Origin of the sequence: Streptacidiphilus cavernicola (assembly GCF_042510955.1) — a bacterium.
Classification (GTDB): Bacteria; Actinomycetota; Actinomycetes; order Streptomycetales; family Streptomycetaceae; genus Streptacidiphilus; species Streptacidiphilus cavernicola.
This window is the reverse complement of the sequence record NZ_JBHFAB010000016.1, coordinates 113478-170511: the sequence shown is the minus strand read 5'-3', so window position 1 is coordinate 170511 and position 57034 is coordinate 113478. Positions and strand designations below refer to the sequence as shown.

Annotated in this window: 47 protein-coding genes and 1 tRNA gene (2 of these 48 only partly in view); 24 read left to right on the top strand and 24 right to left on the bottom strand. The window is 72.8% G+C overall.

All coding sequences use genetic code 11. The features are described 5' to 3' along the window. The 4 genes from ACEZDE_RS21770 to ACEZDE_RS21755 form a co-directional block, all read right to left on the bottom strand. Nucleotides 1–718, bottom strand: partial view of an AAA family ATPase gene (locus ACEZDE_RS21770; RefSeq protein ID WP_380538344.1) — the 5' portion only. 647 nt of this gene lie to the left of the window's left edge; only the first 718 of its 1365 coding nucleotides appear in the window; its start codon is at nt 716–718; the stop codon falls past the left edge of the window. Nucleotides 719–723: 5 nt separating this feature from the next. Then, nucleotides 724–2334, bottom strand: a complete 1611-nt coding sequence (locus ACEZDE_RS21765) for a hypothetical protein (protein WP_380538342.1) — start codon at nt 2332–2334, stop codon at nt 724–726. Further along, nucleotides 2331–3566, bottom strand: coding sequence for a hypothetical protein (locus tag ACEZDE_RS21760; RefSeq protein ID WP_380538340.1), 1236 nt, complete (start codon nt 3564–3566; stop codon nt 2331–2333). The genes ACEZDE_RS21765 and ACEZDE_RS21760 overlap by 4 nt, the downstream gene beginning before the upstream one ends. 110 nt (nt 3567–3676) lie before the next feature. Then, complete coding sequence (locus ACEZDE_RS21755) at nt 3677–4591, bottom strand: phosphatase PAP2 family protein (RefSeq protein ID WP_380538338.1); 915 nt, start codon at nt 4589–4591, stop codon at nt 3677–3679. A 181-nt stretch (nt 4592–4772) separates the two neighbouring features. On the opposite strand from ACEZDE_RS21755, the gene ACEZDE_RS21750 reads away from it, so the two are divergent. The 8 genes from ACEZDE_RS21750 to ACEZDE_RS21715 all read left to right on the top strand — a co-directional run bounded on the left by ACEZDE_RS21750 (nt 4773) and on the right by ACEZDE_RS21715 (nt 13153). Next, on the top strand, nt 4773–5465 hold the full coding sequence (locus ACEZDE_RS21750; RefSeq protein ID WP_380538336.1) for a TetR/AcrR family transcriptional regulator: 693 nt from the start codon (nt 4773–4775) through the stop codon (nt 5463–5465). Between the two features lie 113 nt (nt 5466–5578). Further along, a complete protein-coding gene (locus tag ACEZDE_RS21745) occupies nt 5579–6217 on the top strand; it encodes a histidine phosphatase family protein (protein WP_380538334.1) in 639 nt (212 codons plus the stop codon). A gap of 66 nt (nt 6218–6283) precedes the next feature. Then, a complete protein-coding gene (locus tag ACEZDE_RS21740; protein WP_380538332.1) occupies nt 6284–7486 on the top strand; it encodes an ROK family transcriptional regulator in 1203 nt (400 codons plus the stop codon). Between the two features lie 135 nt (nt 7487–7621). Beyond that, nucleotides 7622–9055, top strand: coding sequence for an aldehyde dehydrogenase family protein (locus ACEZDE_RS21735; protein ID WP_380538330.1), 1434 nt, complete (start codon nt 7622–7624; stop codon nt 9053–9055). Nucleotides 9056–9171: 116 nt separating this feature from the next. Then, nucleotides 9172–9855: a ThuA domain-containing protein gene (locus ACEZDE_RS21730; protein ID WP_380538360.1), complete on the top strand. Its 684-nt coding sequence runs from the start codon at nt 9172–9174 to the stop codon at nt 9853–9855. A 122-nt stretch (nt 9856–9977) separates the two neighbouring features. Further along, complete coding sequence (locus ACEZDE_RS21725; RefSeq protein ID WP_380538328.1) at nt 9978–11321, top strand: ABC transporter substrate-binding protein; 1344 nt, start codon at nt 9978–9980, stop codon at nt 11319–11321. A 27-nt stretch (nt 11322–11348) separates the two neighbouring features. Next, nucleotides 11349–12293, top strand: coding sequence for a carbohydrate ABC transporter permease (locus ACEZDE_RS21720; protein ID WP_380538326.1), 945 nt, complete (start codon nt 11349–11351; stop codon nt 12291–12293). Next, nucleotides 12290–13153 carry a carbohydrate ABC transporter permease gene (locus tag ACEZDE_RS21715; RefSeq protein WP_380538324.1) on the top strand — a complete coding sequence of 288 codons (864 nt, stop codon included), beginning with the start codon at nt 12290–12292 and terminating at the stop codon, nt 13151–13153. The genes ACEZDE_RS21720 and ACEZDE_RS21715 overlap by 4 nt, the downstream gene beginning before the upstream one ends. A 30-nt stretch (nt 13154–13183) precedes the next feature. Here ACEZDE_RS21715 and ACEZDE_RS21710 read toward each other — a convergent pair whose 3' ends face one another. Continuing rightward, nucleotides 13184–14542 carry a tetratricopeptide repeat protein gene (locus ACEZDE_RS21710; protein WP_380538322.1) on the bottom strand — a complete coding sequence of 453 codons (1359 nt, stop codon included), beginning with the start codon at nt 14540–14542 and terminating at the stop codon, nt 13184–13186. Between the two features lie 269 nt (nt 14543–14811). Between ACEZDE_RS21710 and ACEZDE_RS21705 the strand changes: the two genes are divergently transcribed. Both ACEZDE_RS21705 and ACEZDE_RS21700 read left to right on the top strand, forming a co-directional pair. After that, nucleotides 14812–15174, top strand: a complete 363-nt coding sequence (locus ACEZDE_RS21705; protein WP_380538320.1) for a hypothetical protein — start codon at nt 14812–14814, stop codon at nt 15172–15174. Nucleotides 15175–15211: 37 nt separating this feature from the next. Further along, nucleotides 15212–16105: a spermidine synthase gene (locus ACEZDE_RS21700; protein ID WP_380538318.1), complete on the top strand. Its 894-nt coding sequence runs from the start codon at nt 15212–15214 to the stop codon at nt 16103–16105. Between the two features lie 3 nt (nt 16106–16108). Here the strand turns inward: ACEZDE_RS21700 and ACEZDE_RS21695 are convergent, their stop codons facing one another. The 8 genes from ACEZDE_RS21695 to ACEZDE_RS21660 all read right to left on the bottom strand — a co-directional run bounded on the left by ACEZDE_RS21695 (nt 16109) and on the right by ACEZDE_RS21660 (nt 25944). Then, on the bottom strand, nt 16109–17827 hold the full coding sequence (locus ACEZDE_RS21695) for an ABC transporter substrate-binding protein (protein ID WP_380538316.1): 1719 nt from the start codon (nt 17825–17827) through the stop codon (nt 16109–16111). Nucleotides 17828–18134: 307 nt separating this feature from the next. Next, on the bottom strand, nt 18135–19223 hold the full coding sequence (locus ACEZDE_RS21690) for an ABC transporter ATP-binding protein (protein ID WP_380538314.1): 1089 nt from the start codon (nt 19221–19223) through the stop codon (nt 18135–18137). Next, entirely contained in the window at nt 19220–20386 is a 1167-nt protein-coding gene (locus ACEZDE_RS21685; protein WP_380538312.1) for an ABC transporter ATP-binding protein, read from the bottom strand. Before ACEZDE_RS21685 ends, ACEZDE_RS21690 begins: the two co-directional genes overlap by 4 nt. Then, a complete protein-coding gene (locus tag ACEZDE_RS21680; RefSeq protein ID WP_380538310.1) occupies nt 20383–21471 on the bottom strand; it encodes an ABC transporter permease in 1089 nt (362 codons plus the stop codon). The genes ACEZDE_RS21685 and ACEZDE_RS21680 overlap by 4 nt, the downstream gene beginning before the upstream one ends. A gap of 3 nt (nt 21472–21474) precedes the next feature. Continuing rightward, nucleotides 21475–22464 (bottom strand): ABC transporter permease, encoded by a 990-nt coding sequence (locus ACEZDE_RS21675; RefSeq protein WP_380538308.1) that lies wholly within the window; start codon nt 22462–22464, stop codon nt 21475–21477. A gap of 12 nt (nt 22465–22476) precedes the next feature. Further along, on the bottom strand, nt 22477–23604 hold the full coding sequence (locus tag ACEZDE_RS21670) for a LacI family DNA-binding transcriptional regulator (RefSeq protein ID WP_380538306.1): 1128 nt from the start codon (nt 23602–23604) through the stop codon (nt 22477–22479). A 398-nt stretch (nt 23605–24002) separates the two neighbouring features. Beyond that, nucleotides 24003–24263 carry a hypothetical protein gene (locus ACEZDE_RS21665; protein ID WP_380538304.1) on the bottom strand — a complete coding sequence of 87 codons (261 nt, stop codon included), beginning with the start codon at nt 24261–24263 and terminating at the stop codon, nt 24003–24005. Between the two features lie 166 nt (nt 24264–24429). Then, entirely contained in the window at nt 24430–25944 is a 1515-nt protein-coding gene (locus ACEZDE_RS21660; protein WP_380538302.1) for a glycoside hydrolase family 1 protein, read from the bottom strand. A gap of 378 nt (nt 25945–26322) precedes the next feature. On the opposite strand from ACEZDE_RS21660, the gene ACEZDE_RS21655 reads away from it, so the two are divergent. After that, on the top strand, nt 26323–27366 hold the full coding sequence (locus tag ACEZDE_RS21655) for a LacI family DNA-binding transcriptional regulator (RefSeq protein ID WP_380538300.1): 1044 nt from the start codon (nt 26323–26325) through the stop codon (nt 27364–27366). Nucleotides 27367–27546: 180 nt separating this feature from the next. Next, the gene (locus ACEZDE_RS21650) at nt 27547–28533 is read left to right on the top strand and encodes a slipin family protein (RefSeq protein ID WP_380538298.1); all 987 of its coding nucleotides are present in this window, start codon (nt 27547–27549) and stop codon (nt 28531–28533) included. A gap of 48 nt (nt 28534–28581) precedes the next feature. Here ACEZDE_RS21650 and ACEZDE_RS21645 read toward each other — a convergent pair whose 3' ends face one another. Continuing rightward, complete coding sequence (locus ACEZDE_RS21645) at nt 28582–28782, bottom strand: hypothetical protein (protein ID WP_380538297.1); 201 nt, start codon at nt 28780–28782, stop codon at nt 28582–28584. Nucleotides 28783–29101: 319 nt separating this feature from the next. Then, entirely contained in the window at nt 29102–29362 is a 261-nt protein-coding gene (locus ACEZDE_RS21640; protein WP_380538295.1) for a hypothetical protein, read from the bottom strand. Nucleotides 29363–29527: 165 nt separating this feature from the next. On the opposite strand from ACEZDE_RS21640, the gene ACEZDE_RS21635 reads away from it, so the two are divergent. Then, entirely contained in the window at nt 29528–30286 is a 759-nt protein-coding gene (locus ACEZDE_RS21635; protein ID WP_380538293.1) for a GntR family transcriptional regulator, read from the top strand. 59 nt (nt 30287–30345) lie between these two features. On the opposite strand, the gene ACEZDE_RS21630 is transcribed toward ACEZDE_RS21635, so the two are convergent. The 3 genes from ACEZDE_RS21630 to ACEZDE_RS21620 all read right to left on the bottom strand — a co-directional run bounded on the left by ACEZDE_RS21630 (nt 30346) and on the right by ACEZDE_RS21620 (nt 32707). Next, nucleotides 30346–30421, bottom strand: a tRNA-His gene (locus tag ACEZDE_RS21630). 143 nt (nt 30422–30564) lie between these two features. Continuing rightward, entirely contained in the window at nt 30565–31167 is a 603-nt protein-coding gene (orn, locus tag ACEZDE_RS21625) for an oligoribonuclease (RefSeq protein WP_380538291.1), read from the bottom strand. Between the two features lie 172 nt (nt 31168–31339). Continuing rightward, complete coding sequence (locus ACEZDE_RS21620; RefSeq protein WP_380538358.1) at nt 31340–32707, bottom strand: helix-turn-helix domain-containing protein; 1368 nt, start codon at nt 32705–32707, stop codon at nt 31340–31342. 717 nt (nt 32708–33424) lie between these two features. Between ACEZDE_RS21620 and ACEZDE_RS21615 the strand changes: the two genes are divergently transcribed. After that, a complete protein-coding gene (locus ACEZDE_RS21615) occupies nt 33425–34366 on the top strand; it encodes a GNAT family N-acetyltransferase (RefSeq protein ID WP_380538289.1) in 942 nt (313 codons plus the stop codon). On the opposite strand, the gene ACEZDE_RS21610 is transcribed toward ACEZDE_RS21615, so the two are convergent. Then, the gene (locus ACEZDE_RS21610) at nt 34342–35241 is read right to left on the bottom strand and encodes an HAD family hydrolase (protein WP_380538287.1); all 900 of its coding nucleotides are present in this window, start codon (nt 35239–35241) and stop codon (nt 34342–34344) included. The two genes, ACEZDE_RS21615 and ACEZDE_RS21610, sit on opposite strands and share 25 nt — an antisense overlap. A gap of 556 nt (nt 35242–35797) precedes the next feature. Here ACEZDE_RS21610 and ACEZDE_RS21605 point away from each other — a divergent pair. Beyond that, nucleotides 35798–36265 carry a universal stress protein gene (locus tag ACEZDE_RS21605; protein WP_380538285.1) on the top strand — a complete coding sequence of 156 codons (468 nt, stop codon included), beginning with the start codon at nt 35798–35800 and terminating at the stop codon, nt 36263–36265. Between the two features lie 39 nt (nt 36266–36304). Here ACEZDE_RS21605 and ACEZDE_RS21600 read toward each other — a convergent pair whose 3' ends face one another. From ACEZDE_RS21600 to ACEZDE_RS21585, 4 genes are read right to left on the bottom strand one after another with little or no spacing between them, the layout of a single operon-like run. Continuing rightward, nucleotides 36305–37492: an acyl-CoA dehydrogenase family protein gene (locus ACEZDE_RS21600; protein ID WP_380538283.1), complete on the bottom strand. Its 1188-nt coding sequence runs from the start codon at nt 37490–37492 to the stop codon at nt 36305–36307. Between the two features lie 14 nt (nt 37493–37506). Beyond that, the gene (locus ACEZDE_RS21595; RefSeq protein WP_380538281.1) at nt 37507–38475 is read right to left on the bottom strand and encodes a hydroxymethylglutaryl-CoA lyase; all 969 of its coding nucleotides are present in this window, start codon (nt 38473–38475) and stop codon (nt 37507–37509) included. Then, on the bottom strand, nt 38475–40643 hold the full coding sequence (locus ACEZDE_RS21590; protein WP_380538279.1) for an acetyl/propionyl/methylcrotonyl-CoA carboxylase subunit alpha: 2169 nt from the start codon (nt 40641–40643) through the stop codon (nt 38475–38477). The genes ACEZDE_RS21595 and ACEZDE_RS21590 overlap by 1 nt, the downstream gene beginning before the upstream one ends. 15 nt (nt 40644–40658) lie before the next feature. Continuing rightward, on the bottom strand, nt 40659–42290 hold the full coding sequence (locus tag ACEZDE_RS21585) for a carboxyl transferase domain-containing protein (protein WP_380538278.1): 1632 nt from the start codon (nt 42288–42290) through the stop codon (nt 40659–40661). 86 nt (nt 42291–42376) lie between these two features. Here ACEZDE_RS21585 and ACEZDE_RS21580 point away from each other — a divergent pair, with 86 nt between their 5' ends. The 9 genes from ACEZDE_RS21580 to ACEZDE_RS21540 all read left to right on the top strand — a co-directional run bounded on the left by ACEZDE_RS21580 (nt 42377) and on the right by ACEZDE_RS21540 (nt 56065). Next, complete coding sequence (locus ACEZDE_RS21580) at nt 42377–42985, top strand: SACE_7040 family transcriptional regulator (RefSeq protein ID WP_380538277.1); 609 nt, start codon at nt 42377–42379, stop codon at nt 42983–42985. Between the two features lie 116 nt (nt 42986–43101). After that, nucleotides 43102–43611 carry a PPOX class F420-dependent oxidoreductase gene (locus tag ACEZDE_RS21575; RefSeq protein ID WP_380538275.1) on the top strand — a complete coding sequence of 170 codons (510 nt, stop codon included), beginning with the start codon at nt 43102–43104 and terminating at the stop codon, nt 43609–43611. An 88-nt stretch (nt 43612–43699) separates the two neighbouring features. Then, nucleotides 43700–47794, top strand: coding sequence for an ABC transporter ATP-binding protein (locus tag ACEZDE_RS21570; RefSeq protein WP_380538272.1), 4095 nt, complete (start codon nt 43700–43702; stop codon nt 47792–47794). 107 nt (nt 47795–47901) lie between these two features. Then, a complete protein-coding gene (locus tag ACEZDE_RS21565; RefSeq protein ID WP_380538270.1) occupies nt 47902–48447 on the top strand; it encodes a hypothetical protein in 546 nt (181 codons plus the stop codon). A gap of 38 nt (nt 48448–48485) precedes the next feature. Beyond that, nucleotides 48486–49640, top strand: a complete 1155-nt coding sequence (locus ACEZDE_RS21560) for a sensor histidine kinase (protein WP_380538268.1) — start codon at nt 48486–48488, stop codon at nt 49638–49640. A gap of 54 nt (nt 49641–49694) precedes the next feature. Further along, a complete protein-coding gene (locus ACEZDE_RS21555; RefSeq protein ID WP_380538266.1) occupies nt 49695–50396 on the top strand; it encodes a response regulator in 702 nt (233 codons plus the stop codon). A gap of 91 nt (nt 50397–50487) precedes the next feature. Beyond that, complete coding sequence (locus ACEZDE_RS21550; RefSeq protein WP_380538264.1) at nt 50488–52416, top strand: ABC transporter transmembrane domain-containing protein; 1929 nt, start codon at nt 50488–50490, stop codon at nt 52414–52416. Continuing rightward, nucleotides 52413–54284, top strand: a complete 1872-nt coding sequence (locus tag ACEZDE_RS21545; protein ID WP_380538262.1) for an ABC transporter ATP-binding protein — start codon at nt 52413–52415, stop codon at nt 54282–54284. Before ACEZDE_RS21550 ends, ACEZDE_RS21545 begins: the two co-directional genes overlap by 4 nt. A gap of 239 nt (nt 54285–54523) precedes the next feature. Beyond that, a complete protein-coding gene (locus tag ACEZDE_RS21540) occupies nt 54524–56065 on the top strand; it encodes an MFS transporter (protein WP_380538260.1) in 1542 nt (513 codons plus the stop codon). 4 nt (nt 56066–56069) lie between these two features. On the opposite strand, the gene ACEZDE_RS21535 is transcribed toward ACEZDE_RS21540, so the two are convergent. Next, nucleotides 56070–57034: the 3' portion of an MFS transporter gene (locus ACEZDE_RS21535; RefSeq protein ID WP_380538257.1), read on the bottom strand. The gene runs 376 nt beyond the window's last position; 965 of the gene's 1341 nt are visible here — the last part of the coding sequence; its start codon lies off the right edge, out of view; it ends in the stop codon at nt 56070–56072.

Below are 57034 nucleotides of genomic sequence, written 5' to 3'. Positions count from 1 at the left end.
CGTAGGGGTAGAAGGCGGCCGAGACCAGCGGCGCGGCCGAGGCCGGGAGCCGCCAGGAGACCGGCAGCCGGTGCGGGACGATCCTCGGATTGTGCGCGAGCAGGGTCACCACGGCGCTGCTGGACGGGTCGTAGCTGAGCCCGGCCCACTGGTCGGTGCCGACGATGGAGAACGGGTCGAGCTGGCCCGGGTCGCCGACGAACAGCGCCCGTTCGAACAGCCGGGCGACGGCGAGCAGCGCGTCGGAGCGCATCTGGTAGGCCTCGTCGACGATGGCGTGCCGCCAGGGCTCGACGTCCTTGACCCACTGCCACTTGGCGGCGGTGGACACCACCACCGAGCAGTCCAGCAGGTCCGCGGGCTTGGTGGAGGCGCTCACCGCCGGGTGCCGCAGCACAGCGGGGTCGGGCCCGGCGTCGCTGCCGTGCAGGCGGCCGACGGTCAGCGCGGGGTCGGCTGTGGCCAGCCGGTCGACCAGGTCGTCCACCTGGCTGTTGGTCTGTGCGACGACCATCAGCCGCTCGCCGGAGCCGACCAGCTCCCGGGCCGCCCTGACCACCAGGGTGGACTTGCCCGCGCCGGGCGGGGAGTCCACCACGGTGCCGCGTTCGGCGCCGTGCAGCGTCGCCTCCAGGATCGCGGCGACGGCGCGGTCCGCCTCGGCGCCGGGGTCGTAGCCCCCGGGGTCGTGGACGGCGGCGGGGGACAGGGGGGTCATCGGTGTCAGGCCCCTTCGGCGGAGACGGCTGCGGCAGTGTCCGCGGCTGCGGTGTCAGCGGTGGTGTCCGTGGCGGCGAAGAGGGCGGCCTGGCGTTCCGGGCCGCGCGGCGGGCCGCCGTGGGTCCACGGGGTGTCCTCCGGCTCCGGCAGCGGAGCCGATTGGCGGGCCGTCAACTCGAACAGGGTGAAGCACACCCGGTCGCCGGGTTCGGGCACGGTCCCCGGTTCGGGCTCCCGCTTCCGGCCCATGCCACTGAGCAGACGGACCGTCACCGTCCCTGCCACCGTGTCCTGCTCGACCAGCTCAGCCTTCTGCGCGGTCGGCCCGCCGGCCCGGAACAGCTCCCGCCCCGGGTCGCCGTGCGGGCGGTCGGCGGTGCGGACGGTGACCAGTGGACGGGGCTTGGCGCTGCGCCCGCTGGTGTCGTACACCGGCTCGACGGCGACCACCTCGCCCGCCATCGCCTCACCGGCCAGCCGGTGTTCGGCCATGGCCAGCGGATCGTCCAGCGCCTCCTGGATGTCCAACCGGGTCTGCTCGCGCTCGCGTTGGGCCAGCTTGCGGGCGGCGGTCACCGCGTCGTCGCTGACCGGCTGCGGCGGCTCGCCCGCCGCGACCCGGTCGCGGTGGGAGGTGTAGGACCAGCGGTCGCCCTCCCAGCGCTCGGCCAGGTGGTCGGCCGGAGGCAGCGCGCGGAGCAGGTCCAGCCCCTGCCACATCCGTTCCCAGGTGGGGCGGAGCACTGCCTCCAGCAGTGCGGCGATGTCCCGCTCCCTGGCCTGCTCGGCCCGGCTGTCGCCGAGTTTGCGGGCGGCGTCGTAGCGGGTTATGGCGGGGGCGAGCAGCCCGCTGTCGAAGCGCGGGTCGGTGGCCGGGCCCGCGGGCGGGCAGCGCAGTTGGCCCTGCGCGTCGCGTTCGGTCTCGGCCCGCAGCGCCGCCTCCGCGCCCGAGGCGCCGGGCGGGGGCGCGATCCAGGCCAGCAGCGCGCCCAGGTGCTGGTCCTCAAGCCGGCTCTGGCCGGTGGCCCAGTGCCGGCCGAGCAGGTCGGTCATCGCCAGCAGCATCGAGGAGCCGGGCACCTGCGCCCGGTCCCGGACATGGGTGAGCCACCGGCCCAGCAGCGGCACCCGCGCCGGAGCCGGGTACGGGCCCGGGTCGGGGTCCTCGGCGGTGCGCCGGAACCGGGTGGAGCGGCCGAGCAGGCCCAGGAACTCGATGCTGCCGGAACCGGGCACCAGCAGCTGCGGCGCGTCCGCGCACAGCTCCCTGACCACCTCGGTCCGCTCGCCCGTGGCCGGGTCCTTGACCTCCTTGGACAGCAGTTCGACCTGCTCGCCGAAGCCCTCCAGGTAGGGGAGCAGCTCGGTGGCGAGGTCGGCCAGGAAGGCGAACCTGCGGTCCCGGTCCAGCGGCTGAGGGACGGTCAGCAGCACCGGCCGCTCCCGGTCCGTGCCCAGCATCACCGCCAGCGGCGCACCCGCCTCGCCCGCGGCGGCCAGCGGCAGCACCACCATCGGCCGCTCGGCGAGGTGCCGGTGCCGCACCGTCGCCAGTGGCTCGGCCCGCCCGCTGCGCACCGCCTGCATCCGGGCCAGCGTGGTCAGCATGCTCATCCGGCACCACGCGGACCCGGGACGGCGGCCAGCGCCTCCGCCCGCAGCGCGGCGGCATGCGCCAGCCGCGCGGCGGACTCGGTGTCGCCGTCGTCGGCCGGGCCGCCGTCGGCCGTCCTGCTGCCTTCGGTGGTCCCACCGCCCGCCGCGGCCAGGGCTTCGTCCACCGTGCGGAAGCTGCCCAGCTCGCCGCGCACGCCACGCCCCAGCGTCTCCACGGAGCCCTCGCAGCGGGCCTCCTCGCGGCAGTGGAAGCTCAACTCGCAGGAGGCCAGGCAGTCCGGCGAGTAGACCGCGCCCAACGCGCCGACGGTCGCGACCAGTTCCTCCCCGGTGCGGGCCGGGTCGAAGTCCGCGCCCGGCGGCAGCGCGCCGAGCAGCTGCTCGATCCGGGTGAGCCGGTCCAGCTGCCGCCGGGTCACCGCCATCGGCTTGCGGACGTCGACCGGCGCGGCGGTCGGCCGGTTGCTGAAGTCCTTGGGGCAGACCAGGAGGGCGGTGCTGTCGGGCGCCCCGGCCAACCCGGTCGGCTCCCGGTACGGGTCGCGCTCGGCCGGGACCCCGGCCAGCTCGGCCGCGGTCTCCCGCAGCGCCAGCACGTACACGGCGGCCTGCCGCGCCGCCGCGCCCACCTTGGCGGGCTCGGCGCCGCCGTCCAGGATCGGGAACGACTTGATCTCCACCACGGTCCAGCGGCCGTCCGGACGGACCACGACCAGGTCGGGCTCCAGGTGCGCGGTCGATCCGGCGACCTCCAGCCGCAGCAGCGGGTGGTCGAGCACGGTCCAGACGCCGGGCCGGGCCGCGGCCTTCAGCAGCGCCGCACGGGTGCTCTCCACCCGGCTCGCCGGGAGCCGGTGGTCGGCGACCAGCTCGGCGAACTCCACCGGGGAGCCGTCGTCGGGCAGCCCGAACGGGGCCGGCAGCGGCAGCTTCTCCCGGAGCAGCTCCAGCAGTTCGGCGCAGCCGTCGGCCTTGACCCGCCGTTCGAAGCCGATGCCGCGGCTGATCGCGAACGGCGACTGGCCGAACGGCGCGGGCCGCCCGAGCCGCCCCGCCAGCGCGGCCTTGTCCACCCCGGCGGCGTCCAGCACCGCCCGGCGGCTGCACCCGGGATTGGCGGCGAGGGCGGCCAGCGCACGTGCGTCCAGGCTGCGCTGCGGCGCGTCCCCGCGCAGCCCGGCCAACCTGCGTTCGAGCCGGGTACGGGGCCCCGACGTGATGTCGTTCATAGTGCGGCTCAGTCTTGCACCCGGCACCGACATTCGTTGCCCCGACCGGGCCTTGCCCGTGGGCCCGCCGCAGGTCGGGTCTCCTGAGGGAGCGTCAGTCGTCGCCCGAATCAGGGCGAATCGGGTCCGCCGATGTGAGCCGGGACGCGCTGGACGGTCGGGGCGACGGGGGCGCTCGCGGCGGAGGGGGCGTTCGGAACGGTGCGGCGGTAGTCCGGCACCGGGTGCCGCGGCAGCCGTCGGGGTGAGTAGCGCAGGAACAGCAGCCGGGCCCTGGTCCGGTCGGTGAGCCGGAGCAGCGGGCCGGTCAGCAGTGCGCCCAGGCCCAGCAGCAGCGCGCCGGCCAGGCAGTCGAACAGGTAGTGGTTGCCGGTGCCCAGCACCACCAGGGTGATCATCACCGGGTAGGCCAGGCCGAGGGTGCGGACGGTGCGGTCCTTGGCGTGGCGGAACACCATCAGCCCGCACCACAGCGCCCAGCCGACGTGCAGGCTGGGCATCGCCGCGAACTCGTTGGTCATCGAGCCGAGCCCCTTGGGCGCGCTGGCCGCGCCGCCCCACCAGCCGATCCCGGCGTGCAGCGCCATGGTGTCGGTGAAGCCGTATCCGGCCGGCATCAGCCGGGGCGGGGCCGCGGGGAAGAGGACGAAGCCGACCAGCGCCATCACCGTGGTCGCGCCGAGCCAGGTCCTGGCCCGGCGGTAGTGCTCGCGGTGCCGCCGCCAGAGCCAGACCAGCACCGCCGGGGTGACCAGGTAGTGCAGCGTGGCGTAGGAGAAGTCGGCCGGTATCCCGAGCCATCCGTGGCTGCTGAAGAGGGCGTTCAGCCAGCGCTCGGGGTCCAGGTGCAGCCACTGCTCGGCGTCGAACAGGCTGCGTGCGTCCTGGACCGCGTCGCCGGTCCCGCCGCCGACCAGCAGCCTGCTGCTGTCGTAGGCGAGGTAGAGGAATCCGAGCAGCAGCAGCTCCAGCTGCCACCGGCCGGTCCTGCGGCTGGGGTGCGGCGGCGTGGTCGGCACGGTCATGGCGGACTCCGGACGGTCGAGCGAAAGCGTACACACTACCGTACGCTGTACGTTAGTGGTCGGCAGAACCACCCCCCGTCCCGACCGCGTCCTCCGTTGAGTCCTCCGTTCAACCGGGCCTTGTAAGCTCCCGAACGAAGCCGCCGCCCCGCCCCCCGCCCCCTCCACGAGCCAGGAAGCCATGTCCCCGCCGGAGTCCCGCCGCCGCGCCCCGCGCAACTCGCTCAGCGCGGACCTCATCGTCGACCGCGCCCTCGGCCTGCTGGACGCCAAGGGCCTGGCGGCCTTCTCGATGCGGGCCCTGGCCGAGGAGATGGGCGTCGGCACCATGGCGCTCTACACGTACTTCCGCGGCAAGGAGGAGCTGTTCCGCGCCGCCCGCGAGCAGGTGCTCGCCGCCTACCGGCCGCCCAGCACCAGCGGCGCCTGGGACGAGCAGTTGCGCGCGGTCTGCGTCGCCATGTACGAGCTGCTCACCGGCCGTCCCGCGGTGCTCTACCTGCTCGCCGAGGGGCGGGCCGAGGGCGACTTCGCCGACGCCGCCAGCGTCACCATGGACCGGATCCTGGCCCTGCTGCGCGGGTCAGGACTGGGCCGGGCCGAGACCGCCCGAGCCGCCGGCACGCTGCTGCGCTACACCATCGGCTCGGCGCTGCGCGAGGTGCGGGAGTGCGGGGAGTCGGAGCGGGCCGAGATGATGCGCCGCAAACTGGCCGCGCTGTCGCCCGAGGTCTACCCGACGCTGTGCGACCTGGCCCCGGAGCTGGGCGCCGTCCGGGCGGACGGCGCGGGGCAGTACACCTTCGGGTTGGACCTGGTCCTGACCGGCCTGCGCGCGCTGGTCGCGGAATCTGCCGTACCGCCGGAGCGCTGAGGCGGGGCGGAGCGCTGAGGCGGGCGGAGCACCGGGGCAGGGGCGGCGGACGGCGGCGGTGATTCGATCAGGGATCATGGGGGCAGTACCGAACCGCCCCGAAGGAGACATCCGTGCCCTCGCGCATCCTGCTGGTCCGACACGGCGAGACCGAGTGGTCCGCGTCCGGGCGGCACACCGGCCGGACCGACATCCCGCTCACCGACGAGGGCCGGGAGATGGCGCGGCTGCTCGGCGACCGGCTGAAGCGCGCCCCCTGGGGCGGCCTCCCGGCGGCGGCGGTCCGCACCAGCCCGCTGCTCCGGGCTCGCGAGACCTGTGAGTTGGCCGGTTTCGGCGACCGGGCGGTGGACACCCCCGAGCTGCTGGAGTGGGACTACGGGCAGTACGAGGGGCTGACCGGTCCCGCCGTCCGGGCCGAGCACCGTCCGGGCTGGCTGATCTGGCGCGACGGCGTCCCCGGCGGCGAGACCCTGGAGCAGGTCTCGGCCCGCGCCGACGCCTTCATCGCCTGGACCGCGGAGCGGGGCGGCGTCCCCGACCCGGACACCACCACCATGAACCCCGCCGACAACGACGTGCTGGTCTTCGCGCACGGCCACTTCCTGCGGATCCTCACCGCCCGCTGGCTCGGCCTGCCCGCCACCCACGGCCAGCGGCTGAAGCTCGGACCGGCCACCCTTTCGATCCTCAACTGGGAGTACGGGGCCCGCGCGGTGGAGCTCTGGAACGACGGTTCGCACCTGCACTGATGGTGCGCGGGGGTGAACTGGCAGACTGGCCGGGTGACTCCAGTGGCTAAGCGCACGACACGCGATTTGCGGTGGCACAACAGGTCCGCGCTGCTCTCCCGGCTCTACCTGCAGGGGTCCGGCAACCGCAATGAGCTGACCCGGCTGTCCGGGCTCAGCTCGGCGACGGTCAGCAACGTGGTCTCCGACCTGATCGCCGACGGCCTGGTGACCGAGGCCGGTTCGGAGAGCTCCGACGGCGGCAGGCCGCGCACGGTGCTGCGGGTGCGGCCCGAGTACGGGCAGGTCATCGGGGTGGACATCGGCGAGACCCACATCAGGATCGGCCTGTTCGACTGGTCGTTGACCATGCTCGCCACCGCCGTCTACCCGATCGCGGAGACCTCGCTCGACCCGGAGCTGGTGTCCCGGCTGGTGATCCAGGGCGTCGCCCGGGTCACCGCGGAGGCGGGGGTCGACCCGCGCGAGCTGATCGGGGTGGGCGTCGGAGTCCCCGGCGCGGTGCAGCCGGACGCGCGGGTCCCCGGCCGGACGCTGGTGCACGCGCCGACGCTGGGCTGGTCCGGGGTGCCGCTCGGGGACATGCTGCGGCTGGGCATCGCGGCCCCGCTGACGATCGACAACTGCGCCAGGACGCTCGGCCAGGCCGAGATGTGGCGCGGCGTCGGCCGCGGCGCGGATCGCGCGGTGATCGCGCTGATCGGCGTCGGCGTCGGGGCGGCGCTCGCGCCGGGGGCCGAGGCGGGGTTCGAGGCGTCCGATCCGGCCACGATCGAGTGGGGCCACACGGTGATCCACGCCGGCGGCCTGCCCTGCCGCTGCGGCTCCAACGGCTGCCTGGAGGCGTATGTCGGGGCCGAGGCCGCGCTCTACCGCTACCAGTCGACGGTCGGCTGCGAGCCGTTCCGGAGCACCGGGACGGAGCCCCGGCTCGCCGAGCTGGCGGCGCGGGCGGACAGCGACCCGGCGGCGAAGGAGACCCTGGTCAGGGTTGGCGAGTACGTGGGCATCGGGATCGCCAACCTGGTCAACCTGCTGAATCCGGACCTGGTGGTGCTGTCCGGCTGGGCCGGCCTGGTGATAGGTCCGGTGATCCTGCCGACGGTGCGGGAGGCGGCCGAGCGGCATACCCTCCCGTACCTGTTCGGACGGGCCCGGATCGAGGTGGGCCGGTTGGGGCAGGAGGCGGTGGCGATGGGCGCGGCGACGCTCCCGGTGTCGCGACTGCTGGCCGCGGGCGGGGCGTCGGTCACCGCGATCGCGGGCTGAGTCGCGGGGGCGGTCGCGCCGCAGTGGACGGTCGGGCGGTGACGCGTTGAGTCGTGGGAGCGTTGACTTTTGCTTTCTCGCTACTTAGCTTAAGTCGTAGCCAAAGCGCCTCCCCACGCCTCTATGGAGCCCTTCATGACGTCTTCGTCCGCGGCAGGCCGGCTCTACATCGACGGTGGGTTCTGCCCACCGGCGTCCGGCCGTACCGCGACCGTCACCGACAAGGCCAGCGGGGAGGTCATCGGCAGCTACGGCCTCGGCGCCGCGGCGGACGTGGACCGCGCGGTCGCCGCCGCCCGCGCCGCGCAGCCCGCCTGGGCCGCGCTCGGCGCCCCGGAGCGGGCGGCCGGGCTGCGCCGGTTCGCCGAGTACCTGCAGGAGCACTACGAGGAGCTGGTCCGGCAGAGCATGCGGGAGACCGGCGGGGTCCGGGCCAAGGCCGACGACGAGGTCTCCACCGGGATCAGGCAGCTGCAGATATCGATGGTCCAGGCCACCGAGAACGCCGGCGACCTGCTGCCCCCCTACAAGGCGGGCAAGCTGTCGATGTCCCGCGCGGTGCCGCTGGGGGTGATCGGGGTGATCACCCCCTGGAACTACCCGGTCAACCTGGCCCTGCGGGCGGTCGCCCCGGCCCTCGCCTTCGGCAACACCGTCGTTCTGAAACCGGCCGAGCTGACCCCGGTCATCGGCGGCCAACTGCTGGCCCTGGCCGCCGACCGGGCCGGACTCCCGCCGGGGGTGTTCAACGTGGTCACCGGCGACGGGCCGGAGGCCGGGCACGCCCTGGCCGAGCACCCGGGCCTGGACCTGATGGACTTCACCGGATCGCGCGAGGTCGGCCTGGCCATCGCCGCCTCGGCCGCGGCCACCCTGCGGCCGATCCGGCTCGAACTCGGCGGCAGCAACGCCTTCCTGGTGCTGGACGACGCCGACGTGGACCTGGCCGCCTCCTGCGCCATGATCGCATCGCTGGAGTTCCAGGGGCAGACCTGCATCAGCGCCAGCCGACACATCGTCATGCGCCCGGTCGCCGAACGCTACCTGGACGCGCTCACCCGCCGCGCCGCCGCGCTGCGGGTCGGCGACCCGCTGGGCGGCGAGGTCGAGCAGGGGCCGCTGATCAGCGAGAAGCAGCGGGACCGGGTGCACCAGGAGATCGTGCTGGCCTCGGTCGCGATGGGCGCGGAGGTGCGCACCGGCGGCAGCTACGACGGGCTGTTCTACCGCCCGACCGTGCTGGCGAACGTCACCGCGACGATGCCCGCGTTCACCGAGGAGATCTTCGGGCCGGTGCTGCCGGTGACCGTGGTGGACACCGAGGAGGAGGCGATCGCCCTGGCCAACGGCCTGCCGATGCTGATGGACTCGGTGTTCACGGCTGATCTGGCGCGCGGTCTCGGAGCCGCCGAACGGCTGGCGGCGGGCGAGGTGCACATCAACGACGCCCATGCCCGGCACGGCGCCGACGACCAGATGGCCGGCTTCACCCGGCGGCAGTGGATCGGCGTCCAGCGGACCCCGCTGGCGCTGCCCGCGTGGACGGCCGACCCGGCGGGCCGCGGGTGAGCGGGCCGGAGGTGGGCGGGCCGGAGGCAAGTGGGCCGGAGGTGGGCGGGTCGCGGGTGAGTGGGCGACAGGAGGACGGGCCGGAGGTGCACGGGTCAGGGGTGCACGGGCCGGAGGTGCGCGGGGACGGGCGGGGCGCGGGCGGGCGGCGGCGGGCTCTGGTGGTGCGCGGGGGGTGGGAGGGGCACTCCCCGGTGCGCTGCACCGAGATCTTCCTGCCGGTGCTGGCCGACGCCGGGTTCTCGGTGACCGTCTCCGACGACCTGGACGTCTACCGGGACCAGGAACTGCTGGCCGGCACCGACCTGGTGGTGCAGTGCTGGTCGATCGGGACGCTGACGCCGGATCAGGCCGCGGGCCTGGTCGCGGCGGTCCGCGCGGGCACCGGCTTCGCCGGCTGGCACGGGGGCCTGGTCGGCACCTTCGGCGACAGCGCCGAGTACCTGCGGATGGTCGGCGGCCTGTTCCTGCACCATCCGGAGGAGCACGTCAGCTACCGGGTGCGGATCGAGCCGGAGCAGGCGGACCACCCGGTGCTGGCCGGGCTGTCCGACTTCACCGTGCACACCGAGCAGTACTGGATGCTGACGGACGCTCACAACACCACGCTGGCCAGCACCGTGATCGATCCCGGGCGGGCAGGCCAGGGCGACGCGGCGGTGCGGATGCCGGTGGTGTGGACCCGGCAGTGGGGCCGGGGCCGGGTCTTCTTCTCGGCGATCGGGCACAGCCCGTCCGACCTGCTGGAACCGCCGGTGCGGGCGCTCACCGCCCGTGGCCTGCTCTGGGCCGCGCGCTGACGGTTGTGAAACTGGCCTGTCCGGTCTGTTGACCGCCCATCTGTAGCGACTTAACTTAAGTCTCAGTCAAAGTGCCTCCCCTCCCCACCCACCTCCATGCTGAGGAAAGCGAGAACTGGCCGATGAACAGCAGACACCTGGCCGTCACCGGAGCCGCCCTGGCCGGAGCCCTGCTCCTGGCCGGCTGCGGCAGCAGCGGTTCGACCGGTACCGGCGGAAAGCCCGCCGGGGCCTCGGGTTCCGCCGGGTCTCCCGGAGCCGCCGCCGCGGGCAAGGTCGACCTGACCTTCTGGGCCTGGGACCCGGGCATGGACAAGGTCGTCGCCCTCTGGAACGCCGCCCACCCGGACATCCACGTCACCCTCAGCAACCCGGCCGGCGGCGACCAGTTGGTCAGCAAGATGATCACCGCCCACCAGGCGAAGCACGGCCCCGACATCGCCAAGGTCGAGTACCAGTCGCTGCCCGGCCTGGTCGCCAACGGCGTGGTGCGGGACATCACCGCCGACACCGCCAAGGCCGTCGCCGACTTCGACGACACCACGCTCGAAGCCGTCCGGTTCCAGGGCAAGGTCTACGGCATCCCGCAGGACTTCGCCCCGCTGATGCTGTTCTACCGCGCGGACCTGTTCAAGAAGTACGGCCTCGCCGTGCCGACCACCTGGGACCAGTACGCGCAGGAGGCGACGACCCTGCACCAGAAGGACCCCAGCGCCTATATGACCAACTTCGACGCCGCCGACCCGGGTTGGTTCACCGGCCTGGCGCAGCAGGCCGGCGCCGACTGGTGGACCACCAAGGGCGACTCCTGGCACGTCGACATCAACGGCGCGCCGACCAAGAAGGTCGCCGACTACTGGCAGGGCCTGGTGGACAAAGGGGTGGTGCAGAAGAACCCCTCGTTCTCCCCCCAGTGGAACAAGGAGATGAACTCCGGCACCCTCGCCACCTGGATCTCCGGCGCCTGGGCCCCGGCCCAGATCGGCGGGATCGCCCCGTCCACCAGTGGCAAGTGGGCCGTCGCCCCGCTCCCGGCCTGGACCGCGGGCAGCAACACCACCGGCATCTGGGGCGGTTCGGCCGTCACCGTGACCACGGACTCGGCGCACCCGGTCCAGGCGGCGGAGTTCGTCTCCTGGTTGAACACCGACTCCACCGCGCTGACCGCGCAGGTCAAGGACATCAACATCTACCCGGCCGCGACCTCGGGACGGTCGCTGCCGGTCCTCAGTACGCCGCCCGCGTTCTTCCCCAACCAGCCCGACTACTACACCCAGGTCAAGAACGCGGCCCCGGGCGCGCGCAGCTTCTCGATGTGGGGACCGGACGTCACGGTCACCTTCGCCGCCTACAGCGACAGGTTCGGCGCGGCGCTGCAGCACGGGACCTCCTTCGACGCGGCGTTGGACGCCATCCAGAACAGCACCACCACGGACATGAAGAAGCTCGGCTTCGGCCTCTACTAGACCCCTACGAGACAGGCCCCGGTTCTGATGGCGATCCCCCTTCCCCGAAGAAGCCCCCGCGGCGCGTACCACGCGGGCCGCAGCCGACTGCCCTATCTGCTGGTCACACCCGCGATCCTGCTGTTCCTGCTGTTCGTCGCCGCCCCCGGGGTCTATGCGCTGATCCTCAGCCTCCAGGCGCGCAAGGTCAGCGGCGGCCTGCTGGCGGCCGGGAGCAGGACCGTCTTCGCCGGGTTCGACAACTACTCCACCGCCTTCCATGACACCGAGTTGTGGGGCAGCGTGCTGCGGATGGTCGGGGTGGGCGCGATCACCGTGCCGGGAACCGTGCTGCTGGCGCTGGTCTTCGCCCTGCTGCTGGACGCGCCGAGGGTCCGGCTGGCCCGGTTCAGCCGACTGACGATCTTCCTCCCCTACGCGGTGCCGGGGGTGATCGCCACCTTGCTCTGGGGTTTCCTCTACCTTCCGGCGACCAGCCCGATCGGCGGCCGGGCAGTCGACTACTTCGGCTCGACCACGGTGTTCTTCTCGGTCGCCAACATCGCGGTGTGGGGCGCGGTCGGCTTCAACATGGTGGTGCTGTACACCTCGCTGCGCGCGCTGCCGCCGGAGATCTACGAGGCGGCCAGGATCGACGGAGCGTCAGAACTCCAGATCGCGCTGCGGGTGAAGCTCCCGCTGATCCGACCGGCCATCGCCATGTGCTCGCTGTTCACCGTGTTGGCGGCGCTGCAGCTGTTCAACGAGCCCAACACCCTGCAGCCGCTGTCCAATGCCATCTCCTCGACCTGGGTGCCGCTGATGAAGATCTACACCGAGGCGTTCGTCGACTCGGACATCCACCAGGCCGCCGCCACGTCGATCATCTTCGCCGTCGGCATCCTGGCCGTCTCCTTCGCCATGAGCCGGGCCGCGCGCTCCCGCTTCGGCGCGGCTGCTCCGTCGGGCCGGGGCGATCGGGGCGACCGATGACCGCGCTGTCCCGGCCGGCCCGTCCGGCCCGGCGGATCGCCGTCGTTCCCACCGTGCTGCTGCTGCTCGGTGCGGTGTACTGCCTGGTGCCGACGCTGTGGATCCTGATCGGCTCCACCAAGTCGCGCAGCCAGCTGTTCTCCACGGCCACCTATCTGCCCTCCTTCGGCTCGGGGCTGGTCGACAACATCAAGGGGCTCTCCGGCTACGACGGCGGAGTGTTCTGGCACTGGATGTTCAACAGCTTCCTCTACGCGGCCGTCGGCGGGGTGCTGGCCACCTCGGTCTCGGCGGCCACCGGCTACGCCCTGGCCAAGTACCGCTTCCGCGGTCGTACGGTGCTGTTCCACTCCATCGTGGCCGGGGTGCTGCTGCCCCAGGTCGTGCTTGCCATCCCGCAGTACCTGCTGCTCGCCCGGGTGGGGCTGACCGACAGTTACCTCGCGGTGATCCTGCCCCAGTTGTTCAATCCCTACGGGATCTACCTGTCCCGGATCTACGCCGCGGCGGCCGTCCCCGACTCGCTGCTGGACGCCGGACGGATCGACGGCGCGAGCGAGGCCAGGCTGTTCCGCTCGATCGGCCTGCGGCTGATGGCACCGGGGCTGATCACGGTGTTCCTGCTGCAGTTCATCGCGATCTGGAACAACTTCCTGCTGCCGTTCGTGATGGTGACCAGCGACAGCAGGTTCCCGTTGACGGTCGGCCTCTACAGCCTGCTCCGGCACGGCTCGGACCAGGCCTCGCTGTACTCGCTGGTGATCACCGGCACGCTGCTGTCGGTGATCCCGGTGATCGCCCTGTTCCTCTGCCTGCAGCGCTACTGGAGGATCGACCTGGTCACCGGCGGCCTCAAGTAGCCCGCAAAACCAGTGCCACTCCGCGCTGCCTCAGCCCGCCAGCGCCGCGTCGTGGCGCCTGACGAAGTCCGCCACCTCGGGCACGGCCCGGTACGGGCGGAGCCGGGTCGCGGTGTCCGCGACCATGTCCCTGATCCGGGTCGAGCGGACCCGGTCCAGCAGCGCCACCACCTGGCAGCCGCTGTCCGCCGCCGCGGCCAGCTCTCCCCGCCCGAGCTGGTCGTGCGCCAACTCGGCGGTGTAGAGCGCCCGGTTGCGCACGAAGTGCGGCTGCTGAAGCTCTATCGCGGTACGGGCGAACGTCGCGGCCCGGTCCCACTCGCCGAGCGCCGACCAGCACTGCGCCTCAAGGCCGGCCAACTCGGCATCGCCGTAGAAGGACATCCACTCCGGGTCGGCGTCCGCGGGACCGGTCTCGTACAGCCGCCGGGCCAGGGTCAGCGAGCGCTCGCAGGAGGCCCGGTCCCGGAGTTGGGACCAGCCGCCGGCCTCGCGCATCGCCAGCAGCGAGCGCAGCCGGTTGGAGCCAAGGCCGAGCGCGACCTGCTGGGCGGCCTGGGCCGCGCGCACCGCCTCGCGGGGCCGGCCGGCGTCGCGGGCCAGGAAGGCGCTGTTGCAGAAGGCATGCGCCTCAAGGCCGGGGTCGTCGGCCATCCGCGCGGTGGCCAGGGCCTCGGCGTAGAAGGAGCGGGCGTCGGCCAGCCGTCCGGAGTCGTGGGCCAGCCAGCCGACCGAGATGGCCAGCTCCCCGGCGCCGGACTGGAGCCGCTGCTCGACCCCGCGGGCGTAGGAGCCGCAGTTGAGCAACTGGTAGGCGGTGCGCAGGACATTGCCCGCGCGTTCGTAGAGGGTGTCGCCGCCGTGGACGTCGTCGAGCAGCCGGATCTCACGGACCGCCTCCTCGACCTTGCGGGCGTCGGCGGCGCCGACCCTGGTGCCGAGCGCGACCGGGTCGGGCAGCACCGCGCCGGCCGCCGTGCCCTGGTCGAGACCGAGCACGGTGGCGACGGCGGCACTGCCGCCGGACAGGAACGTGCGTCGATGCACGTCGTCGTTCTCCTCGTGGTTCCGGGCCGGGGCCTCCGGCATGCCGGCTCCGCGTCTGACCGCGCTGCGTCTGACCGTGCTGCGCGGGGCGAAGCCCAGGTCCTCCAGCGAGGCGCCGGGGAACATGTGGCGGAAGACCCGTTCGTAGGCGTAGTTGGGGCATCGGATCTCGCCGGCCTCGATCCGCCCGACATAGCGGGCGTCGCAGGAGACATGCTCCCCGATCTCGCGCGCGGACCGGCGCACGGCGGCGGCGAACTCGCCGGCCGAACGGTCTCCGCGCAGCTCGCGCATGGTGTCGTTGGGGTGGAGCCGGACGGTCGGGTCGAGGGTGTTGGTCATGACGAGCCCCCCAAGTGATGCGGGTGGTGCGGGTGGTGCGCCCCAGCGGCCCCGGAGGGCTTCGGACGGCACGACAGTACCCCCCGTAGCAATTCGAACACGCTGGGTTTCTGTGCAAATCGGACATGCAGCGGCAGATCTGCTACAAAATGCCATGACCTGCCAGCTGCCGTACCCGTGGCCCGAGGGTGTGATTCGGCGTTGAACCGGCAACAGACCGCCACTCCGCCCGATGGCGAGCGGCCGACGCGGTCAACCGAGGAGGCGTCATGTTCAACGGGGGCACCCGGCAGACGGGCACCGACCAGCGCAGCGTCGTCCCGTCCTGCGACCTGGTGAAGGTGCCGGAGCGGCAGGGCCTGGAGACCGTCGACATCCTGCGGCTCCGCGGCGGCTGCGGTCCGGTGCTGCGCGAGGACGCCGACTCGACGCTCTCGTTCGTGGTGCCGATCGGCGCCCTGGACGCCTGGCACCTGCCCGGCGTCTCCCGCACCCAGGCCCCGCCGGAGGACGACCGCAACTGGCTGCTCCCGCCCTCGCCGGAGCGGGCCCTGACCGATCCGGCCCAGCTGCGGGCCGCGCTCGGCGAAGCAGCCAGGACCCTGGCCGCCAGCGGCTCCGACGGGGCCTGACCAGCGCACCCGCCCCGGCCGCCCGCATACTGATCAGGTGGCCCGCAAGCAGCAGAACCCCAGCAGGGAACCGGTCAGGACGAAGGCGTCGGGGCCGTCGGGGACGGCGGCGGCCGAGCAGGTCGGCTCGGGACGCGCCGAGATCGTCCCCGACCGGGACCGCGGCAACGCCTGGACCCTGCTGCTCGACGGAACTCCGCAGTCCCACGTCGACCTGGACGACCCGACCCGGCTGTCCTTCGAGTACCAGCGCCGCTTCGGCCACCTGGTCGACCTCGCCGCGGAGCCGCGCCGTCCGGTCAGCGTGCTGCACCTGGGCGGCGGGGCGCTCACGCTGGCCCGTTACGTGGCGGCGACCCGGCCCCGCTCCCGGCAGCAGGTCGCCGAGATCGACACCGCGCTCACCGAGCTGGTGCGCCGGACCCTGCCACTGGACCGCAGCTGGCAGCTCCGGGTCCGCGGCGGGGACGCCCGCGAGATCCTGGCCCGCAGTCCGGAGGGCCAGGCCGACCTGGTGGTCGCCGACGTCTACAGCGGGGCACGGATCCCGGCCCACTGCGCCACGGTGGAGTTCGCCGAGCTGGCCGCGCGGGCGCTGGCGCCGGACGGCCGGTACGCCGTGAACATCACCGACGGCGGGCGGCTGGACTTCGCCCGCGGGCAGGTGGCGACCCTGCGCGCGGTCTTCCCCGAGGTCGCCCTGATCGCCGACCCGGTGCTGCTGCGCGGGCGCCGCTTCGGCAACCTGGTCCTGGTCGCCGCCCGGCAGCCGCTCCCGGTGGACGAACTGACCCGCCGGATCGCCACCGACCCGTACCCGGGCCGGATCGAGCACGGCCCCCGCCTGGTGGACTTCCAGGCAGGGGCCGCACCGGTGCCGGACAGCGGCGCGGGCCCCTCGCCCGCGCCGCCGCCGGACGCTTTCGGTTGATCCTCAGGAGACCGGGGTCAGGTGCAGGATCAGGTACTCGTAGGCCTGGCTGTTGGGGGACGGGTTGATGTAGGGGTTCGCCGAGGTGGGCCAGCCGGTGAAGTTCGCCGAGCTGTACTCGTACCAGGAGGCCCCGTAGAGCACCGGGATCGCCGGGACGTCGTCGGACATGATCTGCTGCAGTGTGTTCAGCGCGGTCTTCTCGGCGTCCGGGGTGGTCGCGTTCTGGAACGCGGCGATCGCGGTCCTGGCCTTGGGGCTGTCGTAGCGGTCGAAGTCACCGGCCGCGGTCTGGCCGATGGCCGCCGTGGTGTTGGGGTCCAGGATGAACTGCAGCCGCTGGAAGGCGGTCACGCCCTGGCCCCAGTGCAGGGCCGCGTCGAACTTGCCGCTGGTGATCGCGGCGTTCCAGCTGTTGAAGTCGAAGGCCCCGTTGGCGGAGGCGTCGAAGCCCTGCGCGTTCAGGCCCTTGACCATGGCCTGGGCGTCGCACCAGTAGTCGCTGAACGAGTTGGGGTCGATGATGGTGAACTTGACGGTCTTGCCGCCCTTGGTCCACTTGCCGCCGGTCTTGGTGTAGCCGGCGCCGGTCATCAGCGAGTCGACCGTGGCGCTGTCGGCCGCGGGCTTGAGGTCGTTGGTCTGCGCCGAGGACAGCGAGCCCTGGTCGATCGGCAGGGTCAGCCCGCCGGAGGACGAGGCGGGCAGCTCGTAGTTGGTCTCGCACTGGGTCGCCATCGACTGCCGGTCGAGGGCGGCGCTGATCGCCTTGCGCACGGCGACGTCACCGAGCGCGGGGGCGTTCTTGCTCTTGTTGTTGAGCATCAGCGACACCGTGTTCCCGGCCGGGAAGTACGGCGCGTCCGACTGGAACAGGTGGTTGTGCGCCGGGTCCTTGGCGACGAAGGCGCTCTGCACGTTGTTGATGTCGTTGCCGGTCAGGTCGATCTTGCCGGAGGCCAGCGCCAGTTCGGCGGCGTCATTGGTGGCGTAGGCGGGGAAGGAGATCCGCTTGACCTTGGGGGCGCCGCCCCAGTACGTCGGGTTGACCTTGAAGGTGACGTTCTGCGCGCTGAACTTGTCCACCACGTAGGGGCCGGTGCCGATGGCCGCGGCACTGTTGATCACCGAGGTGGTCGGGTTGGCGTTGCTGGCCCAGAGGTGCTGCGGCAGGATGATCTGGTTGCCGATGGCGACGAAGTTGGCCGACTGCGGTGAGGCGAAGTTCATCACCAGGGTGTTCGGGTCCGGCGTGGTCATGCTGGTGGTCGCCGGGACGCCGCCGGTGTTCGCGGCCGGGGTCTTCTGCAGCAGGTCGAAGGTGAACTGCACGTCGGCCGAGGTGAACGCCTGGCCGTCGCTCCACTTGACCCCGGGCCGGAGCGCCAGGGTCAGCGTCTTGTTGCCGTTGGACCAGGTGAAGCTCTTGGCCAGCCACGGGATGGGGGCCTGGTCGGACTTGAGGCTGTTGAACATGAACAGCGGCTCGTAGATGAGCGAGTTGGCGTTCTCGTTGGCGCCGAAGGCGTTGCCGTCCAGCGGGTTGAAGTCCTCGTTGAAGGAAGGGACCGGCTTGTCCTCGACCACCAGGGTCTGGACCGCGGCGCTTCCGCCGCTGCTGCTCTTGCCGGTGGGCTTGGCGCCGGAGCTGGTGCAGGCCGTCAGGCCCAGACCGACTGCGGCCACCACGGCCAGGGCCTTGATGGTGGTGGTGCGACTCATTGCGTACGCTCCTTGTGTCCGGCCGACTGGGTAGCGGCCAGTGGTGAGCGGCCACGGCGAATTCGGCCGTGGCGGGATGGGTCTGGGCTGGGTGGTTCCGAGCTGGATCGATCGCTGTGACTGCTGGTGCTGCTGTCCGGACTGCGTTGCGGACGGTGGCCTCGGACGAGTTGCAGCTCGTTCGTGGCCGGGCCCGACGGCGCCGGGTGGTCCCCGGCGCCGCCAGGGTCTGGCGGGGTCTCCCATGTCGACTCCTCTGTCTCCAGCTGTATCTGGCTGTTCCGCTGTCTCTGGTCGTTCTCTTCGGTCAGGGCAGGGCCGGCCCGGCGGCGGGGCCCCCGGGCTTGAGCGGCGCCGACTCGGCGGCCGTCCGCTCCGTGCTGTGCAGCCAGCAGGCGGCGACCTGCTCGGTGGCGACCGGCAGGGCCGGCGGCGCGGTGGTCGCGCAGACCGCCATCGCGAACGGGCAGCGCGGGTGGAACCGGCAGCCGCTCGGCGGGTTCACCAGGCTCGGCGGGGAGCCGCGGCCGCGCAGCACCGGCGGGTCGGTCCTGGCCGGGTCGGGCGCGGCGCTGAGCAGCAGCTGGGTGTAGGGGTGGGCCGGGGCGTCGGTGATCTGGGTGGCCGGTCCCGACTCGACCACCTGCCCGGCGTACATCACCACCGCGGTGTCGGCGAGGTAGCGGGCCGAGGCGATGTCGTGGGTGACGTAGAGGATGGCGAGGCGCTCACGCTCGCGCAGTTCGTCGAGCAGGTTGAGCACGCCCAGCCGGATCGACACGTCGAGCATGGAGACCGGCTCGTCGGCGAGCAGCACCCGTGGTTCCACGGCCAGGCCGCGGGCGATGGCGACGCGCTGGCGCTGGCCGCCGGACAGCTCGTGCGGGAAGGAGTCGATGAAGCGCTCGGCCGGGCTGAGCGCCACCCGCTCCAGCAACTGCCGGGTCCTGGAGTCGAGGTCGTCCCGACCGGCGCGGCGGTGCAGCTTCAGCGGCCGTTCCAGGTGGTAGCGCACGCTGTGCACCGAGTTGAGCGAGGAGAAGGGGTCCTGCAGCACCAGGTGCACCATCCGGGTGTAGGCCCGGCGGGCCTTGGCGCTGCTGCCCACCGGCTGCCCGTCCAGCAGGAGTTCGCCGGAGGTGGGGGTGATCAGCTGGGTCAGCAGCCGGGCCAGGGTGGACTTGCCCGAGCCGCTCTCGCCGACCACCGCGGTCACGGTGGCCTCCGGCAGCGCCAGCGAGATGTCCTCGACCGCGTGCACCACCTGGCGGCCACGGGTCGGGCCGAGCTGGTGGACCGGGAAGTGCTTGGTGAGCCGGCGGGCCTCCAGGGCCGGAGTGCCGGGGCGCTTCGGGCCGTGGACGACGACCGGTCCTTCCGTGCGGGTCGGCGTCACTGGTCGCTCCCGAAGGTGGTGGCGGGGGCGGCGGGAGCGCTCCCGTACTGGGCGGAGTGGTGCCGGGCGAGCTGCTCCGGCGGCGGCTGGGCGCCGTCCTGCAGCCAGCAGGCGGCGACCCGGGGTTGGTCGGGGCGGTCCCCGGCAAGGCGGGCGGCCTGGGCCGACTCGGCCGCCGGGAGGACCAGCTCGGGGACATCGGTGCGGCAGCGGTCCACGGCGAAGGAGCAGCGCGGGTGGAACGCGCAGCCGCCGGGCAGCGCGGTGAGCGAGGGGGGCGAGCCGGGGATGCCCTCCATCCGCACCTTGGCGCCGTGCAGCGCCGGGAAGGAGTTGAGCAGGCCCAGACTGTAGGGGTGCCGGGGGGCGTGGAACAGCTCGTCCGCCCCGGCCCGCTCGACGATCCGCCCGGCGTACATGATGGCGATCGAGTCGGCCAGTTCGATCAGCAGCGACAGGTCGTGGGTGATGAAGACGATGGCGAAGCCGAGCCGCTCCCTGAGCAGCATCAGCTCCTCCAGGATCTCCCGCTGGGTGACCACGTCCAGGGCCGTGGTCGGCTCGTCCATGATCACGATCTGCGGTTCCAGCGCCAGTGCCATGGCGATCATCACCCGCTGCCGCATCCCGCCGGACAGCTCGTGCGGGTAGCTGCGCAGCCGGTCGGCGCTGATGCCGACCATGCGCAGCAGTTCGACCGCGCGGTCACGCCGGGCGGCGGCGTCCATCTGCCGCCGGTGCGCCTTGAGCACGTCGGTGAGCTGGGCGTCGATCCGGGCCACCGGGTTGAGCGCGTGCATCGCGCTCTGGAACACCACGGCCAGCTGGGACCAGCGGATCTGACGCAGCTTCACCATGTCGGCGGCGAGCAGGTCCACGGTCTCGGCGTAGCTGACGCCGTCCGGGTCGCCGCCGTGCGGACGGTTGTGGAACAGCACCTCGCCGCCGCTGATCACGCCGGGGGCGCGGAGCAGCCGGGTCAGCGCGTAGGCCAGGGTCGACTTGCCGGAACCGCTCTCTCCGGCCAGCCCCAGCACCTCCCCGCGGTGCAGGGTCAGCGAGGCGTCGGTGACGGCGCGGACCGCGTTGGCGCCGACGCCGTAGTCGACGCACAGGCCGCGGACTTCGAGCACGGCCTCGGTCGTGGCGGTGGGGACGCTCACTGGGACTTTCCTTCCACGACGGTGCGGGCGGTGGGCTCGGTGCGCGGGCCGCCCACCACAGCGGTGAACGGTTCGCCGTCGTCCGGGCCGGTTGCGGCGGCGGGAGCGGCGGCGGTGCGCAGCACCGGGGTCAGCCCGAGCGTGTAGCGCACGCCCTTGCGGTTGTTCCTGGCCGAGCGCAGCCGGGGGTTGATGACCTCGTCGATGCCGAAGTTGAGCAGCGACAGCGCGATCCCGACCAGGGCCACGCACAGTGCGGGCGGCGCGTACCACCACCAGTAGCCGGCGATCAGCGCGCTGTCCGACTGCGCGGTGTTGAGCATGGTGCCCCAGGTGGTGGTGGCCGGGCTGATGACGCCCAGCCAGGACAGCGACACATAGGCGCCGATGCCGTAGACCACGGTGAAGATGAACGAGGAGGCGAGGATCGGCAGCAGGTTCGGCAGGATCTCGAAGACGATGATCCGGGGCTTGCGCTCGCCGATCACCCGGGCCGACTCGACGTAGTCCTGGTTCCGCAGCGCCAGGGTCTGCGCCCGCAGCACCCGGGCCCCCCAGGCCCAGGCGGTCAGCGCGATCACCGCGCCGATGAGCAGCGGGTTGTCGGTGTCCTTCACCGGCAGCGGGCGCATCGCGACCATCAGGATCAGCAGTCCCGGCAGCGCCAGGAAGATGTTGGCCAGGATCGACAGCACCTCGTCGACCCAGCCGCCGACGTAGCCGGCGGTCACCCCGATCAGCACCGACAGGAAGGTCGCGATCAGACCGGCCACGAAGGAGATCAGCAGGGTGTCCCGGCCGCCCGCGAGGACCTGCGAGAACACGTCGTGCTGCTGCTGGTCGGTGCCCAGCCAGAACTTCCCGGACGGCGGCAGCGGGGTGCTGGTGGTGGTGGACGCCTGCCAGTCCGGGCTGTGCGGGGCGAGCATCGGACCGAAGATCGCGACCAGTGCGAACACGATCAGGATCGACGCGCCGATGATCACCTTGGGCGAGCGGGGCAGGCGCGGTCCGCGCTTGCCCCGCTCGACTCCGGGTGCGTCAGCGGTGGTGTCGGGCGCGGAGGCCACGGTGGGAACGGCCATCGGTCATGCCTCCTTGCGGGCGCGCGGGTCGAGGATCACATAGGCGATGTCCGCCAGCAGGTTCGCGCCCAGCACGGTGAAGGTGACCACCAGCAGGATGCCCTGCATCATCGGGTAGTCGGTGTTGAGCACGGCGTTGTAGATCTCGTAGCCCACGCCGGGGTAGGAGAAGACGATCTCGGTGACGATGGAGCCGGTCACCACCAGGCTGATCGACAGCGCGAAGTTGGAGATGCTGGGCAGGATCGCGTTGCGCGCCGCCACCATGACGACCTTCCACTGCGGCAGGCCCTTGGCCGCCGCGACCAGGACGTAGTCCTCGTCCATGGTGGTGATCATCATATTGCGCATCCCGATGATCCAGCCGGCGATGGACGCCAGCGCCACCGTGGCGGCCGGGAGCGTCCCGTGCTCGACCACGCTGGTGATGAAGGGTCCGTTCCAGCCTTGCACCAGGTCGGAGTTGCGCCCGGTCTCGTAGCCGCCGGCGAACGGGAACAGCTTCCAGTAGAAGCCCGCCGTGAGCAGCAGCAGGAACGCCAGGATGAAGTAGGGGATCGACTGGAAGAAGGTCGCCACCGGCAGCAGCGCGTCCAGCACGCCGCTGCGGCGCCAGCCCACGATGATCCCGAGCAGTGTGCCGAGCAGGAAGGCGACCACGGTGGCCGTGCCGATCAGGCCGATGGTCCAGGGCAGGTCGTTGCCGAGCACCGAGGTCACCGAGACCGACTTGGAGGTCGAGGTGCCCAGGTCGCCGTGCAGCAGGTGGCCCAGGTAGGAGCCGTACTGCGAGAGCAGGCTCTGCTTGCTGTCAAGCCCGTACTGGGCGGCGAGCGCCTTCAGTTGGGCCGGGGTGATGTTGGAGGTCCTGATGTTGGAGAGGATGGCCTGCAGGGCGTCGCCGGGCAGCATCCGGGGCAGGAAGAAGTTCAGGGTGACGGCGGCGAAGGCGGCTATCGCGTAGAAGCCGAGTCGGCGCAGGACGGTGGTCAACGTCGGCTCCTCTCAGGAGATCTGGTGCCACACGGACGGAGTCGGGTCGGGTGGGCAGCCGCAGCTCTCACGGCGGATCAGCTGGGTCGGCAGGACGAAGTCGCGGGTGGTGCCGTCGGACGCCGGCGCGGTGCGGGCCGGTTCATCGGCTGTGATCATGCTGTGGAGAACCTCGAAGGCTTTGGCGCCGATCTCCCTGATGGGCTGGCGCACGGTGGTGAGCTGGGGGCGGAGGTGCCGGGCGAAGGGCAGGTCGTCGAATCCGGTGACGGCCACATCGTTGGGGACGTCGAGGCCTTGTTCGGCCAGGGCGTGGATGACGCCCAGGGCGGTCTGGTCGTTGGCGCAGGCGATGGCGCGGGGAAGGGTGGCGCCCAGGGCGATCAGGCCGCGGACGATCTGCACCCCGCCGCCCGCCGAGTAGTCGCCCTGCCAGGCCGGGCCGGTCAGGCACTCCCCGCCCAGGGCTCTGACCTCGGCGGTGAAGCTGCGGCTGCGGACGATGTTGTCCGGGCTGTCGGCATGTCCGGCGATGTAGGCCAGCCGCCGGTAACCGTGGTCCTGGACCAGGTGGCGGGCCATCTCCCGCATGCTCCCGGCGCTGTCGCCGCGGACATTGACCACCGCGCCGCCCTCTGCGCCGGCCAGGGTGACCACCGGCACGGTTCTGGCGATGTTGGCGATCCCGGTGGGTGAGAGCACCTGGTCGTGCAGGATCAGCCCGTCGCACTTCCCGGCGATGGTCATGATCCGGTTCGCCAGGGTGTGCTCGTCGATGTTCACCGAGCTGACCAGCAGGTCGTAGCCGCGACGCTGAGCGACGATCTCGATGCCCCGGTTGATCTGGTCGCCGAACAGCAGGCTCTCGGCCTCGTCCTCGAAGATCCCGCCGTCGTCGATGCCGTAGACCCGGCGGAAGACGACTCCCACCACCTGCTTGAGCCGGCTGCTGAGCGCTCGTGCCGCACCGTCGGGGACGAAGCCCAGCTCGCTGATCGCCTTGAGCACCCGGTCCCTGGTGGCCGGACGCGGATTGTCCCGGCCGTTCAGCACCCGTGACACCGAGGCGATCGAGACACCGGCACGGCGGGCGACATCGTAGATCGTCGGCGTCGTTCCGGAGCCTGCTCGTGTGTCCATTCGGGCGTCCTCGGATTTTCCGTAAGCGCTTACTGGCGGTGTTCTGGGTTGAAGGTAGGGCCGGGCCCGCACCGCCGCAAGAGTTGATGTCGCTGCCGTTACGGTGATGTGACTTTTCTTCAGGAACTGTGGGCTGAATGCTCGACCATCGTTCAGGAAGTCAACACGCGGGGACGCGGGTGCGGCCGACCGCAATCAGCTTCTACCTGCAGAGTTCTTTCGGTGCAGCGGATATGAGGTCCCGTCATATCGAGCTTACGGCTTCGGTTCCTGAACGTTGGGGCCGGAACCGGTTCCGTCGGCGGGCCGGGTCGACGGCCCCGCGACGACGGCCGCGCGGGCCGCGGAGACGCGCGTGGACGGGTCACGCGTGCGTCTGGAAGCGCTTACTCCGACGATCAGTCAGTGCTGCGCGGAAGGCCCCGGTGCTTGTACACGGCGATGCCCGCCAGCAGCAGGCCGCAGCCGATCGGAACGATCCCGGGGATGCCCTGGCCGGCTCCGCCGCCGACCTCGTGCGCGCCGGGGACCGGCATCCGCGCCTCCTCCGCGGCGGGCCGGGCGGTCGGCCCCGCCGCCGCCCAGGCCGGTGAGCCGACGACGGCCAGCAGGAGCGCGAGCGCGCAGGACCGGCGCAGCAGGTACGGACGCGTGGCCATGGTGAGGTGCTCCCTCGGTACGTGCAGGGCGCGCGTCAGAGCCGGCGCGCCGCTCCCCGTGGGAACGACCGCCGACACGCTCCGTTACGACAGCGGTCGCAGGAGCCCCCTTTCGTGTGGGGCGGTGCCGACCCTCAGCGGCACCGCCCACACGCCCCGGTCGAGGTCAGGGTGCCGACCGGGAGACCGCGTTGCGCCGGATCGTCTCCGTGTACCAGCGGGCGCTGGACTTGGGGATGCGACGCTGGGTCGGATAGTCGACGTACACCGCGCCGAAGCGCTTGCCGTAGCCGTACGCCCACTCGAAGTTGTCCATCAGCGACCACAGGAAGTAGCCGCGGACGTCGGCGCCCCCGGCGATCGCGGCGTGCACCGCGGCGAGGTGGCCGTGCAGGTAGCCGATCCGCTCCGGGTCGCGGACCTCGCCCTCGGGGTTGACGTAGTCGTCGAAGGCCGCGCCGTTCTCGGTGATCATCATGGGCAGGCCGGGGTGCTCGGCGGCGATCCTGGCGAGCAGGTCGTGCAGCCCGGAGGCGTCGATGCTCCAGTTCATCGCGGTGCGCTGGCCCGGGGGCTGGTGGAAGAGCACGTCCTCGGCGCCCGGCCAGGGCGAATGGTCGCTGATGCCGTGGGCGTCGTTGCGCGCGTTCTCGGCGGCGGAGGCGCCGGTCCCGGTTCCGGCCGAGACCAGGGTCGGGGCGTAGTAGTTGATGCCGAGCAGGTCGATCGGGGCGGAGACGGCGGCCAGGTCGCCCGGCTGCACCAGGGAGTCCCAGTCGACCAGGTGGGCGGTGTCCTGGCGCAGGTCGGCCGGGTACTCCCCGTCCAGGATCGGGCCGAGGAAGACCCGGTTGCCGATCGCGTCGATCCGGCGGGCTGCCTCGACGTCGGCCGCGGAGTCGCTGAGCGCGCGGACCTGGTGCAGGTTGAGCGTGATCGACAGCTGCGGGTCGGCGCTCGCCGGGAGCGCGGCGCGCAGGGCGGCGACGGCCCGGCCGTGGCCCAGGTTGAGGTGGTGCGCGGCCTGCAGCGCGTGCGCCGGATCGGTGCGTCCGGGGGCGTGCACGCCGGAGCCGTAGCCCAGATAGGCGCTGCACCAGGGCTCGTTGAGGGTGGTCCAGTAGCGCACCCGGTCGCCGAGCGCGTCGGCCATGATCGCGGCGTACTCGCCGAAGCGTTCCGCGGTGTCGCGGGCCGGCCAGCCGCCGGCGTCCTCCAACTCCTGGGGCAGGTCCCAGTGGTAGAGCGTGGCCACCGGGGTGATCCCGGCGCCGAGCAGCTCGTCGGTGAGCCTGCGGTAGAAGTCGAGGCCGCGCTCGACGGCCGGGCCGCGCCCGGTCGGCTGCACCCGGGGCCAGGACACCGAGAAGCGGTAGGCCTTCAGGCCGAGCTCCGCCATCAGCGCGACGTCGTCGCGGTAGCGGTGGTAGTGGTCGGCCGCGATGTCGCCGGTGTCGCCGTTGCGGACCCGCCCGGGGGTGTGGCTGTAGGTGTCCCAGATCGAGGGGGTCCGGCCGTCCTCGGCCGCCGCGCCCTCGATCTGGTAGGCGGCGGTGGCGGCGCCCCAGAGGAAGCCGGTGGGGAAGTGCAGGAGCCCGTCGTCGGCGCCGGACGGCTGCACACGGGGACGGGGGAGGGCTGTCGTCTCGGCTGTGGCGGCGAGCGGGTGGACTGCGGTCATACGGGAGCGCTCCCAATGGTAGGTGCGGTTCGCAGGGCAGGCGTCAGCGCGCGCTGCCCGGCGTTCGCCAGGATCGGCGAGGCGGGGCATTCGCGCAGGTGTCACGGGGGCGAGGCGCTGCCAGGGCGGTGCCTCGCCCTGGGAGCGCTCCCAATCTCTGACGCCATGGTCGTGCCTCACCGGAAGGGTGTCAAGGCATCCTCCGGTCGGGTTGCCCCGGAGCGTCGTGGTGATCTCCCGGGCGCGCCGGGCTGGTGGTCGGCGGTGCGCTCCCCTAGGATGGGAGCGCTCCCAAAGGAACCTGTGCAGGTCAGGGAATTCCGCGCACCGGAACGGCTACTGTGCGACTCGTACGGAGCGGAATCAGGAGGACGAGCGATGGCCCATGTCGGGGAGAGGCCTGCGCGGCGGGGATCGGCCCGCCCGACGCTGGAGGCCGTGGCGCAGCTCGCCGGGGTCGGCCGGGGGACGGTGTCCCGCGTGGTCAACGGCTCGCCCGGGGTCAGCGACCAGGCCAGGGCCGTGGTCGAGCGCGCCATCGCCGAACTCGGCTATGTGCCCAACCGGGCCGCCCGGACCCTGGTCACCAGCCGCACCGACGCGGTCGCGCTGGTCATCCCGGAGACCGAGACCCGGCTCGCCTCCGAGCCGTTCTTCGCCGAGATCATCCGCGGCGTGGCCAGTGAACTGTCTGACACCGACATGCAGTTGCTGCTGATCCTGATCCGCACCGCGCAGGAGCGCGAGCGCTTCGCCGCCTACCTCAGCGGACACCGGGTGGACGGCGTGATGCTGGTCTCGGTGCACTCCGAGGACCCGCTGGTCGAGCTGCTGGAGCGGACCGGAGTGCCCGCCGTCCTCGGCGGTCGGCGCTCGGAACTGGAGTCGCTCAGCTATGTGAACCCGGACAACGTCGGCGGCGCCTGGGCCGCGGTGCGGCACCTGGCCGGCCTCGGGCGGACCCGGATCGCCACGGTGACCGGGCCGCCGGACATGGAGGGCGCGCGCAGCCGTCTGGAGGGCTACCGCAAGGGCCTGGAGGAGGCCGGGCTGCGGCCCGTCGACGAACTGGTCGGCCGCGGCGACTTCAGCGAGGACTCCGGTGCGCGGGCGATGCGCGACCTGCTGCAGCGGAGCCCGGACCTGGACGCGGTGTTCGCCGCCTCCGACCTGATGGCGGTGGGCGCGATGCGGGTGCTCAGGGAGCAGGGGCGGCGGATCCCGGAGGACGTGGCGGTGGTCGGCTTCGACGACTCCCCGATCGCCCGGCACACCGACCCGCCGATGACCACGGTCCGGCAGTCCAGCGAGGAGATGGGCCGGGCGATGGCCCGGCTGCTGCTGGAGGAGATCGCGACGCCCAGCCGGACCCACCGCCAGATCATCCTGACCACGGAGCTGGTCCGCCGCGACTCCGCCTGAGCCGCGGTCGCGGTCGCGCCGGTCCGGCCGGGTGCGCCGGTCCGGCCGGTCGGACCGGTGATCCCGGACGGTTCCGTACTGTTCCGGCGGCGCGGACCGGCGAGTAGCGTGGAAACCGGGCCGCACGGCGCGACCTGGTTTTCTTCGCGGTTTCGTCCGCTGGACCGGGGTGACGAGAAGATGCTCGTGGTGGATGTCGTGCTGGGCGTGCTGGGGGCGGGTGCGCTGTGGCTGGCCACCGGCGTCCGGGTGGTGCAGCAGTTCGAGAAGGGCGTGGTGTTCCGCTTCGGCCGGGTGCGCCGCGTGATCAAGCAGCCGGGACTCCACCTGCTGATCCCGGTCGCGGACCGGATGCGCAAGGTCAACGTCCAGATCATCACCATGCCGGTGCCCGCGCAGGAGGGCATCACCCGGGACAACGTGACGGTCCGGGTGGACGCGGTGGTCTACTTCCGGGTCGAGGACCCGGTGCTGGCCACGGTGAACGTGCAGAACTACACCTTCGCGATGTCGCAGGTCGCGCAGACCTCGCTGCGGTCGATCATCGGCAAGAGCGAGCTGGACGAACTGCTCACCAACCGGGAGCCGCTCAACCAGGGCCTGGAGCTGATGATCGACAGCCCGGCGATCGGCTGGGGCGTCCACATCGACCGGGTGGAGATCAAGGACGTCGCGCTGCCTGAGTCGATGAAGCGCTCGATGTCCCGGCAGGCGGAGGCCGAGCGTGAGCGGCGGGCCAGGATCATCACCGCCGACGGTGAGTTCCAGGCGTCCCGCAAGCTCTCGGACGCGGCCTCGATCATGAGCGCCACCCCGGCCGCGCTGCAGCTGCGTCTGCTGCAGACCGTGGTGGAGGTCGCCGCGGAGAAGAACTCCACGCTGGTACTGCCCTTCCCGGTGGAGCTGCTGCGCTTCTTGGACGGGGCGACCCCGGACTCGGCCAAGTCCCCGCCGCTGGTCTCGGCGGTGGCCGCGGCGGCAGCGGCGCTGGCCAAGCAGCAGCAGGACGAGCCGGAGGAGCTGGAGGCGGGGGTGGTGCCCCCGGTGCCGGAGATCCCCGACGCCCCGGAGGTGGACGACATCGCGCTGGCCGAGGTCGACCTCGAAGACCTGCAGATCGAGGGCGTCCAGCGGCCCGAGGGCGTCCAGCGGCCGGCGCAGGAGTAGGCGCGCACGCCTGGGGTGCAGCCTGAGGTGCTTCATCGGGCGGGTGTCCTATCGCGGGTAGCGGCGCGGGTCGCTGGAGTGCGGGGCGCGCGGCTTCGGATCGAGGTCGCAGGCCTGGCAGCGGACCACGGTGCCGCCGGCCCCGGCGTCGCTGTGGATCTCGGCGACCACCCGGGCATCCGGGGTCCAGGTCTCACAGCGGTGGCAGTAGCCCGCGGCGGTGCCGCTGGGCTCGTCCACGTCGTTCACGGGGACTCCCCGGCTTCCTGGCCTGCTTCCCGGCCCGTTTCCTGGTCATCGCTGTCCAGGTGGCATACGCAGCCGCAGGGGACCGGCATCCAGCCGAGGACCGGATGCCGGTAGCCGGGCGCCCGGCAGGACCGGCAGCCGTCCCGGAAGTCCGGGTCGGTGCGGCCGATCCGGCACTCGGGGGTGAGGTACCCGCGCGGTGGGTCCGGCGACGGATCCGGCGGCGAGTGCTCCGGTCGGGACGCCCTGGGGTCTCTGGGGTCCGGCGGCGCCGGGCACGGTTCGCGCCGTGGTGGCGACTGCTGCTGCGGTGCGGTGGTCATGGAGGGTTCCTCCTGTCACGGAGCTCGACCCACAGGGTCTGCGAGTCGTCCTCGGCGCGGTCGTGCCCGTAGGTGTCCGAGAGCGGAAGCGCGGCGAGGGCGGCCAGAACGGTGAGGCGCGCGGGTTCGGAGAGGTCGGCGGGAATCGCTACGGTGATCCGGGTGACCTCGGGGTCTTCGCTGGTGCGGGGCTCCTGCCCGGTCGCCGCCGAGAGCCGGGCGGCCACATCGATCGCCCGCGCGGTTCGTGAGCCCACTGCTCTCCCCCCTGTACGCACCCGTACGTAGCTGTACGCGCGTGGTCACGTATAGTGTTCCTGATGGATCAGCTTGGACCTAATGGATTAGGTTGTCAACGTCCGGTGAAGTCCACCACTCGCATACGCGCTCCGGCGCAGGTGTGAGCAGCATGGAGAGCCCGCATGCCACGAGAGGCCCCGTATCTCCAGGTAGCCGACGACCTGCGCAGCCGTATCCAAGCCGGCGAGTGGGCCGTCGGGGAGAAACTGCCCGGTCGCAGCGTTCTCGCCGAGGACTACCTGGTCGGCGCCAATGTGATCCAGCGCGCCACCGAGCGCCTCATCATCGAGGGCGTCCTCGAAGGACGTGCCGGATCCGGCACGTTCGTCCGCTCGCCGCGCGACCGGCTGCGCATGGTCCGCTCCAGCCCGCGCGACCGCGTCGACGGCAGCCCGTTCCGCGCCGATATGCGCGAGCAGGGACGCACCGGGACCTGGGAATCCCACAGCGCGGTGCGCTGCCCCGCGCCCAAGCACATCGCGGCCCGCCTCGGCGTCGACGAGGGCGACCTGTGCGTCCGTACCCAGTACGAGTTCTTCGCAGACGGCATGCCGGTTCAACTCTCCGATTCCTGGGAGCCCATGGCCATCACCGACGGCACTCCGGTCCTGCTGCCCGAGTCCGGGCCGCTGGCCGGGCGCGGTGTGGTCGAGCGGATGCGCTCGATCGGGATCGCCGTCGGCTACGCCTTCGAGGTGCCGAGGCCTTCACGCGCCACCCAGGAGCAAGCCAACCTGCTCGGCATCTCCCTCGGGGAACTGCTGACGATCATCGAGCGCACCTACTACGACGCGGACGACCGCCCGGTCGAGACCGCCGACGTGGTCGTCCCCGACCTGCGCTGGGAGATCGCCTACGAGGTGACCGTCGACCGGGAGTGACGCGGCGTCGGAAAAAACTCAAGGCCCTGACCATTTCCCCGGTCAGGGCCTTGAACAGATGGGGTGAGTGACGGGACTTGAACCCGCGACACCCGGGATCACAACCCGGTGCTCTGCCAGCTGAGCTACACCCACCATCTGTCTCGCGCTTGTCGCGCTGACGGAGATAACTCTACAGGATCCGGAAGGGTGCTCTCGACCGACTTACCGGTTCGGATCGAAGCCCCGGGGGAGCGCGTCGGAGCAGGTCAGGCGGGGGGAGTTCGGGGCAGGGGGGTTCAGCCCTGGGGGAGTTGGTGCCGGGCTGCGATCGCCCTGGCGATCTCGGTGTCCGGTCCCGGCTGGGCGACGAACACCGCCTCCCGGTAGAACCTCAACTCCGCGATGCTCTCCCGGATGTCCGCGAGGGCGCGGTGGTTGCCCACCTTCTTGGGGCTGTTGTAGTAGGCGCGGGGGTACCAGCGGCGGGCCAGCTCCTTGATCGAGGAGACGTCCACGATCCGGTAGTGCAGGTGGGTCTCCAGGGCCGGCATGTCCCGGGCCAGGAAGCCCCGGTCGGTGCCGACCGAGTTGCCGCAGAGCGGCGCCTTGCCCGCTTCCGGTACGTGCTCGCGGATGTAGGCCAGCACCCGGGCCTCGGCCTCGGCCAGGGTGACGCCCTGGTCCAGTTCCTCCAGCAGCCCCGAGGAGGTGTGCATGGCCCGGACCACGTCCGGCATCCCGGCGACCGCCTCGGCCGGGGGCCGGACGACGATGTCGACGCCGTCGCCCAGGATGTTCAGCTCGGAGTCGGTGACCAGGGCCGCGACCTCGACCAACGCGTCCGTCTCCAGGCTGAGCCCTGTCATCTCGCAGTCGATCCAGACCATGCGATCGTTCACGTGCTTCACCGTCCCTGTGGAAGTGCGCGGCAGGGGACCGGGCGGTCCCGCAGGGTCGATCATCTGTCGGATCGCCTGCAAAGCAAACCCGGCACGACCCGGCGGTGCGCCGCGGCTTCGCTCGAACCCCCGCCGCCGCTTCGCTCCGACCCCCGCCGCCGCGCCCCGTCGGCTACTCGCTGACGCGGCGCTGGACGGCCGCCCAGGCTGCGTCGGGGTGTCCGCGCGCGGGCAGGCCGACCCGGGGCTCGACCGGGCCCTCGCGCCTGCCGCGGGCGCCGCCGTCGGTACGGCTGTCCTCGGCGGCCGAGTGGTCGGCCGGGTCCGGACGGCCGCCCTGCCGGGCCCGGTCCTGCGGTCGCGGGAGCCGCTCGCCCCTGCCGTCGGACGGGCCCGGCTGGACCGGGACCGTCCCGGTCGGCAGCCCGGCGGCGAGCAGCCCGTGGCCGTCGTCGGCCGCGCCGCCGCCCTGGCTCGGCACCATGGGCCCGGTGCCGGTGGTCCCGGTGCCCGTGGCCCCGGCCCCGGGCGTCCCGCGGCCAGGAGCGCCGTCGGCGCCTGCGGCCTGCGGCCTGCGGGAGCGGAAGGTGGTCCGGTAGACCGCCGGAGACACCCCCAACTGCCGTCGGAAATGGCCGCGCAGGGCCACCGGGGAGCGGAAGCCGCAGCGCCGGGCGACCTCGTCCACCGAGGCCTCGGTGGTCTCCAGCAGCCGCTGCGCCTGCAGCACCCGCTGCGAGATCAGCCACTGCAGCGGCGCGCTACCGGTGAGCGAGCGGAACCTGCGGTCGAAGGTGCGCCTGCTCATGTAGGCGCGGGCGGCCAGCGCCTCCACGTCGAACTGCTTGGAGAGGTTGTCCAGGGCCCAGGTCACGACCTCGGCGAGCGGGTCGTTGCCGATCTCCTCCGGTAAAGACCTGTCGATGTACTGGGCCTGGCCGCCGGTCCTGCGGGCCGGCACGACCAGGCGGCGGGCCAGCGCGGCGGCTGCCTCGGCGCCGTGGTCGGTGCGCACCACGTGCAGGCAGAGGTCGATCCCGGCGGCGGTGCCGGCGCTGGTCAGCACGTCGCCGTCGTCGATGAACAGCTCCCTGGGGTCGACCTGGACCTGCGGGTAGCGCTTGGCGAGGGTCGGCGCGTACATCCAGTGCGTGGTGGCCGGGCGGCCGTCCAGCAGCCCGGCCGCGGCCAGCACGAAGGCCCCGGTGCACAGGCCGATGATCCTGGCCCCCTCGTGGTGGGCCTTGCGCAGGGCGGAGAGCGCCTCCGGTGGCGGGAGTTGGGCGGCCGAGCGCCAGGCCGGGACGACCACGGTGCCGGCGCGGGCCAGCGCCTCCAGGCCGAACGGGGCGGTCATGGTCAGCCCGCCGGTGGTGGCCAGCGGTCCCTCCTCGCCCGCGCACACCAGCAGCCGGTAGCGGGGGACACCGGCGTCCTGCCGGTCGACGCCGAAGACGGAGAGCGGGATGGAGCTCTCGAAGATCGGCCCGCCGCTGAACAGCAGCACGGCGACGATCTCGGGGCGGCGCCGTCCCGACAGCTTGCGGGCGGGCGCCGGGAGGGGCGCCTCGGTGGCGGCCGGCCCGCCGGCGGCCCCCGCGTCCTGGCCCGCGTCGCCCGTGCCGGCGGCTGCTGCGGCGTTCCTGCTGACCCTGCTCAAGGCGCTCCGGCCCCCCTCGGTCGTGTGCGCCGCCGACGCGACCGGTGTCCCGGCCGGCTCCGCCCCGTCGACCTCCGGGACTGCCGACCGCACGGTCGTCGCCTGCGGCGTCATGCTGCTGCTTCGGTCCTGCGCTGCACTTCGAGGCCCCCGCTCTCGCCAAGATCGAATCTACTGTGTCCAGGGTTGCTGGTGCGACAAGTTCACCATCCGACGCTATGTCGATAAGGCAATTTGGCGTGAAGCATTCGATCACCGAGAGTGGCATCCGTCGGGCCGTCGGGGAAGGGGGCGTGTCCGGCACTGGCCAGTTGTCGCACGGTCGCCGGTTCGGTCGGGGAGAGTCCGCTGCTCAGCGCCCGGCGCTGGGCTGCGGTTATGGCCAAACAACGGAGGTCGTCGCGAAGTTGACCGAAAAGCAGCTATGGGGAGCACAGGAGGGTGCAAGGAGGCACGAGGGGCGCGCATGGGGCGCATGAACAGGCACGGTTCCGGGGAAGCCAGGGGCGCGGGGGACGCAAATGCTGTGCCGGGTAGCCGAAAATCTACGAACCACCGTCAGTTGTCGGCCGTCGGGGCCCGGGTAGGGTCGTCCGGGTGGACCGATCGAGTGGCCTCGAACTGGCCAATGACAACGCGGCGAGGCACTGGCTGGCGATGGCCGGCATCCAGGGCTGGGAGACCCGGACCGGGCCCGGCTACACGGCGGTGCGCTGTGAGGGGGATCCGGGCGACAGCCACCGGGTCGTGCTCACCCGGCGGCCGGCCGACCCGGTCGCGCTGAGCCGGGAGTTGCTCACGCTGTTCCGGGACTGGGAGACCGGCAGTCTCTGTCTGGAGGACCCCTACGCCGCGCTCGACCTCTCCGGGCACGGCTGCGAGCGGGCCCTGCCGATGGCGGTGATGGTCAGACCGCCCGGTCCGGTCCCGGAGCGGGGGCCCGGCACGGGTGTCGTCAGGGCAGCGGGGGAGCGGGGCGGCCCGGCTTCCGGTGCGGCGGTTCGCGCGGGCGGGCCGGGCGGCACGGCGGTTGAGGCGGTTGAGGCGGTTGAGGCAGCCAAGACGGCGGCCGGATCGTCTGCAGCGTTCGAGGCGGCGGCTGAGGCGGCGGTCGGACCGGTGGTCGAGGTGTTCCAGGCGCGCACCGAGGAGGATCTCGCCGCGGCGGAACGGGTGGTGGTCGAGGGCTTCCCGATGCCCGCGCGGATGCCGCTGCGCCGGGGACGGATGTTCCCCGCGTCGCTCGACGCGCTGGAAGGACGCCGCCTCTGGCTGGCACGGCGCGGCGGCGAACCGGCCGGGGGCTGTGTCTCCTGGGACGACGGCGCCGCCGTCGGGATCTACTGGGTCGCGGTGCTGGAGCGGCACCGCTCGTACGGGGTGGCCCGAGCGGTGCTGACAGAGGCGCTCAGGGCCCACCCGGACCGGGCGGCCACGTTGACCGCGACCCTGCTCGGCGAACCCCTCTACCGCAGGCTGGGCTTCGTCGAGCAGGGAGTCACCACCTGGTGGCGCTATCCGGGCACGGTAGTGCGCTGAACCCCGCCGTGGCGGCACGGGTGGCCCGGCCGGTCACGCGCCGCGGCGACGGGGACGGCGACGGGCGCGGGGACAGTCACGGCGACGGGCGCGGCGGCGACGGCGGCGGGGGAGAGCACGCGGGCGAAGGCGGGGACGGGTGTCGCGGGCGCCGTCGCCTCCGTCGCCGTCGTGGGCGGTGACGCGGATGCAGATGCGACTGGTGACGCAGTTGGTGACGCGAGGACGCGGCTGACCGCCTCGGGGAGGCCGGCGGCGGTCAGCGTCGGGTGGTAGCCGGTCTCCGGCCAGGCGCGGCCGTGCGCCAGCCAGACGCTGCGGATGCCCGCCACCGCGGCCCCGGCGATGTCAGCGGGTGCGTGGTCGCCGACCATCCACGCCTCGGCGGTCCAGTCGATCCCGGGGTCGATCCCGCAGCGGCCCGCGGCCAGGGTGAAGATCCGCGGGTCCGGCTTGGCGCAGTCCACCTCCTCGGAGATGATCCAGCCGTCCACCAGCTCGGCCAGGCCGGTCCGTTCGATCTTGGCCCGCTGCTGGTCGGTGGCGCCGTTGGAGACGATGCCGAGGGTCCAGCCGGCCGCGCGGGCCTCCCGCAGGGCGTCGAGGTGGGCGGTGGGGCAGCGGATCAGGGCGGTGACGGTGTCCCGGTAGTCCGCCAGCAGCGGTTCCAGCCGCTGGGAGAGCCCGTACCGGTCCGCCGCCGCCCGCAGCAGGACCCGGCGGTCCAGGTAGCCGCCGCAGTCCAGCGTCATGAACCAGCCGAGATCGCCGGGGGGCAGGGAACGGTCGGCCAGGAACCGCTCGGCCCAGCTCTGGAAGGCCTCGTTCCGATTGACCAGGGTGTTGTCGAGGTCGAAGAGCAGTAAGGGCGACATGAGGGGCATCGTGGCATTTCTCTGGCATATGCACGAGGCATATCACCTGCTCTGACCGAAAATCGGTTGCGCAATCGCCGAGTCGGTGCAGTGGGTACCGTTGCACATGCGCGCCGCCTCAGGCATGCTCCATGCACGCCCGGAGCACTGCGCGTCTGCGCGGGAGCGCTTCGGCGGCGCGGGCGCTCCGGCGTGCGCGCCCGCCGTTAGCGGTAACTGCCATGATCTCAGCGCTCCGTGTATGGGCTGGAACTGATTGTCGCCGTACCCTGAAGGGAAGAGGTCAGACCCGTCACCACGTGGCCCACCTCGCTCGTCGCCCCAGGTCGTGACAGATGATCCCGTCCCCGTATCCCACCTCGCCGAAACGACCATAGCCATGGCTGGTTATGAGCCCACCGAGCCCAGTGAGGGCAACCCGGCAGCCCGCCCCACCGAGCAGCCGGCACCGCAGCCACGGCTGCCCAGACCCAAGGCGAAGCCGATAAAGGCACGCTCGCCCAAACCCCGTGCCCCCCAGCCCCGGCCCGAGTCCCCGACGGGATCCCCATCCTCCATGCCAAGTTTCGAGTTGCAGTCGCAGTCCGTCCGCCCCTGTGACCCTGCCTTCCTCCATGGTGTCGTCGTCGGCTTCGACGGTTCGGTGTCCAGTGAGCGCGCCCTCGCGTACGCCGTCGGCATGGCCCGCCGCTCGCGGGTCGGCCTGGTGATCGTGCATGTGGCCAACCGCCTTCCGGCGACGGTCTGGGCCGGCTGCGAGCCCCCGGTCTTCGTGGACGTGCCGGACCACCGCACCGAGGTGCTGGGTCTGGAACTGGCCTGCTCCGACTTCCTCGGGGACGTGCCCTGGGTGCTGGTGGAACGCGGTGGCGACATCTGCCACGAACTGGAGGAGGTCGCCAGGGAGTACGCGGCCGACGCCATCGTGGTCGGCGGCACCCACGGCTTCCTGGGCCGCCTCTTCGGCTCGGTGGCCGGCCGGCTGGCCCGCAGGGCCAACCGACCGGTGGTGGTGATTCCCTAGCGGAGATCCCCTGGCGGAGATCCCCTGGCGGAGCGCGGGTCAGGGACGCGCGTCGCCCATGCCCAGTTCACGGGCGATCAGCATGCGCTGCACCTCGGACGTCCCCTCGCCGATCTCCAGGATCTTGCTGTCGCGCCAGAACCGGGCGACCGGGTACTCGTTCATGAAGCCGTATCCGCCGTGGATCTGGGTCGCCTCACGGGCGTTGTCGACGGCGGCCTCGGAGGAGTAGAGCTTGGCGATCGCGGCCTCCCGCTTGAAGCGCTCGCCGTGCACCAGCAGCGAGGCCGCGTGGTACCAGGCCAGCCGTGAGGTGTGGGCGCGCAGCTCCATGTCGGCGATCTTGAACTGGATGGACTGGTTCGATCCGATGGGCCTGCCGAAAGCGTGCCGCTGCGCGGCGTAGCTCAGTGACTCGTCGACACACCCCTGGGCCAGGCCGGTGGCCAGGGCGGCGATCGCGATACGGCCTTCGTCGAGGATCCGGAGGAACTGGGCGTACCCGCGGCCTGCCTCACCGAGGAGGTTGGCGGCCGGGACGCGGCAGTCGGCGAAGGAGAGCTCTCGGGTGTCCGAGGCGTTCCAACCGACTTTGGAGTACTTCTTCGACGCCGTGAACCCGGGTGTTCCGGTCGGCACGATGATGGTGGAGATTTCCCGTCGTGGCGAGCCCTGTTCGTCCAGTTCGCTCGAAAGAGTGAGTGCGGCCACGGTGACCAGGCCGGTGATCTCGGTGCCGGCGTTGGTGATGAAGCACTTCGAGCCGTTGATGACCCACTCGTCGGTGTCCGCGTCGTAGCGGGCGGTGGTCCGGGTCGCCCCGGCGTCCGAGCCGCCCTCCGGCTCGGTCAGGCCGAAGGCGCCCAGCATCTCGCCCGAGCACAGCCGGGGCAGCCAGGTGCGCTTCTGCTCCTCGGTGCCGTAGCGGTGGATCGGCATCGCGCCGAGCGAGACTGCGGCCTCCAGGGTGATCGCGACCGAGGAGTCGACCCGGGCGATCTCCTCCAGCACCAGGCCCAGCGCCAGGTAGTCGCCGCCCATGCCGCCGTACTCCTCGGGGAAGGGCAGGCCGAACAGGCCCATCCGCCCCATCTCGCGGACGATCTCGTAGGGGAACTCCTCGTGCTCGTAGAACTCGCCGATCTTGGGCGCGATCACGTCACGGGCGAACTCGGCGACGGTGCGCCGCAGTTCCTCGTGCTCCGGGGCGAGGCGGTGGTCGAGCATGGTGGGACTCTCCTTCAACCGGTGAGGGCGCGGACGGCACGGGACGGGCTGGGGCGGCCCAGGTGTGCGGCCACCCAGGTGCTGGTGGCGGCGAGGGCGCCGAGGTCGACGCCGGTCTCGATGCCGAGGCCGTGCAGCATCCAGACCAGGTCCTCGGTGGCGAGGTTGCCGGTGGCGCTCTTCGCGTACGGGCAGCCGCCGAGGCCGCCGGCCGAGGCGTCGACGGTGCTGACACCGCGCTGCAGCGCGGCCAGGGTGTTGGCCAGGGCCTGGCCGTAGGTGTCGTGGAAGTGCACGGCGAGGCGCTCGGGTCCGACGCCCGTGTCGGCGAACTCGTCCAGCAGGGCCGCGACCTGGCCCGGGGTGCCGGTGCCGATGGTGTCGCCGAGGCTCAGTTCGGCGCAGCCAAGCTCCAGCAGTCTGCGGCCCACTTCGACCACCCGGGTGGCTGGGACCGGCCCCTCCCAGGGGTCGCCGAAGCACATCGAGAGGTAGCCGCGGACCGGCACTCCCGCCTCGACCGCCCGGCGCACCACCGGTGCGAACATCTGCAGCGACTGCTCCACCCCCCGGTTGAGGTTCCGCTGGGCGAAGCTCTCGGTGGCGCTGGCGAAGACCGCGATGTCGGCGGCGCCGAGCGCGAGCGCCCGGTCGAGCCCGCGCTCATTGGGCACCAGCACCGGCAGCCGCAGTCCGGCGTACTCCTGACGCAGCCCGCTGACCAGGGGGAACAGCTGCTCGGCGTCGGCGAGTTGGGGCACCCACTCGGGCCGGACGAAGCTTGCCGCCTCGACCGTCCGCAGGCCTGCTCCGGCCAGCCGGGCGATGAACTCGGCCTTGACCGCGGGGGAGAGGGTGACGTCCTCGTTCTGCAGCCCGTCCCGGGGGCCGACCTCGTGGATCCGGACGGCGGCGGGCAGGCCGCCGAGCGGGACCCGGTCCGGCAGGCCCAGCTCGGTCACCGTCGGTTCGTGACCGGTCATCAGGAAGCCTCCTCGGTCGGATTGCCCGGCTCGGCCGGGGTCGTCTGCTCGGCCGGGGCGTCCGGCTCGGCCGGGGTGATCACGGCGAGCAGTTCGTCCATGGCGACCGTGCCGCCCGCGGTCACCCGGAGCTGCTCCACGGTGCCGTCGTAGGGCGCGGTGATGACGTGCTCCATCTTCATCGCCTCCAGGATCAGCAGCGGCTGGCCCTTGCTCACCGGGTCGCCGACGGCGGCCTTGACCACGGTCACCGTGCCGGGCATCGGCGCGTTCAGCGCGGCCGCCCCGCCGCCCGCGCCGCCGAGGGCGAGCTCGTCCAGCGGGTCGTACGGATGGACGGCCCAGCTGTCGCCGTCCAGGGCGAGCCAGTGGACGGCCTTGTCCGTGGCATGGGTGAAGCTGTGGGTGACCCCGTCGAGGGTGAGCCGGAGCTGTTCGCCGTCGAGCACCGAGCGGGCCTCGAACACCGCCCCCGTGCCGATCCTGACCTGGTGGCGGCCAGCCCCGCCGGGGTGGTCGGCGGGGTCGAGCACGGTTCCGGACGAGACCGGGCGGACCGCGACCGTGGTCGGCTCGCCGCCGGGGACCCGCAGGCGGTGCCGGGTCCAGGCGGGCTCTCCGCCCGGCCGCCAGCCTGAGGGGAGGGTGAACGGGTCGGTCCAGCCGTCGGCGCGGGCCGCCGGAGTGAGCGCGGTCTGCCGGGCGAGGGCGGCGGCGACCAGTGCCAGCGCGGTGAGTGACTCGATCGGGTGATCGATCGCCGAACCGGCCCGATGGTCTGCGGCGACCGCTACCGTCAGTTCCGGGTGCCGCTCGACCAGGCCGGTGTCGAGCCGACCCGCGATCACATCAGGGTGCGAGAGCAGCCGGCGAAGGTAGCCGGCGTTGGTGGTGACCCCGACGATCCGGGTCTCGGCGAGGGCGGCGCGCAGCCTTCGCAGAGCCGTGGCGCGGTCGGGACCGTGAGCGATGATTTTCGACAGCATGGGGTCGTAGCTGCTGCTGACGACGACGCCGGGGGCGAGGCCGGAGTCGACCCGGACGCCTTCGCCCTCGGGCTCGCGCAGCAGCAGTACCCGGCCGCCGGTGGGCAGAAATCCCCGGGCCGGGTCCTCGGCGCAGATCCGGGCCTCCACCGCGTGGCCCCGGAATTCGACGGAGTCCTGACCGAAGGACAGTGCCTCGCCCGCCGCCACGCGGAGCTGCTGCTCGACCAGGTCGAGCCGGGCTCCGCCGGCGGTGACGGCGAGTTCGGTGACCGGGTGCTCCACCTGGAGCCTGGTGTTCATCTCCATGAAGAAGTACGAGGAGGGATAGCTGCTGGGAACGATGAATTCGACCGTCCCCGCGCCCGCGTAGTCGCAGGCCCTGGCCGCGCGTACGGCGGCCTCGCCCATGGCGGCGCGGATGTCGGGGGTGAGCAGGACGGAGGGGGCCTCTTCGATCAGCTTCTGGTGCCGCCGCTGCAGGCTGCACTCACGCTCGCCGAGGTGGACGGCGTTGCCGTGGGTGTCGGCCAGCAGTTGGATCTCGATATGGCGCGGGCGGTCGACCCAGCGTTCCACCAGCAGGGTCTCGTCGCCGAAGGAGGCCCGAGCCTCGCGGCGCGCGGCGGCGATCTCCTCGGGCAGCGCCGCCGCGTCCCGGACCAGGCGCATGCCCTTGCCACCGCCGCCGGCGGAGGGCTTGAGCAGCACGGGCAGCCCGATCGCCCGTGCCGCGTCCAGCAGTTCCGCGTCGTCGAGGGCGTCGCCCTCGCTGCCGGGTACCACCGGGACCCCGGCGGCCTGGACCGCCGCCTTGGCGTGGATCTTGTCGCCCATCAGTGAGATGGAGGAGGGGGAGGGACCGATGAAGACCAGCCCGGCGTCGGCGCAGGCGCGGGCGAAGCCGGCGTTCTCGGCCAGGAAGCCGTACCCGGGGTGCACCGCCTGGGCGCCGCTGCGCAGCGCGGCGGCGACGATGCGCGCGACGTCGAGGTAGCTCTCGGCGGCGGACGCGCTGTCAGCCGGGCCGAGCAGCACGGCGGTGTCGGCGGCCCGGACGTGCGGGGCGTCGGCGTCGGCGCCGCTGTGCACGGCCACCGAGCGGACGCCGAGCCGTCGCAGGGTACGGATGACGCGGACCGCGATCTCGCCGCGGTTGGCGACCAGCACACTGTCGAACATGGAGGTGACCCTTCGTCACATGCGGAAGATGCCGTAGGGGCGCGGCTCGGGCAGGGGCGCGTTGGCGCAGGCGCTGAGGGCGAGGCCGAGCACGGTACGGGTGTCCAGCGGGTCGATGACACCGTCGTCCCAGAGCCGGGCGGTCGCGTAGTAGGCGTTGCCCTGCCGCTCGTACTGCTCGCGGACCGGGCGGCGGAACTCCTCCTCGGCCTCCACCGGCCAGTCCTCGCCGCGCAGTTCGTACTGGTCCCGGCGGACGGTGGCCAGGACCGAGGCGGCCTGCTCGCCGCCCATCACCGAGATCTTGGCGCCCGGCCACATCCACAGGAAGCGGGGTGAGTAGGCCCGTCCGCACATCGAGTAGTTGCCCGCGCCGTAGGAGCCGCCGATGACGACGGTCAATTTGGGGACCCGGGTGCCGGCCACCGCGGTGACCATCTTGGCGCCGTGTTTGGCGATGCCCCCGGCCTCGTACTGCCGTCCGACCATGAAGCCGGAGATGTTCTGCAGGAAGACCAGCGGGATGCCGCGCTGGTCGCACAGCTCGATGAAGTGCGCGCCCTTGAGTGCGGACTCGGCGAAGAGGATGCCGTTGTTGGCGACGATGCCGACCGGGTGGCCGTGCAGCTGGGCGAAGCCGGTGACCAGGGTCGGCCCGTACTCGGGCTTGAACTCGGCGAAGCGGCTGCCGTCGACCAGCCGGGCGATCACCTCGCGTACGTCGTAGGGGGTGCGCGGGTCCGCCGGGACGGCGCCGTAGAGGGAGGAGGGATCCACCAGTGGGGGCTCGACCGGACGGACCGGCCAGGGCAGGGGCGCGCGCGGGCCGAGACCGGCCACGGCGGTGCGCAGCATCGCCAGCGCGTGCGCGTCGTTCTCGGCGAGCTGGTCGGTAACGCCCGAGGTCCGGGAGTGCAACTCGCCGCCGCCCAGTTCCTCGGCGGTGACCACCTCGCCGGTGGCGGCCTTCACCAGCGGCGGTCCGCCGAGGAAGATCGTCCCCTGGTTGCGGACGATCACGGCCTGGTCGCTCATCGCCGGGACGTACGCCCCGCCCGCGGTGCAGGAGCCGAGGACGGCGGCGAGCTGCGGGATGCCCGCGGCGGAGAGCCGGGCCTGGTTGTAGAAGATCCGGCCGAAGTGGTCCCGGTCCGGGAAGACCTCGTCCTGCATCGGCAGGAAGGCGCCCCCGGAGTCCACCAGGTACAGGCAGGGGAGCCGGTTCTCCTGGGCGACCTCCTGGGCGCGCAGGTGCTTCTTCACCGTCATCGGGTAGTAGGTGCCGCCCTTGACCGTCGCGTCGTTGGCGACCACTACGACCTCGCGGCCGGCCACCCGGCCGACCCCGGTGATCAGTCCGGCGGCCGGGGCGTCGCCGTCGTAGAGGCCGTCGGCGGCCAGCGGGGACAGCTCCAGGAAGGGGGAGCCTGGGTCGAGCAGGGTGTCCACCCGCTCCCGCGGCAGCAGTTTGCCGCGGGCGGTGTGCCGTTCGCGTGCCCGGACGCCGCCGCCCTGGGCCGCGGCGGCGAGCCGGGCGCGCAGCTCGTCGACGAGCGCGCGCTGGGCCGCGTCATTGGCCTGGAAGGCGGTGGAATGCGGATCCACGCCGGTTTCCAGGACGGGTGCTGGTGCGGGTGCGAGCGTCATCCGGCCACGGGCTCCTTTGCAGTTAACAAGCGTTAACTTCGCTGGCCAGGTTAACGGTGGATAACACCGCTGTCTAGGATGACGGGATGCCGACACCGCCGAGCCCGGTCGAGAACCCGCGCCGCCAGCAGATCCGCCGTGAAGCCGCACGCCTGTTCGCCGCGCGCGGCTTCCTCGGCGTGGGCGTGGACGAGATCGGCAAGGCCGTCGGAATATCCGGCCCCGGCCTCTACCGGCACTTCCCCGGCAAGGACGCGATGCTGGCCGACCTGCTGGTCGGCATCAGCGAACGACTCCTGGACGAGGGCAGGCGGCGGGTGGCCGAGGCCGCGGACCCCCGCGCCGCGCTGGACTCCCTGCTCCGCGGCCATATCGACTTCGCCCTCGACGAGAGCGCCCTGATCACCCTGCACGACCGCGAGCTGCTGCACCTCCCGGACGCCGAGCGGCACCAGGTCCGCAGCCTGCAGCGGCAGTACGTCGAACTGTGGGTGGACGTGGCCGGTGACACCTTCCCCGGGCTCGGCGCGAGCGCGCGCGCCTCGGTCCACGCCGTGTTCGGCCTGCTGAACTCCACCCCGCACAGTGCGACCGGCCCGGACGGCGGCGCGGCCGACCGCCCGGCGATGGCCGCCCTGCTGCACCGCCTCGCCCTCGGCGCGCTCGGCGCGGCGGCGCACCGCCCGGAGGCCTAGGACCAAAGTCCGGCGCGGGCGCTGCGCCGGTCCGGTGCGGTCGGGAACAGATCGGGGGAGCCTGGACGCTGAGAGATCCGGACCGTCACACCCGCAGCCGACCGGGAGGCCGAACCATGTCCACCAGCCAGTCCCAGCCCCAAGCCGCAACCCCGGAGCAGGCCGCTACTCAGCAGCAGGCCGCAACCCCGGACCAGGCCGAACGGGAGAAGCCGCTGCGGGAGCTGATCGCGCAGGCGCGCGGCGGCGCGCTGGTGACGCTCAAGCGCGACGGGCGTCCGCAGATCTCCAACGTCAGCCATGCCTACGATCCCGCCACCGGTCTGCTCCGCGTCTCCACCAGCGCGGGCCGGGCCAAGGTCGCCAACCTCCGCCGCGACCCCCGGGCCAGCTACTACGTGACCGACGCGGACCACCGTGCCTACGCCGTCGCTGAAGGCACGGTCGAGTTGACGCCGGTAGCCTCCGACCCCGGCGACGCCACCGTCGACGAACTGGTCGAGGTCTACCGGTCGATCCTGGGGGAGCACCCGGACTGGGACGAGTACCGCGCGGCGATGGTGGCCGACCGCCGCCTGGTCGTCCGGCTGGCCGTGGAACGGGTCTACGGCTCGGGCGGCTGGTGACGGCCGATCCGGCCGGAGGCTCCGGAAGTCCGGAGGCTCCAGAAACTCAGTGGACGACCTACCTACGAGACAGTTAGCATCGCTAAATATGCCCCAGGCTCAAAAGCTTCCCGCAGCAGCAGACGACCCCCACTCCGCCTCCTCCTCCGGCGCCTCACCTGACGGAACGGCCCCCGCCGGCTGGCTCCGCCGGCTCAGCTCCTACTGCTGGCGCTACCGGCGCAACGTCCTGCTGTCCTTCGGCGCCTCGCTGCTGGGCATGGGCGTCAGCACCCTGGTCCCGCTGATCCCGCGGCTGATCATCGACGACGTGATCACCACCCACACCAAGCCGCTCGCCCCCTGGGCGATCGCCCTGGTGCTGGCCGCGGTGGTGGTCTTCCTGCTGACCCTGGTCCGCCGCTACTGGGGCGGCAAGCTGGCCCTGGACGTCCAGCACGACCTGCGCCGGGAGCTGTTCGACTCGCTGTCCCGACTGGACGGCCGGCGCCAGGACACCCTGGACACCGGGCAGGTGGTCGGCCGGGCCACCTCCGACCTGCAGCTGATCCAGGGCCTGCTGTCGATGCTGCCGATGATGACCGGCAACTTCCTGATGTTCTTCCTGTCGATCATCGTGATGCTGTTCCTGTCCCCGCTGCTGACCCTGATCGCCATCGCGATGGCTCCGGCCCTGTGGTGGTTCGCGCAGCTCAGCCGGAAGAAGCTGTTCCCGGCGACCTGGACCGCGCAGCAGGAGGCGGGCGCGGTGGCCGGGGTGGTCGACGGCGCGGTGTCCGGGGTCCGGGTGGTCAAGGGCTTCGGCCAGGAGGAGCAGGAGCTGGGACGGCTGGAGCGGGCCAGCCGCCGCCTCTTCGCGATGCGGCTGCGCAGCATCAAGCTCAGCGCCCGCTACAGCCCGGCGATGCAGGCGATCCCGGCCCTGGGCCAGGTCGCGGTACTGGCCTTCGGCGGCTGGCTCGCGGTGCGCGGCGAGGTCACCCTCGGCACCTTCGTCGCCTTCTCCACCTACGTCGCCCAGATGACCGCCCCGGTGCGGATGCTGACCATGCTGCTGACGATGGGCCAGCAGGCCCGCGCCAGCGTCGAGCGGGTGTTCCAGCTGATCGACCAGCGCCCGGTGGTCACTGAGCAGGACGACGCGATCGAGCTGGACCCGACCGAACTCGACCGGGCCGGGCTTGACCGGACTGCGCTGGACCGGACCGGCTCCGAGCCGCACGGCGCGGTGCCCGCGCTCGCCTTCGACCACGTCGACTTCGGCTACGGCTACGGCGGCACCGCCGAGCCCGTGCTGCGGGACTTCACCCTGGCGCTGGCCCCCGGCGAGACGGTGGCGCTGGTCGGCGCGTCCGGCTCCGGCAAGTCCACGGTCGGGATGCTGGTCCCGCGCTTCTACGACGCCACCGCGGGCAGCGTCCGGGTCCACGGCCACGACGTCCGCGAGCTGACCCTGCGTTCGCTGCGGTCCGCGATCGGGATCGTCCCCGAGGACAGTTTCCTGTTCTCCGAGTCGGTGCACACCAACATCGCCTACGGGCGGCCGGAGGCGAGCCGGGCCGAGGTGGAGCAGGCAGCCCGTGCCGCGCAGGCCGACGGCTTCATCCTGGACCTGCCCGACGGCTACGACACCGTGGTCGGCGAACAGGGTCTGACCCTGTCCGGCGGCCAGCGGCAGCGGGTCGCGCTGGCCCGGGCCATCCTGGTCGACCCGCAGATCCTGCTGCTCGACGACGCCACCTCCGCCGTAGACGCCCAGGTCGAGGCGGAGATCCACGAGGCGCTGCGGACCGTGATGGGCGGTCGCACCACCCTGCTGATCGCGCACCGCCGCTCCACCCTCCAACTCGCGGACCGGATCGCGGTCCTGGACCACGGCCGCCTGGTGGACGTGGGGACGCACGAGGAGCTGGACGCCCGCTGCCCGCTCTACCGGTCGCTGCTGACCGACCCCGACGCGCTGGCCGGGGACGTCCGCACGGCCGATCCGGTGGCCGCGGTGATCGGCGCCGACGCCGACCGCGGCCCGGACCACCGTGCCGACCACGTCAACGGCGCCAACGGCGTCACCAGCGCCACCGGCACCGCCGAGGCCGGTGTCACCCCCGAACTCTGGGACCGCGAGCGGTTCCCCGACCCCGACGCCGACGCGCTGCTGAAGACCGGCGGCAAGCGCGGCGCGGCCTCGATCGGCGCGGTGCCCGGCGGCCACGGCGGCGGGATGCACAGCACCCTCGGCGGCCTGCCGGCCACCCCTGAGCTGCTGGCCCGGGTCGCCGCGCTGCCCCCGGCCGACGGCACCCCCGACATCGACCTGACCGACACCCGCCGCCCCGACCCGCAGTTCAACCTCGGCCGGATGCTGTCCCCGTTCCGCCGTCCGCTGCTGCTGGCGCTGCTGCTGGTCGGCCTCGACGCGCTGGCCTCGCTGGCGCTGCCGATCCTGATCCGGCACGGCATCGACGAGGGCGTCTCCAAGCTGGCCTCCGGCGCGGTCACCGCGGCGGCGCTGGTCGCGCTCGCCGTGGTGCTGCTCGACTGGCTGGTCCAGTCTGCCGAGACCCAGGTCAGCGGGCGCACCGGGGAGCGGGTGCTGTACTCGCTCCGGGTCCGGATCTTCGCCCATCTGCAGCGGCTCGGACTCGACTACTACGAGCGCGAGCTCGGCGGCCGGATCATGACCAGGATGACCACCGACGTCGACGCCCTGTCCAGCTTCCTGCAGACCGGCGTGGTCACCGCCGTGGTCAGCCTGCTGACCTTCTTCGGCATCTTCGTGGTGCTGCTGGTCCTGGACGCGCAGCTGGCGCTGTACGTGTTCGCGGTGCTGCCGGTGCTGGTCGTCGCGACCCTGGTGTTCCGGAAGATCTCCTCCGCCGCCTACAAGCTGGCCCGGGAGAAGGTCAGCACGGTCAACGCGGACCTCCAGGAGAACGTCGCGGGCATGCGCATCGTCCAGGCGTTCCTGCGCGAGGACCGCAACCGGGCCCGGTTCGCCGAGCGCAGCGACGACTACCGCCGCACCCGGATCCGGGCGCAGCTCTACATCGCGGTCTACTTCCCGTTCGTCCAGTTCCTCTCCAGCGTCGCCGCGGCGCTGGTGCTGATCGAGGGCGCGCACCGGGTCGGCGCGGGCACGCTCACCGCCGGTGCACTGGTCGCCTACCTGCTCTACATCGACCTGTTCTTCTCGCCGGTGCAGCAGCTGTCGCAGGTGTTCGACGGCTACCAGCAGGCGGCGGTGGGCCTCGGCCGGATCCGCGAGCTGCTGCGCACCCCGACCACCACCCCGCAGGCGGCGCAGCCGAGGCCGGTCGGCCGACTGCGCGGCGACGTGCACTTCGACGGCGTCCACTTCGCCTACAACGCACCGGGCCAGGTCGAGGACATCGAACCGACCGGCGCCGGAACGGTCGCCGCCAACGGAACGGCCCCCGCCACCGCCGGTCGCGCCGTCCGCAAGCCGGAGGTGATCAACGCCGTCGAGCTGCGCATCCCCGCAGGCCAGACCGTCGCCCTGGTCGGCGAGACCGGGGCCGGGAAGTCCACCCTGGTGAAGCTGCTGGCCCGGTTCTACGACGTGACCGGCGGCGCGGTCCGGGTGGACGGGACGGATCTGCGCGAGCTGGACCTGACCGGCTACCGGCACCGGCTCGGCGTGGTCCCGCAGGAGTCGTACCTCTTCGCCGGGACGGTCCGCGACGCCATCGCCTACGGTCGCCAGGACGCGACCGACGCCGAGGTCGAGGCGGCGGCCCGCGCGGTCGGCGCGCATCAGATGATCGCCGGGCTCAGCGGCGGCTACCTGCACCGGGTCAGCGAGCGCGGGCGCAACCTCTCGGCCGGTCAGCGCCAGCTGATCGCGCTGGCCAGGGCCGAGCTGGTCGACCCGGACATCCTGCTGCTGGACGAGGCCACCGCCGCGCTGGACCTGGCCACCGAGGCGGCGGTCAACCGCGCCGCGGACCGGCTGTCCCGACGCGAGGGCGGCCGGGGTCCGCGCACCACCATCGTGATCGCGCACCGGCTCAGCACGGCGGCCCGCGCCGACCGGGTGATCGTCCTGGACCACGGCAGGGTCGTCGAGGACGGCCCGCACGACGAGCTGCTGGCCCTGGACGGCGCCTACGCCCGGCTCTGGCGGGCCTTCGCCGGGGAGGAGCAGCCGGCCGCCGCGGTGTAGCGGGGGCGGGGTTCGGCCCGGCTTCCACCCTGGGGTCGCGCGGGTTCCACCCGGCTTCCACCCTGGGGTTGAAGGTATTCGCGGAGCCGGAATCCATAGTCGAAGACATGACGCTCACCGACTGGATCATCGACCTCGCCCTCCTCCTCATCGTCTTCCGGCAGCTGCGCGAGGAGCGGCTCACCGCCCGCACGCTGCTGCTGCCGCTGGCCATCGTCGGCTGGGTGGCCCACAGCTACCTGCACGACATCCCGACGGCCGGCAACGACACCGTGCTGGTGGCGGCGTTCGCCGCGGTCGGCGTCGTCTTCGGCGTCCTCGGCGGCCTGCTCACCCGGGTCCGGACGCTCGACGGGCACGTGCACATCAAGGCCACCGCCGGCGCCGCGGCGCTGTGGGTGGTCAGCATGGGCTTCCGGCTGGGCTTCGCCGTCTGGTCCTCGCACGCCTCCGGCGCCGCGCACCTCGGCCGCTTCTCCGCCGCGCACGACATCACCAGCGGCCAGGCCTGGGTGGCCGCGCTGGTGCTGATGGCGCTCGGCGAGGTGGTCGTCCGCCTGGGTACGATCGTCGTCCGGGGCCAGCTCATGCTCGCGCGCGGCAACCGGAACCAGGCGGCCGTCCCGGCGGGCCGCCCCAACACCTACGTGTGAGCGGGGGCGTGCTGGCCCCGCGGTGGAGGACGAGTCTCGTGGAACGCCGGACCCGCACCCTGATCGGCGCCACGGCGATGGTGGCCTGCGGAGTGGTCACCGTCCTCGCGGCCCCGGGCCCGGCCCACCGGATCGCCGTCGGCGTGCTGATGGCCTGTGCCGAACTGGGCATGCTGCTGAGCCGCCGGGTCCTCCCGTCCTACCTGGGCATCCTCGGCGCGGCGCTGGCGATCTGCAGCGGCCTCGCGGTCACCCTGCTGGCGCCCAGGGGCCTCGGCGAGGTCGCGGTGCTGGCGGGTGTGTCGGTCCTGCCGCTGCGGCTGCCGGCCGGGCCCGCGAGCACCGCCGGACTTGTCGTGGTGGCCTGCGCGTTCGGGGTCACCATCATGGCGATCACCGGCAGCCCGGCGGGTCTGCTCGCGGGCCTGGGGGCCTGGCTGATGGCCGACCGGTCGGTCGAGCAGGCCGCCCTCCAGGCAGAGCGGGACCGTGCTGTCGCCCTGCTGGCCGAGGTCGAGGCCTCCCGGCTGGCGCTACGGGAGGCGGCGGCGACCGAGGAGCGCAACCGCATCGCCAAGGAGATGCACGATGTGCTGGCCCACAGCCTGGCCGGTCTCTCCATGCAGTTGCAGGCGATCCGGGCGATCGCCGGCCGGGACGGCGCCCCCGCGTCGCTGACCGGACCGCTGGACCGGGCCGCCGAGCTGGCCCGCGACGGAGTCCAGGAGGCGCGGGCCGCGGTCGGCGCGCTGCGGGCCTCCTCGCTCCGGGGCGTGGACGACCTCGACGCGCTGGTCGGAGGCTTCCCCGGGGACGCCCGACTGGAGGTCACCGGCCCGGTCGGCCGACTCGACCGGGAGACCGGCCATGCCGTGTACCGGGCGGTCCAGGAGGCCATGACCAACACGGCCCGCTACGCGACCGGTAGCGTCATCCAGGTGTGTGCGGCCTGGGACGCGTGGGAGCTGCGGGTCACCGTGCGCGACCACGGGCTGCCGGCCGGACGGCGGCCGTCCGGGGTGAAGGGCGGCGGCAGCGGTCTGCGGAGCATGACCGAGCGGATCGAGGCCGCGGGCGGCACCCTGGCCGCGGGCCCCGAACCCGGCGGAGCCGGCTGGCTGATCGAGCTGCGGGTCCCCGTGGCCGGAGCCGGACCGGTCGTCGGCGGCACCGGCGAGAAGATGGACGCGTGAGCGGCGGATCGGCTGTCATCCGGACACCGGACGCGCAGGGGGAACGGCGGGCGGATGACGATTCGGGTACTGGTCGCTGACGACCAGGCAGTGGTGCGCGACGGTGTCGTGCTGCTGCTGTCCTCGGCCGACGACATGGAGGTGGTCGGTGAGGCCGGCGACGGCAGGCAGGCGGTGCAGCTGGCCTCGGAGCTGAGGCCCGACGTCGCCCTGGTCGACCTGCGGATGCCCGAACTGGACGGCGCCCGGGTGACCGCCGAGGTGGTCGCGGCGGACATCGGCGTCCGGGTGCTGATCCTCACCACCTACGCGGACGACGACGCGGTGCTGCCGGCGCTGCGGGCCGGAGCGCTCGGCTACCTGACCAAGGACGCCACCGGCGAGGCGCTGCTGGCGGCGGTCCGCGAGGTGGCGGCGGGGCGGACGGTGCTGGACACCGCGGTCCAGCGGCGTCTGGTCCAACTGCTGGTGAGCGAACCGGGCACGGCGGCAGCGACGCCGCCGGCGGCTCCGGTGCCGACGCCTCCGGCCGAGGTCCAGGTCAGGACCGAGGGGCTCACCCGGCGTGAGATCGATGTGGTTCGGCTGGTGGCAGGCGGACTCAACAACCGGCAGGTGGCCAGGGCGATGGTGGTCAGCGAGGCGACCGTCAAGACGCACCTCAACCACGTCCTCGCCAAGCTGGCGGTCGAGGACCGCGCCGCGCTCGTCGCCTGGGCCTGGCGGCACGGGCTGGCCGACACCATGGAGAGGTAGCCGTCGGCGGCCCGCCCCGGGGCCGATGGGGGCCTACGGCGGCCGATTTTATTCGGAGGGAGGCCGTCCGGGGGCTCGGTAGGGTGCTGGGGTGATTGATTCGTACAAGGAGCCGGGCGTCCCCGACCGGCGCAGCGCCATCCGCTACCTCTGGTGGCTGGTCACCAGCCAGCGCGGACGGGTCGCCTTGGCGATGACCCTCGGCAGCGTCTGGATGGTCGGTCTGACCCTGCCGCCGTACCTGCTGTCGCGGGCGATCGACCAGGGGCTGCAGCCGGGGAACGAGGCCGCGCTGATCGGCTGGAGCGCGGCGTTGCTGCTGGTCGGCGCAGTCAACGCCTGGATCGGCATCATGCGGCACCGCACCATGACCCGGATCCGGATGGACGCCAACTTCCGCACCGTCAAGGTCGTGGTGGGGCAGGCGGTCCGGTTGGGCGCGGCGCTGCCGCGCCAGGTCACCTCGGGGGAGGTGGTCACCATCGGGATCGGCGACGTCAGGGTGATCAGCCAGGCGCTGACCGTCACCGGCCCCGGTGTCGGCTCGGTGGTCGCCTACCTGGTGGTCGCGGCGCTGCTGCTGTCCGTCTCGTCGGTGCTCGCGGTGGTGGTGCTGCTCGGGGTGCCGCTGCTCGCGCTGCTGGTCGGCCCGCTGATGGGACGGCTGCAGCGGACCGAGACCAGCTACCGGGAGCGGCAGGGCGAGCTGGCCGCCCGGATCCAGGACCTGGCCGGGGGCCTGCGGGTGCTCAACGGCCTCGGCGGCAAGGGTCTGTACGCCGGGAACTACCGGAGGGAGTCCCGGCTGCTGCAGGCCGAGGGATACCGGGTCGGGACCGTCACCAGCTGGATCCAGGCCTTCGGGGTCGGCCTGCCCACGCTGTTCCTCGCGGTGGTGACCTGGCTGGCGGCCCGGATGGCTGCGCAGGGGGAGATCTCGGTGGGCCAGCTGGTGGCGGTCTACGGCTATGTCGCGGTGCTGGTGGTGCCGGTGTCGTTCTTCATCGAGGGCAGCTACGACATCAGCCGGGCCCTGGTCACCGCCCGCCGGGTGATCCGCTTCCTGGCGCTGGAGCTAGGCGTGGCGGAGGCGGAGGCGGAGGCGGGTGAGGGCGCGGGCGCTGGCCGGGACGTGGACGCGGGTGTGGACGCTCCGGTGTCGCCGTCGGTGCTCGATGACCCGGTGTCAGGGGTACGGGTGCTGCCGGGGCAGCTCACCGCGCTGGTCAGCGCCCGTGCGGCGGAGTCCGCGGACGTGGTCGACCGGCTCGCCCGGTTCGCCGCGACCGAGGCGACGTGGGGCGGGGTACGGCTGGACCGGGTCGCCCTGCCGCAGGTCCGCGACCGGATCCTGGTCGCGGACAACGAGGCGGACCTGTTCGCGGGCACGCTCCGGGAGATACTCGCCGGCCGCTGCGACCGGGATGAGGAGGCGGTGCTCCGCGCCGTCCACACGGCCATGGCGGAGGACGTCGTGCGGGGACTGCCGCAGGGGCTGGACACCGCCGTCGACGCGCAGGGCCGCAACCTCTCCGGCGGGCAGCGGCAGCGGATCCGGCTGGCTCGGGCGCTGCTGGCCGAACCCGAGGTGCTGATGGCCATGGAGCCCACCTCGGCGGTCGACGCCCACACCGAGGCGGCGATCGCCACCCGGCTGCGGGAGGCACGGGCCGGTCGCGCCACCGTGGTCAGCAGCACGTCGCCGCTGCTGCTGGACCAGGCGGACACGGTGTTCTACCTGGTCGACGGCAAGGTCTCGGCGACCGGCAGCCACCGCGAGCTGCTCCGCGACCAGCCGGGGTACCGCACCCTGGTCTCCCGCGAGGAGGTTCCGACAGCGGACGAGGGCGTTGCCGCTGGCGGCGTTGCCGCCGATGGGGCCGCAGACGGCCGGGCGGCGGGCGCCGGCCTGACTGTGCCGCACCCGGCCGCTGTACCGGACCCGGTCGAACCAGGCGCGCCAGGTACGCCGGGTGCGCCGTGCACGCCGTGCGAGCGGGCGGGGGAGTCCGTCCGATGAGCGCACCCGCCGCCCCGCCGCCCGCTGCCACAACCCCCGCCGCCCTTCCCACACAGAGCGCCGCCGCCTCGGCCGAAGCCGCAGGCTTGCCCCTCGCCGCAGGCCTGCCCGTGGCCGGTGCGGCGCGGGTGCGGCGTGCCGCGGTTCGGCTGGTGCTGATGGACCGTCGGGCCTTTGCCGCCATGATCGTGCTGAACGGGCTGGCCGCCGCGGCGGGACTGCTCGGCCCGTGGCTGCTGGGTCGGATCATCGACCAGGTCAGGGCCGGTGCCGGGGTCGGCACGGTGGACCGGCTGGCGCTGGTGATCCTGGCGGGCGCGCTCGCGCAACTGCTGCTGGCCCGCTACGCCCGCTTCGTTGGCCACCGCTTTGGTGAGCGAACACTCACTCGCGTCCGCGAGCAGTTCGTCGACCGGGCGCTCGCGCTGCCCGCCTCCGTCGTGGAGCGGGCCGGAACCGGTGATCTGACGGCCCGTGGCACCGCCGACGTCGCCGAGGTCGGTACGACCCTGCGGGACATCGGCCCCGAGGTGTTCATCGCGGCCGTCCAAGCGCTGTTCATGATCGGCGCGGTCTTCCTGCTGGACCCGCTGCTCGGCCTCTGCGGGGTGTCCGGCATGCTCGGGATCTGGTTCGCCACCCGCTGGTACCTGCGCCGCGCGAGCAGCGGCTACCTGGCCGAGGGCGCGGCCAACTCCGCGCTCGCCGAGATCATCGCCGCCACCGCCTCCGGCGCCCGTACGGTCGAGGCCTTCGGGCTGCAGCGGCAGCGGGTCGCGGCGAGCCGGGACGCGATCGAGGTCTGCCGCCGGACCCGGTTCCACACGCTGTACCTGCGTACGGTGCTGTTCCCGTCCGTGGACGTCTCCTACATCGTCCCGGTGGTCGCGGTGCTGGTGGTCGGCGGGGTGCTCTACGACCACGGGGTGAGCAGCCTGGGTGCGGTGATCGCCGCCGCGCTCTACCTGCGGCAGCTGAACCAGCCGCTGGACACGATCCTGATGTGGGTCGAACAGCTGCAGAGCAGCAGCGCCAGCTTCGCCCGGGTCGAGGGCCTCGGGTTGGCGGCGGAGCCGTCCGCCGTCGCCGTCCCTGCCGCCGCCGTCCCCACCGCCGTCCAGGCCCACGCCCCCGTCCCTGCCGACGATCGGATCGACCTGTCCGGGGTGCACTACGCCTACGACGGCGGGGCCGACGTGCTCCGCGGTCTCGACCTGACCGTGCGACCGGGGGAGCGGCTGGCCGTGGTCGGCCCGTCCGGGGCCGGGAAGAGCACGCTGAGCAGGCTGCTGGCCGGGGTCGACGCACCGCGCACCGGCACGGTCACCGTCGGCGGGGTGCCGATCGCGGAGCTCGACCCGGAGCGGCTGCGTCGGCAGGTCGTCCTGGTCACCCAGGAGCACCATGTCTTCCTCGGCACGGTCCGGGACAACCTGCTGATCGCCGCGCCCGCCGCCACCGACGGCGAACTGCGGGCCGCCCTCGCCGCCGTCGGCGCGGACTGGACCGACGACCTCCCGGACGGCCTGGACACCCCGCTGGGCTCCGGCGGACACCGGACGGACGGCTCGCAGGCCCAGCAACTGGCCCTGGCCCGGGTGGTCCTGGCCGATCCGCACACGCTGGTCCTGGACGAGGCCACCGCCCTGCTCGACCCCACCACCGCCCGGCACGCCGAGCGCGCGCTCGCCTCGGTCCTGGCGGGGCGGACGGTGATCGCCATCGCGCACCGGCTGCACACCGCCCATGACGCGGACCGGGTGGCGGTGATGGAGGAGGGTCGGCTGACCGAGCTGGGAACGCACGACGAACTGGTCGCCGCGGACGGCGCGTACGCGGCGCTCTGGCGCTCCTGGCACGGCGACTGAGGCGGCGTGCCTGCCGTGCCGGAGCGGGTCGGACCGCTTCCGAGCAATACGGATGAGATCCTTCCGGTTTCGGATCCGCATCGGCACAGCCACAGCCTCGCAACGGAGCGTTTGGGCAGCTCACAGGCACTTCTCAGGCCCGCGGCGGTTTGGTAGAACCGTGCCTGCGCCACCTCTCGCAGTCGACGGGGCCAGGGCGTTCCACGGATCCACCCACGTTCGAACCGCGAGGCCCGCCCATGCCCAGGCGCCCCCTCCCCAGCGCCACCTTGCCGCTGGTCACCCTGTTCTCCTCCGGCTATCTCGCGCCCTACCTGCTGCCGACCCTGGTCGGGCGGCTGGGCTCGGACTTCGGACTGACGCCCACTCAGGCGGGCGCGGTGGGGAGCGCGATGCTGCTGGCCTCCGCGGCGGCCGGGCTCGGCCTCGCCGCCCGGGTCGCCGTCGTCGGCGCGGTCCGCCTCGCCCGGATCGGCCTGACGCTGCTCGTCCTCGGCTTCGGCACGGCCGCCGCCGCGCCCGCTGGGGAGCTGCCGCTGCTGCTGGTCGGCTGCCTGCTCGGCGGCCTCGGCGCGGGCACGGCCACCGCGGTCGCCGCAGCCGGGACGGCCGCGGGGCGCGATCCGCACCGCGTTTCCGTGCTCGGCCTGCTGGTCACCTCGGCCGTGGCCGGATGTCTCTATCTGACGCTGCCTCACCTCGGCGGCGGCCACAGCCTGCCGTTTGCCTGCATCGCGGGCTGGGCAGCCCTCGCCCTCCCCTGGACCAGCCGCCTCGGCGGCGATGCCGCCCGGGAGCGGGGCACGGGGCGGCCCGCGGGCCGTGGCGCGGGGCGGGCTGCGGGCAAGAGCGGGGCACGGGGCGTGGGGCGGGTTGCGCAGCAGGGCGCGGACCGGGGCACGGGACGGGTTGAGGACCGGGACGGCGTGGGCCGTGGCGCAGGCCGGGTTGCGCAGCAGCGGCTCATGCGGCGGGCCGCCGGTCGTCCGCTGCCGACGCGGGTGGCCGGGGGCGTCCTCGCCGTCGGCCTGTTCCTCTGGTCGTTGGCGCAGAACTCGCTCTGGGGCGTCAGCGGCCGGATCGGCCTGGAGCGGGCCGGGCTCTCCGCGCCGCTGCTCGGCCTGGTCTTCGCGCTCGCGCTCGGCGCGGGCCTGATCGGTACGGCGAGCGCGGGATCCCTCGGCACCCGGTTCGGCCGTGCGCTGCCGATCGGCCTGGGCACCGCGGCGATCGCCGGCTGCGTCGCGCTGAGCGCCACCGCCCACAGCGCGGGGCCCTTCGCGGTCGGCGAGATCTGCTGGAACGCGGTCTACCCGTTCGTGCTGAGCTACCTGCTCGCCCTCGCCGCCCGTATCGACGCCGGGGGCCGCTGGGCGGTGCTGGTCGGCTCGGCCTCCTCGCTGGGGGTGGCCTGCGGCCCGATCACCGGGACGCTGCTCACGGTGCACGCCGGGTTCACCGTGACGGGCGCGGTGCTGGGCGCGACGCTGCTGCTGGTGGCACTTCCGATGGCGGCAGTCGCGCACGCGGCGGACCGCGGACCGGCCGAGGCGGCGGCACCGGGGGTCGAACCGGCGGTGGTGGCGGCGGTCGAACCGCTGACCGCGCCGGTGGCGGTGCCCGCGCCCGAACTGGTGGCGGCGCTGTTGGCGCTGCCCGAGCCCGAGCCGACGGCGCTGGCCGGACCCGAGCTGGCACTCGCGCTGCTGACCGTCCCCGGCCCGGCGGCCAGCCCCACGCCAGCGGCCGTGCCCGCGCCGGTGCCCGTCGGTTCGCCGTAAGGCGTCACGCCGCAGGCCAGCGTGCCGACCGCAGCCCCGGCTGCATCGCGGCCCACGCGGTGCCGCAGGCCAGGACCGCCGCCAGGACCATCAGCGCCCCTGTCCCGCCCGCGTACTGGAGCAGCAGCCCCAGGCCGCCCGTGCCCAGCGGGACGCCCAGGCCCATCATGGTCATCACCGAGGTGAGGGTCCGGCCGCGGACCTCGTCCGGGACCTGACGGAAGATCAGCACATCCAGCAGGACCGAGATCGAGGGCACGCCCAGCATCGTCCCGAACAGCACCAGCGCGACCGCCCACGGGCCGGTGACCAGGCCCAGCAGCAGGACCAGCAGCACCTCGGAGCCGACCACCGCGAGCAGCAGCACACCGGGGCGGAACCGCCGGTGCAGCGTGCGGACCAGGCCCGCGCCCGCCAGGCCGCCGACTGCCGAGCCGGTCAGGGCCAGGCCGACGCTCCAGGACGGCGCGCCCTCGCGGGTCAGCCGGAAGACGGCGGCCAGGCCGAGCGGCGCCCCGGCCGCGTTGAGGAAGAAGAGCAGGACCACGACCGCGCGCAGCGTACGGTCCCGCCACAGCGCCAGGATCCCGGCGAAGAGTCCGCCGTCCGGCTCCGCCCGGCGGTCCCCGCGCGGTGCGGTGCTCCCGGCTGCGTCGCCGCGGTCAGCGCGGTCGCCGCGGTCGGCGTGGACCCCGCGATCGGTGCGGATGACCAGCGCGGACAGCAGGGAGAGGGCGAAGGCGACCGCGCTGAACCCGAACGGCAGCAGCCGGGAGAGTCCGTAGAGCAGGCCGCCCAGCGGCGGTCCGGCCAACTCGGCGACGCTGCCCCGGATCTCGTCCTGGGTGAGTGCGGCGGTGAGCTGTTCGGGGGCGACCACGCTGCGCACGGTCAGCATCCGGGCCGCGCCGACGAACGGCTGCGCCGCGCCGACCAGTGCGCCGACGACCATCAGCTGAACCGGTGTCA

Excerpts from the sequence above, each read along its gene's own strand:
- ACEZDE_RS21765 (WP_380538342.1), bottom strand. The coding sequence starts at position 2,334 with ATGAGCATGCTGACCACGCTGGCCCGGATGCAGGCGGTGCGCAGCGGG.
- ACEZDE_RS21760 (WP_380538340.1), bottom strand. The coding sequence starts at position 3,566 with ATGAACGACATCACGTCGGGGCCCCGTACCCGGCTCGAACGCAGGTTG.
- ACEZDE_RS21755 (WP_380538338.1), bottom strand. The coding sequence starts at position 4,591 with ATGACCGTGCCGACCACGCCGCCGCACCCCAGCCGCAGGACCGGCCGG.
- ACEZDE_RS21750 (WP_380538336.1), top strand. The coding sequence starts at position 4,773 with ATGTCCCCGCCGGAGTCCCGCCGCCGCGCCCCGCGCAACTCGCTCAGC.
- ACEZDE_RS21735 (WP_380538330.1), top strand. The coding sequence starts at position 7,622 with ATGACGTCTTCGTCCGCGGCAGGCCGGCTCTACATCGACGGTGGGTTC.
- ACEZDE_RS21725 (WP_380538328.1), top strand. The coding sequence starts at position 9,978 with ATGAACAGCAGACACCTGGCCGTCACCGGAGCCGCCCTGGCCGGAGCC.
- ACEZDE_RS21720 (WP_380538326.1), top strand. The coding sequence starts at position 11,349 with ATGGCGATCCCCCTTCCCCGAAGAAGCCCCCGCGGCGCGTACCACGCG.
- ACEZDE_RS21715 (WP_380538324.1), top strand. The coding sequence starts at position 12,290 with ATGACCGCGCTGTCCCGGCCGGCCCGTCCGGCCCGGCGGATCGCCGTC.
- ACEZDE_RS21710 (WP_380538322.1), bottom strand. The coding sequence starts at position 14,542 with ATGACCAACACCCTCGACCCGACCGTCCGGCTCCACCCCAACGACACC.
- ACEZDE_RS21705 (WP_380538320.1), top strand. The coding sequence starts at position 14,812 with ATGTTCAACGGGGGCACCCGGCAGACGGGCACCGACCAGCGCAGCGTC.
- ACEZDE_RS21695 (WP_380538316.1), bottom strand. The coding sequence starts at position 17,827 with ATGAGTCGCACCACCACCATCAAGGCCCTGGCCGTGGTGGCCGCAGTC.
- ACEZDE_RS21680 (WP_380538310.1), bottom strand. The coding sequence starts at position 21,471 with ATGGCCGTTCCCACCGTGGCCTCCGCGCCCGACACCACCGCTGACGCA.
- ACEZDE_RS21670 (WP_380538306.1), bottom strand. The coding sequence starts at position 23,604 with ATGGACACACGAGCAGGCTCCGGAACGACGCCGACGATCTACGATGTC.
- ACEZDE_RS21665 (WP_380538304.1), bottom strand. The coding sequence starts at position 24,263 with ATGGCCACGCGTCCGTACCTGCTGCGCCGGTCCTGCGCGCTCGCGCTC.
- ACEZDE_RS21660 (WP_380538302.1), bottom strand. The coding sequence starts at position 25,944 with ATGACCGCAGTCCACCCGCTCGCCGCCACAGCCGAGACGACAGCCCTC.
- ACEZDE_RS21655 (WP_380538300.1), top strand. The coding sequence starts at position 26,323 with ATGGCCCATGTCGGGGAGAGGCCTGCGCGGCGGGGATCGGCCCGCCCG.
- ACEZDE_RS21650 (WP_380538298.1), top strand. The coding sequence starts at position 27,547 with ATGCTCGTGGTGGATGTCGTGCTGGGCGTGCTGGGGGCGGGTGCGCTG.
- ACEZDE_RS21635 (WP_380538293.1), top strand. The coding sequence starts at position 29,528 with ATGCCACGAGAGGCCCCGTATCTCCAGGTAGCCGACGACCTGCGCAGC.
- ACEZDE_RS21610 (WP_380538287.1), bottom strand. The coding sequence starts at position 35,241 with ATGTCGCCCTTACTGCTCTTCGACCTCGACAACACCCTGGTCAATCGG.
- ACEZDE_RS21605 (WP_380538285.1), top strand. The coding sequence starts at position 35,798 with ATGCCAAGTTTCGAGTTGCAGTCGCAGTCCGTCCGCCCCTGTGACCCT.
- ACEZDE_RS21600 (WP_380538283.1), bottom strand. The coding sequence starts at position 37,492 with ATGCTCGACCACCGCCTCGCCCCGGAGCACGAGGAACTGCGGCGCACC.
- ACEZDE_RS21595 (WP_380538281.1), bottom strand. The coding sequence starts at position 38,475 with ATGACCGGTCACGAACCGACGGTGACCGAGCTGGGCCTGCCGGACCGG.
- ACEZDE_RS21590 (WP_380538279.1), bottom strand. The coding sequence starts at position 40,643 with ATGTTCGACAGTGTGCTGGTCGCCAACCGCGGCGAGATCGCGGTCCGC.
- ACEZDE_RS21585 (WP_380538278.1), bottom strand. The coding sequence starts at position 42,290 with ATGACGCTCGCACCCGCACCAGCACCCGTCCTGGAAACCGGCGTGGAT.
- ACEZDE_RS21580 (WP_380538277.1), top strand. The coding sequence starts at position 42,377 with ATGCCGACACCGCCGAGCCCGGTCGAGAACCCGCGCCGCCAGCAGATC.
- ACEZDE_RS21575 (WP_380538275.1), top strand. The coding sequence starts at position 43,102 with ATGTCCACCAGCCAGTCCCAGCCCCAAGCCGCAACCCCGGAGCAGGCC.
- ACEZDE_RS21570 (WP_380538272.1), top strand. The coding sequence starts at position 43,700 with ATGCCCCAGGCTCAAAAGCTTCCCGCAGCAGCAGACGACCCCCACTCC.
- ACEZDE_RS21565 (WP_380538270.1), top strand. The coding sequence starts at position 47,902 with ATGACGCTCACCGACTGGATCATCGACCTCGCCCTCCTCCTCATCGTC.
- ACEZDE_RS21555 (WP_380538266.1), top strand. The coding sequence starts at position 49,695 with ATGACGATTCGGGTACTGGTCGCTGACGACCAGGCAGTGGTGCGCGAC.
- ACEZDE_RS21545 (WP_380538262.1), top strand. The coding sequence starts at position 52,413 with ATGAGCGCACCCGCCGCCCCGCCGCCCGCTGCCACAACCCCCGCCGCC.
- ACEZDE_RS21540 (WP_380538260.1), top strand. The coding sequence starts at position 54,524 with ATGCCCAGGCGCCCCCTCCCCAGCGCCACCTTGCCGCTGGTCACCCTG.